Annotated in this window: 51 protein-coding genes, 3 tRNA genes and 1 pseudogene; 24 read left to right on the plus strand and 31 right to left on the minus strand. The window is 61.5% G+C overall.

Annotated features, from left to right (window positions below; translation table 11 throughout):
- Positions 1–68 precede the first annotated feature (68 nt).
- The 8 genes from ACODSJ_RS06540 (at position 69) to ACODSJ_RS06575 (ending at position 8,176) form a co-directional block, all read left to right on the plus strand.
- Positions 69–1,094, plus strand: a complete 1,026-nt coding sequence (locus tag ACODSJ_RS06540; RefSeq protein ID WP_489100937.1) for an ABC transporter ATP-binding protein — start codon at positions 69–71, stop codon at positions 1,092–1,094.
- A complete protein-coding gene (locus tag ACODSJ_RS06545) occupies positions 1,091–1,960 on the plus strand; it encodes an ABC transporter permease (RefSeq protein WP_489100938.1) in 870 nt (289 codons plus the stop codon). The genes ACODSJ_RS06540 and ACODSJ_RS06545 overlap by 4 nt, the downstream gene beginning before the upstream one ends.
- A 6-nt stretch (positions 1,961–1,966) precedes the next feature.
- Entirely contained in the window at positions 1,967–2,761 is a 795-nt protein-coding gene (locus ACODSJ_RS06550) for an ABC transporter permease (RefSeq protein WP_489100939.1), read from the plus strand.
- Between the two features lie 7 nt (positions 2,762–2,768).
- Positions 2,769–3,059, plus strand: a complete 291-nt coding sequence (locus ACODSJ_RS06555; RefSeq protein ID WP_489100940.1) for a (2Fe-2S)-binding protein — start codon at positions 2,769–2,771, stop codon at positions 3,057–3,059.
- A complete protein-coding gene (locus ACODSJ_RS06560) occupies positions 3,056–4,411 on the plus strand; it encodes an FAD/NAD(P)-dependent oxidoreductase (protein WP_489100941.1) in 1,356 nt (451 codons plus the stop codon). Before ACODSJ_RS06555 ends, ACODSJ_RS06560 begins: the two co-directional genes overlap by 4 nt.
- Positions 4,408–5,523 carry an NAD(P)/FAD-dependent oxidoreductase gene (locus ACODSJ_RS06565; protein ID WP_489100942.1) on the plus strand — a complete coding sequence of 372 codons (1,116 nt, stop codon included), beginning with the start codon at positions 4,408–4,410 and terminating at the stop codon, positions 5,521–5,523. Before ACODSJ_RS06560 ends, ACODSJ_RS06565 begins: the two co-directional genes overlap by 4 nt.
- Positions 5,524–5,541: 18 nt before the next feature.
- Positions 5,542–6,603, plus strand: a complete 1,062-nt coding sequence (locus ACODSJ_RS06570; RefSeq protein ID WP_489100943.1) for an ABC transporter substrate-binding protein — start codon at positions 5,542–5,544, stop codon at positions 6,601–6,603.
- A 235-nt stretch (positions 6,604–6,838) separates the two neighbouring features.
- Positions 6,839–8,176, plus strand: a complete 1,338-nt coding sequence (locus ACODSJ_RS06575) for a leucine-rich repeat-containing protein kinase family protein (protein ID WP_489100944.1) — start codon at positions 6,839–6,841, stop codon at positions 8,174–8,176.
- A gap of 108 nt (positions 8,177–8,284) precedes the next feature.
- On the opposite strand, the gene ACODSJ_RS06580 is transcribed toward ACODSJ_RS06575, so the two are convergent.
- Entirely contained in the window at positions 8,285–8,989 is a 705-nt protein-coding gene (locus ACODSJ_RS06580; RefSeq protein WP_489100945.1) for a YebC/PmpR family DNA-binding transcriptional regulator, read from the minus strand.
- Between the two features lie 217 nt (positions 8,990–9,206).
- On the opposite strand from ACODSJ_RS06580, the gene ACODSJ_RS06585 reads away from it, so the two are divergent.
- Positions 9,207–10,604, plus strand: a complete 1,398-nt coding sequence (locus tag ACODSJ_RS06585) for a type VI secretion system Vgr family protein (RefSeq protein ID WP_489100946.1) — start codon at positions 9,207–9,209, stop codon at positions 10,602–10,604.
- A gap of 182 nt (positions 10,605–10,786) precedes the next feature.
- The gene (locus ACODSJ_RS06590) at positions 10,787–11,335 is read left to right on the plus strand and encodes a cytochrome b (RefSeq protein WP_489100947.1); all 549 of its coding nucleotides are present in this window, start codon (positions 10,787–10,789) and stop codon (positions 11,333–11,335) included.
- Positions 11,336–11,337: 2 nt separating this feature from the next.
- On the opposite strand, the gene ACODSJ_RS06595 is transcribed toward ACODSJ_RS06590, so the two are convergent.
- Together ACODSJ_RS06595 and ACODSJ_RS06600 are read right to left on the minus strand one after the other, a co-directional pair.
- A complete protein-coding gene (locus tag ACODSJ_RS06595; protein WP_489100948.1) occupies positions 11,338–12,246 on the minus strand; it encodes a 1-aminocyclopropane-1-carboxylate deaminase/D-cysteine desulfhydrase in 909 nt (302 codons plus the stop codon).
- Positions 12,247–12,424: 178 nt separating this feature from the next.
- Positions 12,425–14,464 (minus strand): oxidoreductase, encoded by a 2,040-nt coding sequence (locus ACODSJ_RS06600; protein WP_489100949.1) that lies wholly within the window; start codon positions 14,462–14,464, stop codon positions 12,425–12,427.
- 287 nt (positions 14,465–14,751) lie between these two features.
- Between ACODSJ_RS06600 and ACODSJ_RS06605 the strand changes: the two genes are divergently transcribed.
- Together ACODSJ_RS06605 and ACODSJ_RS06610 are read left to right on the plus strand one after the other, a co-directional pair.
- Positions 14,752–15,882 (plus strand): carbon-nitrogen hydrolase family protein, encoded by a 1,131-nt coding sequence (locus tag ACODSJ_RS06605; RefSeq protein ID WP_489100950.1) that lies wholly within the window; start codon positions 14,752–14,754, stop codon positions 15,880–15,882.
- Positions 15,882–16,919, plus strand: a complete 1,038-nt coding sequence (locus tag ACODSJ_RS06610) for an AraC family transcriptional regulator (RefSeq protein ID WP_489100951.1) — start codon at positions 15,882–15,884, stop codon at positions 16,917–16,919. Before ACODSJ_RS06605 ends, ACODSJ_RS06610 begins: the two co-directional genes overlap by 1 nt.
- Positions 16,920–17,226: 307 nt before the next feature.
- Here ACODSJ_RS06610 and ACODSJ_RS06615 read toward each other — a convergent pair whose 3' ends face one another.
- From ACODSJ_RS06615 to ACODSJ_RS06660, 10 genes are all read right to left on the minus strand, one after another.
- Positions 17,227–18,090, minus strand: a complete 864-nt coding sequence (locus ACODSJ_RS06615; protein WP_489100952.1) for a DUF2242 domain-containing protein — start codon at positions 18,088–18,090, stop codon at positions 17,227–17,229.
- A 224-nt stretch (positions 18,091–18,314) separates the two neighbouring features.
- Complete coding sequence (locus ACODSJ_RS06620) at positions 18,315–20,186, minus strand: SurA N-terminal domain-containing protein (protein ID WP_489100953.1); 1,872 nt, start codon at positions 20,184–20,186, stop codon at positions 18,315–18,317.
- 224 nt (positions 20,187–20,410) lie between these two features.
- On the minus strand, positions 20,411–20,683 hold the full coding sequence (locus tag ACODSJ_RS06625; RefSeq protein ID WP_245142928.1) for an HU family DNA-binding protein: 273 nt from the start codon (positions 20,681–20,683) through the stop codon (positions 20,411–20,413).
- Between the two features lie 148 nt (positions 20,684–20,831).
- On the minus strand, positions 20,832–23,228 hold the full coding sequence (gene lon / locus ACODSJ_RS06630; protein ID WP_489100954.1) for an endopeptidase La: 2,397 nt from the start codon (positions 23,226–23,228) through the stop codon (positions 20,832–20,834).
- Between the two features lie 242 nt (positions 23,229–23,470).
- The gene (gene clpX / locus ACODSJ_RS06635; RefSeq protein WP_024778305.1) at positions 23,471–24,754 is read right to left on the minus strand and encodes an ATP-dependent Clp protease ATP-binding subunit ClpX; all 1,284 of its coding nucleotides are present in this window, start codon (positions 24,752–24,754) and stop codon (positions 23,471–23,473) included.
- A 107-nt stretch (positions 24,755–24,861) separates the two neighbouring features.
- Positions 24,862–25,503, minus strand: coding sequence for an ATP-dependent Clp endopeptidase proteolytic subunit ClpP (clpP, locus tag ACODSJ_RS06640; RefSeq protein ID WP_003183177.1), 642 nt, complete (start codon positions 25,501–25,503; stop codon positions 24,862–24,864).
- Between the two features lie 92 nt (positions 25,504–25,595).
- Positions 25,596–26,906 carry a trigger factor gene (tig, locus tag ACODSJ_RS06645; RefSeq protein WP_489100955.1) on the minus strand — a complete coding sequence of 437 codons (1,311 nt, stop codon included), beginning with the start codon at positions 26,904–26,906 and terminating at the stop codon, positions 25,596–25,598.
- A 400-nt stretch (positions 26,907–27,306) separates the two neighbouring features.
- Positions 27,307–27,391, minus strand: a tRNA-Leu gene (locus ACODSJ_RS06650).
- Positions 27,392–27,448: 57 nt separating this feature from the next.
- Positions 27,449–27,524: transfer RNA gene (locus tag ACODSJ_RS06655), tRNA-His, on the minus strand.
- Between the two features lie 41 nt (positions 27,525–27,565).
- Positions 27,566–27,642: transfer RNA gene (locus ACODSJ_RS06660), tRNA-Arg, on the minus strand.
- A gap of 281 nt (positions 27,643–27,923) precedes the next feature.
- Here ACODSJ_RS06660 and folD point away from each other — a divergent pair.
- Positions 27,924–28,778, plus strand: coding sequence for a bifunctional methylenetetrahydrofolate dehydrogenase/methenyltetrahydrofolate cyclohydrolase FolD (gene folD, locus ACODSJ_RS06665; protein ID WP_489100956.1), 855 nt, complete (start codon positions 27,924–27,926; stop codon positions 28,776–28,778).
- 268 nt (positions 28,779–29,046) lie between these two features.
- On the plus strand, positions 29,047–29,985 hold the full coding sequence (gene pbpG, locus ACODSJ_RS06670; protein ID WP_489100957.1) for a D-alanyl-D-alanine endopeptidase: 939 nt from the start codon (positions 29,047–29,049) through the stop codon (positions 29,983–29,985).
- Between the two features lie 41 nt (positions 29,986–30,026).
- On the opposite strand, the gene ACODSJ_RS06675 is transcribed toward pbpG, so the two are convergent.
- Both ACODSJ_RS06675 and ACODSJ_RS06680 read right to left on the minus strand, forming a co-directional pair.
- Positions 30,027–30,224, minus strand: a complete 198-nt coding sequence (locus ACODSJ_RS06675) for a DUF6021 family protein (protein ID WP_489100958.1) — start codon at positions 30,222–30,224, stop codon at positions 30,027–30,029.
- Between the two features lie 100 nt (positions 30,225–30,324).
- Positions 30,325–31,002, minus strand: a complete 678-nt coding sequence (locus ACODSJ_RS06680) for a peptidase C39 family protein (RefSeq protein WP_489100959.1) — start codon at positions 31,000–31,002, stop codon at positions 30,325–30,327.
- A 224-nt stretch (positions 31,003–31,226) separates the two neighbouring features.
- Here ACODSJ_RS06680 and ACODSJ_RS06685 point away from each other — a divergent pair, with 224 nt between their 5' ends.
- Positions 31,227–31,391, plus strand: coding sequence for a hypothetical protein (locus ACODSJ_RS06685; protein ID WP_489100960.1), 165 nt, complete (start codon positions 31,227–31,229; stop codon positions 31,389–31,391).
- A 64-nt stretch (positions 31,392–31,455) separates the two neighbouring features.
- Here the strand turns inward: ACODSJ_RS06685 and ACODSJ_RS06690 are convergent, their stop codons facing one another.
- Complete coding sequence (locus ACODSJ_RS06690) at positions 31,456–32,205, minus strand: TerC family protein (protein WP_489100961.1); 750 nt, start codon at positions 32,203–32,205, stop codon at positions 31,456–31,458.
- A gap of 145 nt (positions 32,206–32,350) precedes the next feature.
- On the opposite strand from ACODSJ_RS06690, the gene nhaR reads away from it, so the two are divergent.
- Positions 32,351–33,247: a transcriptional activator NhaR gene (gene nhaR, locus ACODSJ_RS06695; RefSeq protein ID WP_489100962.1), complete on the plus strand. Its 897-nt coding sequence runs from the start codon at positions 32,351–32,353 to the stop codon at positions 33,245–33,247.
- Here nhaR and ACODSJ_RS06700 read toward each other — a convergent pair.
- The gene (locus ACODSJ_RS06700) at positions 33,244–34,404 is read right to left on the minus strand and encodes an MFS transporter (RefSeq protein WP_489100963.1); all 1,161 of its coding nucleotides are present in this window, start codon (positions 34,402–34,404) and stop codon (positions 33,244–33,246) included. The two genes, nhaR and ACODSJ_RS06700, sit on opposite strands and share 4 nt — an antisense overlap.
- 117 nt (positions 34,405–34,521) lie before the next feature.
- On the opposite strand from ACODSJ_RS06700, the pseudogene ACODSJ_RS06705 reads away from it, so the two are divergent.
- Positions 34,522–34,716: pseudogene (locus ACODSJ_RS06705) on the plus strand (serine/threonine transporter SstT); the annotation flags it as partial.
- A gap of 147 nt (positions 34,717–34,863) precedes the next feature.
- On the opposite strand, the gene ACODSJ_RS06710 reads toward ACODSJ_RS06705, so the two are convergent.
- Positions 34,864–35,373, minus strand: coding sequence for a DUF1993 domain-containing protein (locus tag ACODSJ_RS06710; protein ID WP_489100964.1), 510 nt, complete (start codon positions 35,371–35,373; stop codon positions 34,864–34,866).
- 130 nt (positions 35,374–35,503) lie between these two features.
- On the opposite strand from ACODSJ_RS06710, the gene ACODSJ_RS06715 reads away from it, so the two are divergent.
- Positions 35,504–36,148 (plus strand): YceH family protein, encoded by a 645-nt coding sequence (locus tag ACODSJ_RS06715; protein ID WP_489100965.1) that lies wholly within the window; start codon positions 35,504–35,506, stop codon positions 36,146–36,148.
- Positions 36,149–36,155: 7 nt separating this feature from the next.
- Here the strand turns inward: ACODSJ_RS06715 and ACODSJ_RS06720 are convergent, their stop codons facing one another.
- Complete coding sequence (locus ACODSJ_RS06720) at positions 36,156–36,974, minus strand: shikimate 5-dehydrogenase (RefSeq protein ID WP_489100966.1); 819 nt, start codon at positions 36,972–36,974, stop codon at positions 36,156–36,158.
- Between the two features lie 259 nt (positions 36,975–37,233).
- Between ACODSJ_RS06720 and ACODSJ_RS06725 the strand changes: the two genes are divergently transcribed.
- Positions 37,234–37,584, plus strand: coding sequence for a hypothetical protein (locus ACODSJ_RS06725; protein WP_489100967.1), 351 nt, complete (start codon positions 37,234–37,236; stop codon positions 37,582–37,584).
- Between the two features lie 86 nt (positions 37,585–37,670).
- Here ACODSJ_RS06725 and ACODSJ_RS06730 read toward each other — a convergent pair whose 3' ends face one another.
- From ACODSJ_RS06730 to ACODSJ_RS06740, 3 genes are all read right to left on the minus strand, one after another.
- On the minus strand, positions 37,671–39,206 hold the full coding sequence (locus ACODSJ_RS06730) for a nucleobase:cation symporter-2 family protein (RefSeq protein ID WP_489100968.1): 1,536 nt from the start codon (positions 39,204–39,206) through the stop codon (positions 37,671–37,673).
- Positions 39,207–39,341: 135 nt separating this feature from the next.
- Positions 39,342–40,163, minus strand: coding sequence for an arylamine N-acetyltransferase family protein (locus ACODSJ_RS06735; RefSeq protein WP_489100969.1), 822 nt, complete (start codon positions 40,161–40,163; stop codon positions 39,342–39,344).
- Positions 40,164–40,416: 253 nt separating this feature from the next.
- Entirely contained in the window at positions 40,417–41,988 is a 1,572-nt protein-coding gene (locus tag ACODSJ_RS06740) for a sensor domain-containing diguanylate cyclase (protein ID WP_489100970.1), read from the minus strand.
- 270 nt (positions 41,989–42,258) lie between these two features.
- On the opposite strand from ACODSJ_RS06740, the gene ACODSJ_RS06745 reads away from it, so the two are divergent.
- Positions 42,259–42,747: a hypothetical protein gene (locus ACODSJ_RS06745; RefSeq protein ID WP_489100971.1), complete on the plus strand. Its 489-nt coding sequence runs from the start codon at positions 42,259–42,261 to the stop codon at positions 42,745–42,747.
- A gap of 310 nt (positions 42,748–43,057) precedes the next feature.
- On the opposite strand, the gene ACODSJ_RS06750 is transcribed toward ACODSJ_RS06745, so the two are convergent.
- Positions 43,058–44,107 carry an NAD(P)-dependent alcohol dehydrogenase gene (locus ACODSJ_RS06750; protein ID WP_489100972.1) on the minus strand — a complete coding sequence of 350 codons (1,050 nt, stop codon included), beginning with the start codon at positions 44,105–44,107 and terminating at the stop codon, positions 43,058–43,060.
- A gap of 183 nt (positions 44,108–44,290) precedes the next feature.
- Between ACODSJ_RS06750 and ACODSJ_RS06755 the strand changes: the two genes are divergently transcribed.
- Positions 44,291–45,199 (plus strand): AraC family transcriptional regulator, encoded by a 909-nt coding sequence (locus tag ACODSJ_RS06755; RefSeq protein ID WP_489100973.1) that lies wholly within the window; start codon positions 44,291–44,293, stop codon positions 45,197–45,199.
- Between the two features lie 245 nt (positions 45,200–45,444).
- Here ACODSJ_RS06755 and cuyB read toward each other — a convergent pair whose 3' ends face one another.
- The gene (cuyB, locus tag ACODSJ_RS06760) at positions 45,445–46,950 is read right to left on the minus strand and encodes a cysteate racemase (protein WP_489100974.1); all 1,506 of its coding nucleotides are present in this window, start codon (positions 46,948–46,950) and stop codon (positions 45,445–45,447) included.
- A gap of 10 nt (positions 46,951–46,960) precedes the next feature.
- A complete protein-coding gene (locus ACODSJ_RS06765; protein WP_489100975.1) occupies positions 46,961–48,256 on the minus strand; it encodes a dicarboxylate/amino acid:cation symporter in 1,296 nt (431 codons plus the stop codon).
- Positions 48,257–48,437: 181 nt separating this feature from the next.
- On the opposite strand from ACODSJ_RS06765, the gene ACODSJ_RS06770 reads away from it, so the two are divergent.
- Entirely contained in the window at positions 48,438–49,364 is a 927-nt protein-coding gene (locus ACODSJ_RS06770) for a LysR substrate-binding domain-containing protein (protein ID WP_489100976.1), read from the plus strand.
- Between the two features lie 77 nt (positions 49,365–49,441).
- Positions 49,442–50,800, plus strand: coding sequence for a chromate efflux transporter (gene chrA, locus ACODSJ_RS06775; protein ID WP_489100977.1), 1,359 nt, complete (start codon positions 49,442–49,444; stop codon positions 50,798–50,800).
- A 44-nt stretch (positions 50,801–50,844) separates the two neighbouring features.
- Here chrA and ACODSJ_RS06780 read toward each other — a convergent pair whose 3' ends face one another.
- The 5 genes from ACODSJ_RS06780 to ACODSJ_RS06800 form a co-directional block, all read right to left on the minus strand.
- Positions 50,845–51,696 carry a nickel/cobalt efflux protein RcnA gene (locus tag ACODSJ_RS06780; RefSeq protein ID WP_489100978.1) on the minus strand — a complete coding sequence of 284 codons (852 nt, stop codon included), beginning with the start codon at positions 51,694–51,696 and terminating at the stop codon, positions 50,845–50,847.
- Positions 51,697–51,717: 21 nt separating this feature from the next.
- Positions 51,718–52,011 carry a metal-sensing transcriptional repressor gene (locus ACODSJ_RS06785; protein ID WP_489101026.1) on the minus strand — a complete coding sequence of 98 codons (294 nt, stop codon included), beginning with the start codon at positions 52,009–52,011 and terminating at the stop codon, positions 51,718–51,720.
- A 258-nt stretch (positions 52,012–52,269) separates the two neighbouring features.
- Positions 52,270–53,061 carry an acetoacetate decarboxylase family protein gene (locus ACODSJ_RS06790; protein ID WP_489100979.1) on the minus strand — a complete coding sequence of 264 codons (792 nt, stop codon included), beginning with the start codon at positions 53,059–53,061 and terminating at the stop codon, positions 52,270–52,272.
- A 44-nt stretch (positions 53,062–53,105) separates the two neighbouring features.
- The gene (locus ACODSJ_RS06795) at positions 53,106–53,786 is read right to left on the minus strand and encodes a type 1 glutamine amidotransferase domain-containing protein (RefSeq protein WP_489100980.1); all 681 of its coding nucleotides are present in this window, start codon (positions 53,784–53,786) and stop codon (positions 53,106–53,108) included.
- Positions 53,787–53,822: 36 nt separating this feature from the next.
- Positions 53,823–54,269, minus strand: a complete 447-nt coding sequence (locus tag ACODSJ_RS06800; protein WP_489100981.1) for a cupin domain-containing protein — start codon at positions 54,267–54,269, stop codon at positions 53,823–53,825.
- Positions 54,270–54,463: 194 nt separating this feature from the next.
- Here ACODSJ_RS06800 and ACODSJ_RS06805 point away from each other — a divergent pair, with 194 nt between their 5' ends.
- A complete protein-coding gene (locus ACODSJ_RS06805) occupies positions 54,464–55,345 on the plus strand; it encodes an NAD(P)-binding domain-containing protein (protein WP_489100982.1) in 882 nt (293 codons plus the stop codon).
- Positions 55,346–55,435: 90 nt separating this feature from the next.
- Here ACODSJ_RS06805 and ACODSJ_RS06810 read toward each other — a convergent pair whose 3' ends face one another.
- Complete coding sequence (locus ACODSJ_RS06810; protein WP_489100983.1) at positions 55,436–56,416, minus strand: helix-turn-helix domain-containing protein; 981 nt, start codon at positions 56,414–56,416, stop codon at positions 55,436–55,438.
- Positions 56,417–56,446 lie beyond the last annotated feature (30 nt).

Genomic DNA, 56,446 nt, shown 5'->3' on the forward strand with positions numbered 1-56,446 from the left:
TTTCGTATCTGCCCATACAAAAAAGCGCGCTTGACGGCGACGCATAACAATCCAGGTGGAGCGCAGCGATGGCTTTTTTGCAACTTCAAGGACTGGGCAAACGCTACGGTGACATCGACGCCGTGGTCGCCACTGACCTCTCGGTGCAGAGGGGCGAATTTGTCTCGCTGCTGGGCCCCTCCGGCTGCGGCAAGACCACCACCCTGCAAATGATTGCCGGCTTCGTCGAAGTCAGCAGCGGACGCATCCTGCTGGACGGACGCGACATCACCCACGCCAAGCCCGCCAGCCGTGGCCTGGGGGTGGTGTTCCAGAGTTACGCACTGTTCCCCCACATGACCGTCAGGGACAACGTCGCCTTCGGCTTGCGCATGCGCAAGGTCGCCAGCGCCGAGCTTGCGCAACGGGTCGAGCGGGTGCTCAAACTGGTGCGCCTGGACCGCCACGCCGAGCGCTACCCACGGGAGCTTTCGGGCGGCCAGCGCCAACGCGTGGCCTTGGCCCGGGCACTGGTGATCGAGCCACCGGTGTTGTTGCTCGACGAACCGCTGTCCAACCTCGACGCCAACCTGCGCGAAGAAATGCAGTTCGAGATCCGCCGCATCCAGCGAGAAGTCGGCATCACCACGCTGATGGTCACCCACGACCAGTCCGAAGCGCTGTCCATCAGTGATCGGGTCGTGGTGATGCAGGCCGGGCGCATCACCCAGATCGACGCGCCCTACACGCTCTACGAGCACCCCCGCACCGAATTCATTTCCAGCTTCGTCGGCAAAGCCAACCTGCTGCCGGGCGAACGCGACAGCGCGGGCGTCGTTCAAGCCTGCCAACCCGGCAGCGGCGAGCTGACACTGAGCCTGCGCCCGGAAAAAATCGATCTGTGCCCGACAGGCGTCGGTCGACTGCAAGGCACCGTCGTCAGCCGCTTCTTCCTCGGCAGCCAATGGCTGTACGGCGTTACCACCCCGCTGGGCGAGCTCTGCGTGGTGCGCCGCAACGACGGTTGCGCGCCGCTGGTCGAAGGCACGGCGGTCGGCCTGGATTGGGACCCGGCGCTGCTGCGGGTGCTGAACAAGGACGAGGTGTCGGCATGAAGTTGATCGATGCCGCACGCCAGGGCCGGCAAGGCTACCTGATGTCCGCACCGGCACTGGCGTTGTACCTGGGCTTGCTGGTGATTCCCCTGGGCTTGACCCTGGTGCTGTCGCTCAATGTCTTCGACTACGGCTCGGGCATCAAGGGCGACGCCTACACCTTCGAGCACTACACCAGCCTGCTGGGGGATCCGTACTTCTACGAAATCTTTCTGCGCACTTTCTGGATCAGCGCCCTGACGACACTGTTGTGCGTGCTGATCGGCGTGCCCGAGGCCTACATCCTCAGCCGCATGGGCGCGCCATGGCGTTCGATCTTCCTGATCCTGATCCTCACGCCACTGCTGATTTCGGTGGTGGTGCGGGCCTTCGGCTGGAGCCTGCTGCTGGGGGCCGATGGCTTGGTCAACCAGACGCTGCAGGCCTTGGGCGGCGCGCCGATGAAGCTGCTCTATACCCCGTTCGCGGTGGTCATCGCCCTGGTCCATGTGATGCTGCCGTTCATGATCATCCCGGTGTGGACCTCGCTGCAGAAACTCGACCCGGCCGCCGAACAGGCCGCGCTGTCCCTGGGGGCAAGCCACTTCACGGTGATCCGCCAGGTGGTGCTGCCGCAGATCATGCCCGGCGTGCTGTCGGGCACCCTGATCGTGTTCGGCCTCGCCGCCAGCTCCTTCGCCATCCCCGGCCTGCTCGGCGGCCGTCGCCTGAAAATGGTCGCCACGCTGATCTATGACCAGTACCTGTCGGAACTGAATTGGCCCATGGGTGCGGCGATTGCCGTCGCGCTGTTGCTGCTCAACCTGCTGATCATGCTGTCGTGGAACCGGATGATCGAAGGCCGCTACAAGAAGTCATTGGGGTAATTCGTCATGTCCAGGAACGGTCCTTTCGCCCTGTTGTTTCATGCCCTGGTGGTGGCCTTCATGCTCGCACCGCTGGTGGTGGTCTGCCTGGTCGCCTTCACCCCGGAAAACACCTTGAGCCTGCCGACCAGCGCGTTTTCCCTGCGTTGGTTCCGAGCCGTGTTCGAACGTGCGGATTTCGTCGATGCGTTCTACAACAGCCTGTTGTTGGCGTTCTGCGCGGCGTCGCTGGCGACCTTGATCGCGGTGCCGGCGGCGCTGGCGATCACCCGGCTCGAATTCCCCGGTCGGGATTTCTTCAACGGCCTGTTCCTGTCGCCGATCATCATTCCGCACCTGGTGCTCGGCGTGGCCCTGCTGCGCTTGTTTGCGCTGATGGGTGTGAACGGCAGCTTCATCTGGCTGATCTTCGCCCACGTGCTGGTCATCACGCCCTATGTGTTGCGCCTGGTGCTGGCCTCGGCCATCGGCCTGGACCGCAGCGCCGAGCAGGCCGCGCAATCGCTCGGCGCCGGACGGTTCACGCTGTTTCGGCAAATCACCTTGCCAATGATCCTGCCGGGCGTGGCCGGCGGCTGGCTGCTGGCGTTCATCAACAGTTTCGATGAGGTCACGCTGTCGATTTTCGTCACCTCGCCGGCCACGCAAACCCTGCCCGTGCGCATGTACGTGTACGCCACCGAATCCATCGATCCGATGATGGCGGCGGTGTCGGCGCTGGTCATTGCACTGACGGCAATCACGATGATTCTGCTCGATCGGGTCTATGGCCTGGATCGGGTCCTGGTGGGTAAACAATGAGGGCGCCATGGCTCTGCTGAAACGACTGGCCGAAGGCGACCGCCCGGCCCTGGACTTCACCCTCGACGGCAAACCGGCCACGGGCCTGCTGGGTGACACGCTGCTGACGGCCGTGCTGACCTGCAGCGACCACCTGCGCGGCAGCGACTTCAGCGCCGAACCCCGGGCCGGCTTCTGCCTGATGGGCGCCTGCCAGGACTGCTGGGTCCGCCTGGGCGACGGCCGCCGCGTACGCGCCTGCTCGACCCTGCTCGAAGCCGGGCAACACATCAGCCGCGAACCGGGGCGACAGCTATGAAACCCATCGCTATCATCGGTGCCGGCCCGGCCGGTATCCGTGCCGCGCAGACATTGGTCGCCCACGGCCTGTACCCGATCCTGCTGGACGAGGCCGCACGCGGTGGCGGACAGATCTACCGCCGCCAACCGGTCAACTTCAAGCGCTCGCCGGCCACGCTGTATGGCTTCGAAGCGCACAAGGCCAACGCCCTCCACCAGACCCTCGACGGCTTGCGCGAACAGCTCGACTATCGTCCCGACACCCTGGTCTGGAACGCCGAGGCCGGTCTGCTGGATACCTTGCAGGACGGCCGCGTCGACCGTATCGAATACGCCAGCGTGATCGTCGCCACGGGGGCCACCGACCGGGTTCTGCCGGTGCCGGGCTGGACCATGCCGGGGGTGTACAGCCTGGGCGCGGCGCAGATTGCGCTGAAGTTCCAGGGCTGCGCCATCGGCGAACGGGTGGTGTTCGCCGGCAGCGGGCCATTGCTGTACCTGGTGGCCTACCAATACGCCAAGGCCGGCGCCAACGTGGTCGCGGTGCTCGACAGCTCGCCGTTGAGTGCCCAGGTCCGCGCCCTGCCCGCCCTGTTGGCGCAACCGGCGACCCTCGCCAAGGGCCTCTATTATCGCGCCTGGCTGACCTTCCATGGCATCGCCGTGCACCAAGGTGCACGACTGTCGAGTATCAGCGGGGAACGCCGGGTGCAGTCGCTGGCATGGCACGACGCGACAGGCGAGCACCGCCTCGATTGTGACGCCGTGGCCTTCGCCCATGGTTTGCGCAGCGAAACCCAACTGGCGGATCTGCTGGGCTGCGAATTCACCTGGAACCCGCTCAACCGCGCCTGGCTGCCACAACGCGATTGCGCCGGCCGCAGCAGTGTGCCCGGGGTCTACCTGGCTGGGGACGGCGCCGCGATCATGGGCGCCGATGCCGCCGAACTGGCCGGCGAACGGACAGCCCTGGCGCTGCTGGAAGACCTCGGTTACACGGCCGATCCACAACGCTGCGACCACCTGGAACAAGCGCTCGAACGCATCGGCCATTTTCGTCTCGGCCTGGAACGCGCTTTCGCTTTTCCCCAAGGGTGGGCGGCCGACGCCATGGACAGCCTGATGCTTTGTCGCTGCGAAGAAGTCAGCGTGGGCGACATCCGCCAGGTGGTGGGCGAAGGCCACTGGGAGATCAACCGGGTCAAGGCGCACTGCCGGGTAGGCATGGGGCGGTGCCAGGGACGCATGTGCGGGGCCGCCGCGGCGGAAATCATCGCCCACGCCAGCGGCCGTCCGCTATCCAGCATCGGCCGTTTGCGCGCCCAGGCACCGATCAAGCCCGTGCCCTTTGGCCTGGAGGTCGAGCCATGATCGAAGTGGATGTCCTGATCATCGGCGGCGGCATCGTCGGCGCCTCGGCCGCCCTGTTCCTGAGTAAGGCCGGACGACGGGTGGCGCTGTTGGAACGAGACTTCTGTGGCTCGCATTCCAGCGGCGTGAACTACGGCGGTGTGCGTCGCCAGGGACGACCGCTGTCCCAACTACCCCTGTCGCAACGGGCCCATGAAATCTGGAGCCAACTGCCCCAACTGATCGGCATCGACGGCGAATACCAGCGCAGCGGCCACCTGAAATTGGCCCGCAGCGTCGAAGACCTGCATGCACTGCACGATTACGCCGCCAGCAGCCAGGGCTTCGGCCTCGACTTGCAACTGCTGGATCAGGACGAGTTGCGCGCCCGCTTTCCCTGGGTCGGCGCCGTCGCGGTCGGGGCGTCCCTGTGCCCGGACGACGGCCACGCCAATCCGCGCCTGGTGTCGCCGGCCTTCGCCCAGGCGGCCCGTCGCCATGGCGCGCAGATCCACGAACAATGCGCCGTCAGTGGCGTTACCCACGACGGCCAGCGGTTTGCCGTGCGCACCGAAACGGGCCTGGACCTGCGCGCGCCCTGGCTGCTGAACTGCGCCGGCGCCTGGGCGAGCCGGTTTGCCGCGCAGTTTGGCGAAGCGGTGCCGATGCACGCCGGGCACCCGGCCATGCTGGTCACCGAGCCGCTGCCCTTGGTGATGAATGCCAGCACCGGCGTGGAAGGCGGCGGTATCTATGCGCGACAGGTCGCTCGCGGCAACTGCGTGCTGGGCGGCGGCCAGGGCTTCGCCCTCGATGATGCCCGCGCACGGCCCGGCCAGAACGCGGTCATCGAAATCCTGCGCCAGGCGGTCGAACTCTATCCGTTCCTTGAGGGCGCCCAGGCGATTCGCACCTGGAGCGGCACCGAAGGTTACCTGCCCGATCGCCAGCCCGTGATCGGCCACAGCAGCACCCAACCCGGCCTGTTGCATGCGTTCGGCTTTGCCGGCGCGGGCTTTCAGATCGGCCCTGCGGTGGGCCAGGCGCTCACCGAGATCATCTGCTGCGGCGCCTCGAAAACGCCGCTGGATGCGTTTTCCATCACCCGGTTTCACTCCATCTCCGTTGCTTGATAGAGGAAGGTCGTGCCAATGAATAACGTCAAACGCAGTGCACTGTTCGGTTTCTGCTCGTTGGGCTCCGCTTGCCTGGGCGCCCTGCTCCCGGTCACCCAGGCGTTGGCCGAGCCGACGCTCTACCTGGGCATGAACGGCGGCACCATGGAGCGGCTCTACGCCGACAAGGTCTTGCCGGCCTTCGAAAAAGCCAACAACGTCAAAGTGGTGATCGTGCCGGGCACCTCCGCCGACATCCTGGCCAAAGTCCAGGCCAGCAAGGACAACCCGCAAATGCACGTGATGTTCCTCGACGACGGCATCATGTACCGCGCTATCGCCATGGGCCTGTGCGACAAGCTCGAAGACAACCCGACCCTGGCGCAGATCCCCGCCAAAGGGCGAATCAAGGATGAAGCCGTGGCCGTCAGCCTCGGCGTCACCGGCCTGGCCTACAACACCCGGCTGTTCAAGGAAAAAGGCTGGAGCGCGCCGACCTCCTGGATGGACATGGCCGACCCGCGCTTCAAGGACAAACTGGTGTTCCAGTCGATGGCCTCGTCGACCTTCGGCCTGCACGGCTTCTTGATGTTCAACCGGATCCAGGGCGGCAGCGAAACCGACGTCGAGCCGGGTTTCAAGGCCTGGCCCAACACCGTCGGGCGCAATGTGCTGGAATACATCCCCAGCTCGGCGAAGATTTCCGAGATGCTGCAAACCGACGAAGCGGCGCTGTTCCCGCTGACACCGACCCAGGTGACCGCGCTGAAACTCAAGGGCATGCCCGTCGAATATGCGCAACCGAAGGAAGGCGCCGTGGTGCTCAACGTCGCCGAGTGCGCCATCGCCCACAACACCGAGCCGGCCCTGGCGCAGAAACTGGCCGCCTTCCTGCTGACGCCCCAAGCCCAGGCCATCGCCCTGGAAGAAGGCGACCAGATCCCGTCCAACCCCAACACCCCGACCACCGACAAGACCCGCGGCCAGGTTCAAGCCATGCAGCACTACCTGGACACCGCCATCGCCGTGGATTGGGACCAGGTCAACGAACAGCGCCCGGCCTGGAACGCGCGGTGGAACCGCAGCATCGAGCGCTAGCGATCGACTGTGGCGAGGGGAGCAACACTGTCATGGGAAAAACTGCTGTGGGAGCAAGGCTTGCCCGCGATGAAGACGGCGCGGTCTCTGAGAAAACGAGGCGCCTGCATCGCGGGCAAGCCTTGCTCCCACAGATAAATCACCTCGCCACAGGGTTTTGTGCAGGGCTGATTATTGGTTAACTGTCTGGCATCGAGCGACAGCCCCCCTCCCTTGATCAACAGCGACCGCCGCCATGCACACCCTCGCCCAACTACGCGCCGGCCAGCTCTCAGGCATTACCCGACTGGACCTGGCCTGCGGCCTGACGCAGTTTCCGCGGGAAATCTTCGACCTGGCCGATTCCCTCGAAATCCTCAACCTCAGCGGCAACCAACTGGATGCACTGCCCGACGACCTGCATCGGCTGACTCGCCTGCGGGTGCTGTTCTGTTCGGACAACTGCTTCACCGAGCTGCCCGAATGCCTGGGCCACTGTGCCGCCCTGACCATGATCGGCTTCAAGGCCAATCGTATCGAACGAGTCACGGCGGCCGCGCTGCCGCCGCTGTTGCGCTGGCTGATCCTCACGGACAACCGCATCCGCCAGTTGCCGGACGAACTCGGCCAACGCCCGCATCTGCAAAAACTGATGCTCGCCGGCAACCGTTTGCAGCAATTGCCCACCAGCCTGCGCCAATGCCATCGCCTGGAACTGCTGCGCATCGCCGCCAATCAACTGGTTGAACTGCCGCAATGGCTACTGGAGTTGCCCAGCCTCAGTTGGCTGGCCTACGCCGGCAATCCGCTGGAAGCCCAGGCTGAAGCGGCGGCCTTGAGCACCACAACGCCCATCGACTGGTCCCGACTGAGCCTGCGACACACGTTGGGCGAAGGCGCCTCCGGGGTGATTCACCAGGCATCATGGCAACCACCAGGCGAGGAACCGCGAGAGGTCGCGGTAAAGATGTACAAGGGCCAGATGACCAGCGACGGCTCGCCATTGCATGAGATGCACGCGTGCATCACCGCCGGTCGACATCCGAACCTGATCGAGGTGTTGGGCCAAGTCAGCGGCCATCCTGAAGAACAGACCGGGCTGGTGATGGCACTGATCGAGCCGAGCTACCGCAACCTGGCCGGGTTGCCGAGCCTGGCTACATGCAGCCGTGACGTGTATGCCGATGAGCTGCACCTGAGTTTCCCGGTGGCGATGGGCATTGCCCGCGGCATCGCTTCGGTGGCCGCGCACCTGCATCGCCAGGGCATCACCCACGGCGACCTGTACGGGCACAACATTCTGTGCAATGACCGAGGCGATTGCCTGCTGGGGGATTTTGGCGCGGCCTCGTTCCATGCCACCACGGACACCGTGCAAACCCGTGCGCTGCAACGCATCGAGGTGCGTGCGTTCGGGATTCTGCTGGGGGAATTGCTGGCGCGGATCGAGCCGGGAACCGAGGCCATCGATCTTCAACCGCTCAAAGACCTGCAGGCACGCTGCTGTCAACCGCAGGTGCTGGCACGGCCGGGGTTCGAGGAGATTGAAGCCTTGCTGGGCCGATTCGAAGCCATGGGCCAACCAGCGCCGTGAGCTGATCTGTGGGAGCAAGGCTTGCCCGCGATGCTGGCCCTCATTCTCTCAGAGACTGCGTCATCTTCATCGCGGGCAAGCCTTGCTCCCACAGTTGCTAGGCTTTGTTTAACCGGCCAAGCCGACAAACATGTCCTGCACGTCATCGTGGTTGTCGAGGCCTTCGAGGAACGCTTCGACTTCAGCCATCTGCTCGTCGGTCAGACCGCTGACCGGGTTTTTCGGCTGATAGCCCAATTTGGCCGCCACCACGGTGAAACCCTGCTCCGGCAAGGCCTTCTGCACCGCATCCAGGTCAGCCGGATCGGTCAGGAACAACGTCGCGCCCTCTTCACCCGGCTCGAAATCCTGGGCGCCGGCCTCGATGGCGGCCAGTTCCGGATCGGCGTCCGGAGTGTCTGGAGTGGCCTCGATCATGCCGACGTGGTTGAAGTCCCACGCCACCGAACCCGAAGCACCCAGTTGGCCCTTGCGGAAGGCGACGCGGATTTCCGCCACGGTACGGTTGATGTTGTCGGTCACGCACTCGACGATCAGCGGCACCTGGTGCGGTGCGAACCCTTCGTAAGTCACGCGATGGTATTGCACGGTTTCGCCGAGCTGGCCGGAACCCTTCTTGATCGCGCGCTCCAGGGTCTCGCGTGGCATCGAAGCCTTCTTCGCCTGCTCGACCACCAGTCGCAAGTGGGCGTTGGTGGCGACATCGGCGCCGTTACGCGCGGCAATGGTGATTTCCTTCACCAGTTTGCCAAAGATCTTGCCCTTGGCGTTGGCAGCCGCTTCTTTGTGTTTAACCTTCCACTGTGCGCCCATTACTCACTCTCTTGTCTGACGCGCCGAGACATCTGCCGGCCGGCGCTGTGGCGCAAGTTTATACGGCCTAAACCGCCTGATCGACCAAAAATTTTCGCTGGTGGATCGACATTTTCCCGGCATGTTGTAGGCGGTTTCTGAAACAACCACTCACCTGCACCGTTCCACCCCAGGGTTTCGTACCCTCGTCACCTCCCTCCTCCCAGTGAACGCCGCGATGCACAACGACACGGAAAGTCCCTTCAGCCTGACACTCACGCAAAGCGACTTGCGGTTGCAAGTACTGCGCTTCAACGGTCAGGAAGCCCTCAACCAGCCCTACCGCTTCGACCTCGAACTGATCAGCCTGGGGCCACCGATCAGTGCCGATGCGCTGTTGGGACAACCGGCGTTCCTGCGCCTGAACGGCGAATCGGGCGTTCACGGCATGCTGCAGAGCGTCAGCCTGAGCGCCGACGCCTCATTGCGCATCGGCTATCACCTGACACTCGTCCCCTACCTCCAGCGGCTGGACCAGGGGCCGCAGCGACGGGTCTTCCATCGGCTCAGCGTCGTGCAACTGTTGCAACGCCTGCTGGAGGAGCATGCGCTGCCCCCGGACAGCTACCGCTTCGAACTGCCCCATGGGCATTACCCCTACCGGCCATTCTGCATCCAGTACGAGGAAAGCGACCTGGTCCTGCTGCAGAGGTTGTGCGAAGAGGAAGGCATCCATTACCACTTCGAACACACCCCTCAGGGGCACATCCTGGTGTTTGCCGAAGACCCGAAGAGTTTTGCGGCGCACCCGGTCGAGTTGCCCCTGCGTCGGGGCAACGAACGGCAACCGGCGCTCCAGCGGTTGTACCAGCATCATCACTCGATGCTCCCTGGCCTGCCCGCCGGGTTCAAGGACCGGGCGAGCGAGCGATCCGACGACACGGCGGCGAACCAGGTATTTGCCGAGGCCGCCCACGAGATGATCCGGGCCGATCCGGCCCAGGCCTACCGCTCCCAGGCCAGTCGGCGAAACCTGGAACGGTTGCGCTGCCAGCAGCGGCGGATCCACGGCCACAGCAACCAACCGGCGCTGCATGGCGGCCAGATCGTGCAGATCTGCGACCACCCGCTGGCGGTCTTCAACGACCAATGGCTGATCACCGACGTCCAGCATCAGGGACGGCAGTTTTCAATCCTCGAACCGAACCCGCCGGCCACGCCGCCGTCCACGGACTACCGCAACCGGTTCACCGCCATTGCCTGGTCGACGGTGTTCAGGCCGGCCCTCAAGCACCCCAAGCCGTGTATTCCCGGCTATCACCTCGCCCATGTACTCGGCCCCGCCGGGCAACCGGCCAGGCTCGACGAGCAAGGGCGGGTCACGGTCAGCCTCTGGACACCCGGGCAGGAAGGCCTGGCGCTCCCCGTGTCGCAACAGCGACTGGGCGCGCTCCCACGCCTGATGGCCGGCAGTGAAGTGCGGGTAAGCTTTCTCGACGGCGACCCCGACCGACCGGTTTTGTGTTCGCAACCTTCGGATATAGGCATGGAAAGCGTCGCCGCCCCACCCCCGCGCAGTCACGATACCGGGCTGCTGTTCGACTGGCTGCTGAACCCTCCGGATGCGACATCCTGAGCCAACACCTTGAGCCAACACCCGGCCCGCCAACAGGCTGCGTAACCTGCTTTTGAACGACAGCAGCATGAAATCCTGCGGCAAAACCTGATCTGCCTCATGCAAACACGTCGAAACGGGCATACAGTAGACGCAACGCTGCTCAAGACGGCGCTCTACCCTGATTGTTGGAGATACCCGTAATGCCCTGGAAGAATTCAGAAAGCCGCTACAGTACCGTCACGGTTACCCTGCATTGGCTGATGCTGGTTTTGCTCGCTGTGGTTTATGCCTGCATCGAGTTCCGCGGAATATTCCCCAAGGGCAGCGGCGGCCGGACCCTCATCAAGGAAGCGCACTTCATGCTGGGCCTGACAGTGTTCGTGCTGGTCTGGCTGCGCCTGTTCGCGCGCAGCGTGGGCAAGGCCCCGGCGATCTTCCCGGCATCGCCGGCGTGGCAGACATTCGTGGCGCACCTGATGCACTGGGCGCTGTACCTCTTCATGATCGCAATGCCGCTGCTCGGCTGGCTGATCACCAGTGCCGAAGGGCACCAGGTGATGTTCTACGGCTTCGACCTGCCGCTGCTGATCGACCAGGACAAGGCATTTGCCAAACAGCTCGAAGGCTGGCATGTACTGGGCGGCACCATCGGCTACTGGTTGATTGGCCTGCATGCCCTGGCCGGCCTCTACCACCACTACGTCGTGCGCGATAACACGCTGTTGCGCATGATGCCCAAGCGCGGCTGAGACTATTCAAACCCCCGGCGGCCCTGCAAACCGCCGGTGTGGACGAAGATCAAGCGGGTGCCCGCGGCAAACTGTCCGGCTTCGACCCGCGCCTTCAACAGCAGCAACGCCTTGCCGGTGTACAGCGGCTCCAGCTCGATTTCACCCGTGCCCTGGATGAACGCCGTGAGATCCGCATCGACCCGAGCGAAACCACCCCGGCTGCCGTCGAGCAGCGCGTAGCACGGATTCGCAAGCCCCGCCGCCGCCACGATGCCTTCAACCTGCTGCGCCACGCCGTGATCCGCAGGCACGGCCAGGACGCCGTAGACCGGATGCGCTCCCGCTTCGGCCAGCACCAGGCCAGCCAACGAGGTGCCGGTGCCGCAGGCCAGCCACCAGCCGTGGTAATCGCGCCAACCCAGTGTCGCCAATTGTTCCCGGGCACGCGTCACCCACACCTTGCAACCTTCTGCGCCAGGCAATCCTGAGCCGCCCTCAGGCACCGGATACAAATGCGGATAACGGGCGCGCCAGTCGTCCCAGAACCCAGGTGCGTGCCGCTCGCGGTAGCCGCCGTAGCCCAGCCAGTGCAGCGCCATGCCGAAAGCCTTCAGGTCGAGCACCGTGGGCGTTTCCACAGGATGGCCGCGCAGCAACCCGACCGTTGGAAAGCCAAAGCGCTTGCCCGCCGCCGCCAGCGCGTGCAGATGGTTGGAATAGGCGCCGCCCAGGCTCATGACGCCCTCGGCCCCGGCCTCGTGGGCAGCACGCAGGTGGTGGAGCAGCTTGAACCATTTGTTACCGCTGATCAGCGGATCGATCCGGTCCAGGCGCAATACCGCCAGCTCGACGCCAGCATGGGCGAGCCAATCCAGCCGAAGCGGTTCAAGGAGCGGTTGGGGTTGCCAGTCGAGGGCACGAGACAGCATGGCGGCAGGCCGGATGGAAAGAGGCCGGCATCTTAACAGCTGGTCGCGGACTCCCCGACATCGAAAAAATGTGGGAGCGAGCTTGCTCGCGAAAAGGGAAGCACATCCAGCATCTTGGCCACCTGACCCACCGCTTTCGCGAGCAAGCCCGCTCCCACAGGGGATGCGGGCGTGTGCCTTACAGTTGCGCCGCCAATCGCGAGCCCTGGTCGATCGCCCGCTTGGCGTCCAGCTCGGCCGCCACATCGGCACCGCCAATGAGGTGGACACGCTGCCCCGCCGCTTCCAGGTCTTGCTGCAACTCGCGCAACGGGTCCTGGCCGGCACAGATCACGATGTTGTCCACGGCCAAGACTTGCGGCTCGCCCGTTTCACCGATGCGAATGTGCAGTCCTTCGTCGTCGATCTTCAGGTACTCAACACTGTTGAGCATCTGCACCTGCTTGTTCTTCAGGCCCGTGCGATGGATCCAGCCGGTGGTCTTGCCCAGGCCATCGCCGACCTTGGAGGTCTTGCGCTGCAACAGGAACACCTGGCGCGCCGGCGCATGGGGCTCGGGCTTGACGCCAGCCACGCCGCCGCGGGCCTGGAGCCGGGTGTCGATCCCCCACTCCTTCCAGAAGGCTTCACGGTCCTGGCTGGTGGCGACACCCTGATGAACCAGGAACTCCGACACGTCGAATCCGATGCCGCCTGCGCCAATCACCGCGACGCTGTGGCCCACCGGCTTGCGCCCCAGGATCACGTCCAGGTAGCTCAGGACCTTGGGGTGCTCCACCCCGGGAATCGCCGGCACCCGAGGCACGATGCCGGTGGCGAGGATGATCTCGTCGTAACCACCCGCCACCAACCGGGCGGCATTCACCCGGGTGTCGAGGCAGAGTTCGACGTGGGTGGTCTGCACTTTGCGCTTGAAGTAACGCAGGGTCTCGTAGAACTCCTCTTTGCCCGGCACGCGCTTGGCGACGTTGAACTGGCCACCGATTTCGCTGGCTGAATCGAACAACGTAACCTGATGGCCACGCTCGGCCGCGACGGTGGCGGCGGCCAATCCGGCGGGGCCGGCACCGACCACGGCGATTTTCTTCACCTGGGTCACCGGCAAATAGTTGAGTTCGGTTTCATGGCACGCCCGTGGGTTCACCAGGCAACTGGTGAGCTTGCCGGCAAAGGTGTGATCCAGACACGCCTGGTTGCAGCCGATGCAGGTATTGATTTCATCGCCACGCCCGGCGGCAGCCTTGTTGACGAACTCAGGGTCCGCCAGGAACGGCCGCGCCATGGAGACCATGTCGGCGTCGCCTTCGGCCAGGATCTGCTCAGCCACCTCCGGGGTATTGATACGGTTGGTGGTGATCAAGGGGATCGTCACCGAACCGCGCAGCTTGGCCGTGACCTTGCTGAACGCCGCGCGCGGGACCTTGGTGGCGATGGTGGGAATCCGTGCTTCGTGCCACCCGATACCGGTGTTGATGATCGTCGCCCCGGCTTGCTCGATGGCCTTGGCCAACTGGACGATTTCGTCCCAGGCACTGCCCCCCTCCACCAGGTCGAGCATCGACAGGCGAAAAATCACGATGAAATTCGGACCTACCGCCTCGCGCACCCGGCGCACGATTTCCACCGGCAGGCGCATGCGGTTTTCATAGCTGCCGCCCCAACGATCGGTGCGATGGTTGGTGTGGGCTGCCAGGAACTGGTTAATGAAATAACCTTCCGAACCCATGATCTCGACGCCGTCGTATTCGGCCTGCTGGGCCAGGAGCGAGCAGCTGACAAAATCGCTGATCTGCTTCTCGATGCCCGCCTCGTCCAGCTCCTTGGGCTTGAACGGGTTGATCGGTGCCTGGATAGCGCTCGGCGCTACCTGCTTGGGGCTGTAGGCATAGCGCCCGGCGTGGAGGATCTGCATGCAGATCTTGCCACCGGCCTCATGCACGGCCCGGGTGACGACCTGGTGCTTGAGCGCCTCTTCCTGCGTGGTCAGCTTGGCCGCGCCGGAATAAACCCCGCCCTCGTCGTTCGGGGCGATCCCGCCAGTGACCATCAGCCCTACGCCACCCCGCGCCCTTTCAGCGAAATACGCGGCCATGCGTTCAAAACCGCCGGGCTTCTCTTCAAGACCGGTGTGCATGGAGCCCATCAGAGTGCGGTTGCGCAACGTGGTAAACCCCAAGTCCAGCGGGGCAAGCAGGTGCGGGTAATGAGAGGCGGTCATTGGCAACTCCACAAACGGGCGATCACGGAAAGTACGGAAGCTCTGCGGCCTCCCTTTGTCATGTCCAACAGACTAAGAGGCAAAACCGGCACGCTCAATGACCGAAACTGACAAGTTGATGATCCAAATGCGCAGCACATCAATGTACGTAGAGCCGGGCGCCATCGGTGATCAGTCAGGAGAAATGAGGGCATGCCCTTTCGCCAATCCCTTGTTTTACCGTACCCTGCCCCGTAGCCCTAGCTGAAAAATCACGAACCTGCACCCGGCGGCTGACTGTTTCCCCCATGCGCAAATTTCTGTACCTGCTGTTTTCATTGGCCATCATCGCCGCCCTGGTCACCTATGCAGTGTGGACGGCGGATCGGCCGGCGGGTCATTACCTGTCAGACCTTCGCATCAACCTGGCGGTGGACCAAGGCATACCGGCCGACCGGGGCAACCTGCTGGGTATCCAGCCCGAACTGTTTCCCACCGACTACCAGACCCCTGCGCGCCTGCATCGCAAGCTGGCCGCCTACCTGCAGACCGCTCGCGACCAGGGTTTGCTCAACGACAGGACGGTCGTGGTGTTGCCCGAGCACATCGGCACCTGGTTGATGGTCAGTGGCGAAAAAGACGAGTTGTATCAAGCCACAACGCTGAAAGAAGCGATGAACTGGCTCGCCGTCAGCAACCCCCTGGCGTTTCTCAGGGCGTTGCTCAGCGCCCAAGGCGATAGCCGCTTGAATGAGGCCTACCTGCGCATGAAAGCCGAGGCCATGGCCCAGGATTACCAAGCGCTGTTCGGCGGGCTCGCCAAGGAGTTCAGCGTGACCCTGGTGGCCGGCTCCATCGTGCTGCCGGAACCGAGCGTCAGTAGAGGCGAACTGAAGATCGGCAGCGGCGCGCTGTACAACAGCAGCGTGGTGTTCGACCGCGATGGTCAGCCGATCGGCCAGCCCCAGCGCCAGCAACACACGGTGTTCGAGCAACGCGACGTGCACGGCGGCGCCCCCACGCAGACCCTGGCCGTCCTCGACACCCCCGCGGGTCGCCTGGGCGTACTGATCGGGAGCGACAGTTGGTACCCCATTCACTACCGCGTGCTCGACGAACAGGGTGCGCAACTGATCGCCGTGCCGGCCTTTGTCATGGGTCGGGACGCTTGGGAAAAGCCCTGGAGGGGCTACAAGGGGTTGTCCACGCCCGGCGAAGTGAGCCTCAAGCCCGGTGAAGTGAGTGAAGGCCAAGCCTGGCACCGCCTGACGCTGACCGGCCAGTTACCGATCAGTCAGGCCAGGGGCGGCGTCAGTGTGTTTTTGCGTGGCCAATTCTGGGATAACGGCAGCGCCGGCCAGAGCTTCATCAGCCACGACGGCGAGCACTTCCCCGACGGCGAAGCCCGTGGCGCCCGCCTGCTGAACCTGTGGTTGTGATGAAACCGCAGCCGATGCGCCTGGGAGATCTGTCAGTAGGCTTCGTCCACAGCCTCGCCGATGCAGTGGCCAGCCACGGGCAGGATCCCCAACCCTTGCTTGAACAATACGGTTTGGATGCCGCACGCCTCGGCGAGCCCGGGGCCCGGCTATCGATCCCGCGCTACATGCGCCTGGGCCACGCCGCCATCCAACAGACCCAGGATCCGGCGCTGGGCCTGCGCATGGGCCAGCTCAGTCGCTTGAGCCAGGCCGGGTTGGCGGGCGTTACCGCCGCCCAAGCGCCGACTGTTCGCGAAGCCGCCCGCTGCCTGATCCGCTTCGAGCCGCTGTACGGCGCCAACTATCGCGGCCAGTCGAGTCTCCACGAGGACGCCCGAGGCGCCTGGCTGAGGTTCTATTCCATCAGCCCGTACAACGCCTATAACCGCTTTGTCGTGGATTCAATCATCGCCGGCTGGCTTACCCAGCTCTCAAGCCTCTGCGGCGTCACGCTGCGTGCCGAACGCATAGACATCGAATTCGAAGAACCGCCGTACCGGGAAGCCTACCGCCTGCTCGGCGACGGGCCGATCCAGTTTGGCGCCGAACAGAACCAACTGCGCCTGGGCCTGGACAGCCTCGCCCTGCGCAACGTGCAGCACTGCCCCAGCACCTGGCGGTACCTGTTGCAGCTGTGTGAACGGGAACTGGAGCAACTGACCCGCACCCGCAGCCTGCGTGAACGTATCACCCGACTGCTGGGTCCTTTGCTCAACGGCGGCCGGGAACCCGACCTGAAAGAAGTGGCAGCGCGCCTGAACATGCCAACGTGGACCTTGCGCCGCAAGCTGGCCGATGAGGGCACGCAATTTCGCGCAATCCTCAACGACACCCGTCGCGACCTGGCCATGACCTACATTCGCGATACCGAGTTGGCATTCGGCGAAATCGCCTACCTGCTGGGGTTCGCCTCTGCCGAGGCATTCCAACGTGCCTTCAAGCGCTGGAACGACCAAACGCCGGGGGAGTTTCGCCGCAGTCATAGAGGCATCTGAACTTCAAGCATTCGCTGGCCGCTTGGCGCGCGCGTCGCGGTCCTCAGCCCTACAGCTCCGTCGCATCTTCGGCAGGCTCGAGTGGGTCCAGCTCGTAGGCCTGATATTCCAGCAGCTCTTCCTGATATTCATCCATTTCGTTTCCTTCCCTTCTCATTGAAACCAATGCCTGATGGCGCTGGTATCAGCATAAAGCTGCTTTGTGAATAAAACATGAAGCAAAAGCTTCATGAATCAAACGTAGCACAGCCCTTGGGAATTAACGCACACAGATGTAGCAAGGCGTTACAGCCGTTGCCGCACGGCCTCAGGAGGCAGGCAGCGGCTGGATCGGCTCGGTCGGTGCCGGCAAGTCACTGGGCGGCGGTGGCGTGATGATCTCGGTCGCCGCTGGTGTGTAAGGCTCAGGCTCGCTGGGCGCGATGGGTGCTGGCTCGACCGGTGGCGCGACGGGCTCGGAAGCGGCAGGAGCCGTCTCCACCGGCGTCGGCACCGCGTGCTGGACCGGCACGACAGGCACAGGTACCGCCATGGCGGCAGGAGCCGCCGCAGGCACCGGCATCAAGGCCGCCGGTTCAGCCTTGGTTTCCGGGACACCCAGCTCGGCTTTCGGTTTCTCCGCATCACCCGTGGCCTTCTTCGCATCCGAAGGGAGGAACAGCTCGACCAGGGCAAAGAAACGCTCATAGAACTTGGTGGCCGACACGGTTTCACTGGCGACCTTGACCATCGAATCGTCGGACGAGCCGATTGGCATCGACACGGACCCCAATACCCCGACACCCAGGCTGGCGGAATTATTGATCTTCTTCAGGGCATACCGGTCCTGCAGGGCATTGGCGAACATGGTCGCACGATGCCCCGGGCCTCCGTCTTCGGCGCACACCAGGTTGAAGCTGATCTCCATGTGCGTATCGCCGGCCTGCTGGAAGCTCTTGTGGCCGCTGACCAACTTCGGATCGCTGCTGGTGATGATGTAGCCCTGACTGAGCAACGCCCGGCGCCCGGCTTCGCAAGTCGCCACGTCGGTCGTTGGATAAGTGCGGGAGAAGGTACCGGAATCATCGAAGCTTTCATGCTCGTAGATGGCGGCTTTCTTCGACGAGCAACCGGCTGCGGCGGCCAGCATCAGTGCCAGCCCGACGGTTTGCATGTGAAATGATCTGAACATTGAACATCCTGAGGAAAACGGTCCGAGGCGTATTGTGCAACAGAACAGCGCCCGACAGTTTGGGTAATCGTGCCTGGAAAGAGTGACCAGTCTACTGGTGGTTGCCCACGGGAAAAAGGTGCCAAGGCAATGGATCGACGAACATCCTGCCAGCGGCAAAAAGCCGACACAAAAAAAGACCCCGGCTTTCGGCCGGGGTCTCTTGCTGGCAAATCATCAAGGCATCAGAAACGCTTGATGTCCGCCTGGCTCTCCAATTGCTTGCGATAAGCCGCGAAGTCCTGTTGGCCGACGCGAGACGCCAGGTACCGGCGATACTCGGCCTTCTCCTGATCGGTCGGTGCCGCCGCCTCGTTCACGCCGTTCAGGCGCACGATCACCAGGCTACCGTCAGGCAACGTCACGCTGCTGAAGGTCGGCTTGCCCTTCGCTTCGGGCTTGGGCATGCGGAACAACGCCTGCAATACCGCCGGCTCGATGCCTTCCTGGCCGCGGGTGGCCGCTGCGGTCGTTTTCCAGCCTTGACCGTCGACCGGTTTGTCCAGCGCAACCTTGCCGTCGCGTAGTTGAGTGATCAACTCTTCAGCGCGGGACTTGGCCGCCGCACTGGCATGTTCCTTGGCCAATTGAGCACGGATCGGACCTGCCACGCTTTCCAGTGGCAGTTGCTCAGGCTTGCGGTGCTCCTTGGCACGCAGGACCACGACCGTTTCCGGGTCCAGCTCGATGGCGGTGCTGTTGGCACCTTCATCCAGCACTTCCTGGCTGAACGCCGCAGTGACCACGGCACGGTTGGCCGCAATGCCATCGCCGCCTTCACGCCCGAACGGCGCCGACGTGTGCACGGTCAGCTTCAAGTCCTGGGCCGGTTGGGCCAGGTCAGATGCTTCGAACGAGGCATCTTCCAGTTGCTTGGTCGCCTCCACGAAGCGCTGCTCCACTTGCTGGGTTTTCAGCTCGCGGGTCAGCTTGTCCTTGAGGCTGGCAAATGTCGGCACTTCAGGCGCCTCGACGCCCAGCAGCTTGATCAAGTGCAAACCGAAGTCGGTACGTACCGGGGCCGAGACCTGGTCCTTGTTCAGCGCATACAAGGCCTTCTCGAACTCAGGGTCATAGACGCCAGGGCCGGCATAACCGAGATCGCCGCCGCTGTTCGCCGAACCCGGATCCTGGGAAAACTCCTTCGCCAGGGCTTCAAAGGACTCGCCCTTGGCCAGGCGCGCCTGGATCTGCGCGATCTTCTCCTTGGCTTGGGCTTCGGTGACCTTGTCGTTCACTTCGATCAGGATGTGCGCAGCGCGACGCTGCTCGGACAAGTTGGCGATTTCTTTCTGGTAGGCCGCCTGCAGGTCTTCGTCCTTGACGCCGACCTGGTCGAAGAAAGCGGCTTTCTTCAGCTCAAGGTAATCGATGACCACCTGGTCAGGGGTCATGAACTCCTTGGCATGCTTGTCGTAGTACGCCTTGACCTCATCGTCGGTCAGCTTCACGCCGGACGGATCGGCCTTGATATTCAAGGTGGCGAAATCACGGGTCTGTTTCTCCAGGCGAGCAAACGCCAGCACCTGGGCATCGGTGACGAAACCGCTGCCAGCCAACCCGGCGCGCAGCTGGCCAATCAACATTTCCTGGGCCAGCATCTGGCGGAACTGCATACGGCTGTAACCCAGCTGGCGGATCACCTGATCGAAGCGCTCAGGGCTGAATTTGCCCTCGACCTGGAATTCAGGCGTCTGCAGGATGACTTGATCCAGCGCGGCTTCAGAGAAGGCGAACTTCGCATCGTGCGCGCCTTGCAGCAGCAGCTTGCGATCGATCAGGCCCTTGAGCGCCGAGTCACGCAGCATCTTTTCGTCCAGCAGGGAGGCGTCGAAGTCCTTGCCCAGCTGTTGCATGAGCTGACGGCGTTGCATGTCGACCGCCTGGCTCAGCTCGTTCTGGCTGATGTTTTCGCCGTTGACCTTGGCCGCTTCGTTGCTGTTGGTGGTGGCTTTAAAAATCGCATCGAAACCGGTCAACGCCATCAACGCGACGATGACCCCGATGATGGTCTTGGCAATCCAGCCTTGTGAATTGTCCCTGATATTCTGCAGCATGCGTCCCCCAGAAACGGTTGAACTTCAAAATTTAGGCAACCGTGGAGCGTGGGTAGAATCCGAATAGAAGAAAGGCGCATCCGAGGATGCGCCTTCTCGTAACTGGCGAAGCAGACCGAGCTCGAACCCCCGAGCCCTGGCACGACAGGTCGGTTGCAACCGACCGTGTTACCGCTCCGCTGCCAAGCCAGGCATGACCCGACCCGGATAAACTCAGTGAAGCCTTAGTTAACGGCTTCTTTCAGCGCTTTACCAGCTTTGAAGCCTGGCTTCTTGGCCGCAGGAATTTGCAGCGTTTTGCCGGTCTGTGGGTTGCGACCGGTACGCGCTGGGCGATCGGTCACGGAGAAGGTACCGAAACCTACCAGAACAACGGAGTCGCCAGCCTTGAGAGCGCCAGTGACGGATTCGATTACAGCGTCCAGCGCGCGGCCAGCAGCAGCTTTCGGGATATCAGCGGATGCAGCGATAGCATCAATCAGTTCCGACTTGTTCACTCTAAGTCCCCTTATATCTATTTGAGATGATTCTAAGTTTTTTTGGTGAAAGCAAAAACGAGTGCTGAATGGCCTACAGACACATAAGAGCCGCTTTATAACAAGGGCTCTAAAAAACTGTCAAGGAAGCCCCCCAGGCAAATACGTATTAATGCGTACTAATTCTTTCCTTAGAGTCAGACTCTCGCTTTTCGTCCTTCGCGACAATCTCCGGAGCCACATCCGGCAAGGGCTCCGGCGCGTATTGCAGCGCAATTTGCAGGACCTCGTCAATCCATTTAACAGGTTTGATCTGAAGATCCTGCTTGATGTTGTCAGGAATTTCCTTCAGGTCGCGGACATTCTCTTCGGGAATGATCACGACCTTGATCCCGCCACGGTGAGCCGCCAGGAGTTTTTCCTTCAAGCCACCGATAGCCAATACCTGACCACGCAGCGTGATTTCGCCGGTCATGGCGACATCGGCGCGCACCGGGATACCCGTCAACGCAGAAACCAGCGCCGTGCACATGCCCACCCCGGCACTAGGACCGTCCTTGGGCGTCGCCCCCTCAGGCATGTGGATGTGGGTGTCGCGCTTCTCGTGGAAATCCGCGGGAATGCCCAGGCTGCGGGCGCGACTGCGCACCACCGTCTGCGCTGCAGTGATCGACTCGACCATCACGTCACCAAGGGAACCGGTCTTGATCAGTTGCCCTTTGCCCGGCACCACGGCGGCCTCGATAGTCAGCAATTCACCACCGACCTGGGTCCACGCCAAGCCAGTCACCTGGCCGATTTGATCCTGTTGCTCGGCAAGGCCGTAGCGGAACTTGCGCACACCCAGGAAGTGCTCCAGCAGGTCAGGCGTGACCTTGACCGCAAAGCGTTTCTCCAGCGCGTGCTCCTTGACCGCCTTGCGGCAGACCTTGGCGATCTGCCGCTCCAGGCCGCGCACACCCGCCTCACGGGTGTAGTAGCGAATGATGTCGCGAATCGCCTCTTCGCCGAACTCCAGCTCGCCTTTTTTCAGGCCATTGGCCTGGATCTGCTTGGGCGAGAGGTACTTGACGGCAATGTTGATCTTCTCGTCCTCGGTATAACCCGGCAGACGAATCACCTCCATCCGGTCCAGCAACGCTGGTGGGATATTCATGGAGTTGGAGGTGCAGAGGAACATCACATCCGACAGGTCGTAGTCGACTTCCAGATAGTGATCGTTGAAATTGTGGTTCTGCTCCGGATCGAGCACTTCGAGCAATGCAGAGGCTGGATCGCCACGCATGTCGCTGCCCATCTTGTCGATTTCATCCAAAAGGAACAGCGGGTTGCGCACACCCACCTTTGTCATCTTTTGAATCAATCTTCCTGGCATCGAACCGATGTAAGTACGGCGATGACCCCGGATTTCCGCTTCGTCACGCACCCCACCGAGGGCCATGCGTACGAATTTGCGGTTGGTGGCGTGGGCAATCGACTCCGCAAGGGAGGTTTTACCCACCCCGGGAGGACCGACCAGGCACAAGACCGGGCCACGAATTTTCTTCACGCGCTTTTGCACGGCGAGGTATTCGAGGATGCGCTCCTTGACCTCTTCCAGACCGTAGTGGTCGGCGTCGAGGATGTCCTCGGCACGCGCCAGGTCCAGACGAACCTTGCTCTGGGCCTTCCACGGCACCTGGACCAGCCAGTCGATGTAGGAACGCACCACAGTGGCTTCGGCGGACATCGGTGACATCTGCTTGAGCTTGTTCAGCTCAGCCAGGGCCTTGGCCAATGCATCCTTGGGCAGCCCTGCTGCATCGATGCGCTTCTTGAGCTCTTCGATCTCGTTGTGACCTTCGTCACCGTCGCCCAGCTCCTTCTGAATGGCCTTCATCTGCTCATTCAGATAGTACTCGCGCTGGCTGCGCTCCATTTGCTTCTTGACGCGACCACGAATGCGCTTCTCGACCTGCAGCAGATCGATCTCGCCATCGAGCAATGCCAACACGTGCTCGACACGAGCCGACAGGTCGATGATCTCGAGGATCTCCTGCTTCTGTTCGATCTTGAGGGCCATATGGGCCGCCATCGTGTCCACCAGCCGGCCCGGCTCGTCGATGCTGTTAAGCGACGACAGGACCTCGGCGGGGACCTTCTTGCCCAGTTGCACGTATTGCTCGAACTGAGAAAGCAGGCTGCGGACAAACACCTCAGACTCACGTTCAGGGGCGTCGACTTCTTCGATCAGCGACACCTCGGCCCGGCAATGGCCGTCCACTTCGCTGAAACGCTCGACCGTACCGCGCTGCTCGCCTTCCACCAGCACCTTGACGGTGCCATCAGGCAGCTTGAGCAGTTGCAAGACCGTTGCAATCGTCCCCACGCGATACAGCGCATCTTCACCAGGATCGTCGTCAGCAGGGTTTCTCTGAGCCAGCAGGAGAATTTGCTTGTCGCCCGTCATCGCTGCCTCAAGGGCTTCGATGGACTTCTCGCGCCCCACGAACAGCGGGATAACCATGTGCGGATACACCACGACATCACGCAATGGCAGGAGAGGCAATTCGATGGTTGTCTTCATGATTTCGCCTCTACGGCGGCCCTATGGCCGGAAACAGATGGAAGTAAGCTTGAAACCAAGATGGGGGCAGCGCTGAAAAAAAACAAGCGCAAAGGCAAATGCCAGACGGTTAAAAGAAATAATTGACTGGTTGGGGAGGCTGCTACGCAGCCCAGCGGGGCGGTGCGACGTTTCGCTAAATCCCTCGCCACATAAAAGCAAAGGGGCCCGAAGGCCCCTCCTTTGTTCCGACAACGGGACGCTTAAGCGTCCGGTGCGGCCTTGGCAGCCGGCTCACTGTTTTCGTAGATATACAGTGGCTTGGACTTGCCTTCTATGACGCTTTCGTCGATCACAACCTTACTCACCTCGGACTGCGAGGGGATTTCATACATTGTGTCGAGCAATACGCCTTCGAGAATCGAGCGCAATCCACGGGCACCGGTCTTACGCTCCAGGGCACGTTTGGCGACCGATTTCAGCGCGTCAGACCGGAACTCCAGGTCTACGCCTTCCATCTCGAACAGCTTGGCATACTGCTTGGTCAGCGCATTCTTCGGCTCGGTCAGGATTTGCATCAACGCTGCTTCATCCAACTCGTCCAGCGTCGCCAGGACCGGCAGACGGCCCACGAATTCCGGGATCAGACCGAACTTGACCAAATCGTCAGGTTCGACTTCACGCAGGGATTCACCGACCTTCTTGCCCTCTTCCTTGCTGCGCACTTCGGCATTGAAACCGATGCCACCACGGGTGGAACGGTTCTGGATCACCTTCTCCAGGCCGGAGAATGCGCCGCCGCAGATGAACAGGATGTTGCGGGTATCGACTTGCAGGAATTCCTGCTGCGGATGCTTGCGACCACCCTGGGGCGGAACGGAAGCGACCGTGCCTTCGATCAACTTGAGCAAGGCCTGCTGCACGCCCTCACCGGAAACATCCCGGGTGATGGACGGGTTGTCGGACTTGCGGGAAATCTTGTCGATTTCGTCGATGTAGACAATGCCCATCTGGGCTTTTTCCACATCGTAGTCGCACTTCTGCAACAACTTCTGAATGATGTTCTCGACGTCTTCACCTACGTAGCCAGCCTCGGTGAGGGTGGTTGCGTCGGCGATGGTGAACGGAACGTTCAGCAAGCGGGCCAGGGTTTCGGCAAGCAGGGTCTTACCCGAGCCTGTCGGGCCGATCAGCAGGATGTTGCTCTTGCCGAGTTCGACCTCGTCATTCTTCTTGTCACGTTGGTTCAGGCGCTTGTAGTGGTTGTACACCGCTACCGCCAAAACCTTTTTCGCGCGTTCCTGACCAATCACATACTGATCAAGGATGCCGCTGATTTCTTTAGGCGAAGGCAATTTATGCGCGCTGCTTTCGGCCTGGGCTTCCTGCACCTCCTCGCGGATGATGTCATTGCACAGGTCGACGCACTCGTCGCAAATGAAGACCGAGGGGCCGGCAATCAATTTGCGTACTTCATGCTGGCTTTTGCCACAGAAGGAGCAATAAAGCAGTTTGCCGTTGTCCTCGCCGTTGCGGGTGTCAGTCATTCGATCGATCCAAATCCGATAGGCTTGCAACACAAGATGAAGGCAATTGCGGGCTTTTTCAAGCCCGCAGGCGGCCGGTCATCCCAACCACCTGCATTTTGAGCGGCTTAGGCAGGCATTTGACGCTTGTTGATCACGGAGTCGATCAGGCCGTATTCGGCCGCACGCTCAGCGCTCATGAAGTTGTCACGCTCGGTATCACGCTCGATGGTCTCCAGGCTTTGGCCGGTGTGATGGGCCAGCAGGGAGTTCAGGCGCGAACGGATATGGAGGATTTCCTTGGCATGGATGTCGATGTCCGACGCCTGACCCTGGAAACCACCCAATGGCTGGTGGATCATCATGCGTGAGTTAGGCAGGCAGTGACGCTTGCCCGCTGCGCCACCGGCGAGCAGGAAAGCACCCATGCTGCAGGCCTGGCCGATGCAGATGGTGGAAACGTCCGGCTTGATGAATTGCATGGTGTCGTAGATCGACATGCCTGCAGTCACCGAACCGCCGGGGGAGTTGATGTAAAGATGGATATCCTTGTCCGGGTTTTCCGCTTCAAGGAACAGCAGTTGCGCCGCAACCAGGTTGGCCATGTAGTCTTCAACGGGGCCGATCAGGAAAATGACGCGTTCCTTGAGCAGGCGCGAGTAGATGTCATAGGCGCGCTCGCCACGAGCGGACTGCTCGATAACCATCGGGACCAGGCCGCCTGCGGCCTGGATGTCAGAGCTCTGCTGATAAAAAGAATTGCGGGACATGTCTCGCAGTCACTCCCAAATAGTTATGTCTTGAATACGCATAAGCCAGCACGAAGGCTGGCTTATGGTGTGTATTTCTTACCGCGGAACGATCAATCGGCTTGTGGAGCTTCCACCGGCTTGACCGCTTCTTCGTAAGAGACCGCTTTATCGGTCACGCTAGCTTTCTGCAGAACAGTATCCACAACTTGTTCTTCCAGCACAACCGAACGGACTTCGTTCAGTTGCTGGTCGTTCTTGTAGTACCAGGACACGACCTGCTCAGGCTCTTGGTAAGCCGAGGCCATTTCCTGGATCAGCTCGCGAACACGGGCTTCGTCAGGCTTGAGCTCGAACTGCTTGACCACTTCGGCAACGATCAGGCCCAGCACGACGCGGCGCTTGGCTTGCTCTTCGAACAGTTCGGCCGGCAGTTGGTCTGGCTTGATGTTGCCGCCGAACTGCTGGACAGCCTGCACGCGCAGACGATTGACTTCGTTGTCCAGCAACGCTTTAGGCACTTCGATCGGGTTGGCGGCCAGCAGACCGTCCATGACCTGGTTCTTGACCTTGGACTTGATGGCCTGGCGCAGTTCACGCTCCATGTTCTTGCGAACTTCGGTGCGGAAACCTTCCAGACCGGTTTCCTTGATGCCGAACTGGGCAAAGAACTCTTCGTTCAGCTCAGGCAGTGTCGGCGCGGAAACACTGTTGACAGTCACGGTGAACTCGGCGGCTTTGCCAGCCAGGTCCAGGTTCTGGTAATCCTCAGGGAAGGTCACGTTCAGAACGCGCTCTTCACCAGCCTTGGCGCCAACCAGGCCGTCTTCGAAGCCAGGAATCATGCGACCGGAACCCAGCACCAGCTGGGTAGCCTTGGCGGAACCGCCAGCGAACACTTCACCGTCAACCTTGCCAACGAAGTCGATGTTCAGTTGATCTTCGTTCTGGGCAGCGCGATCGGCCACTTCGAAACGGGTGTTCTGCTTGCGCAGGATGTCCAGCATCTTGTCCAGATCGGCATCGGACACATCAGCGCTCAGGCGCTCGACGGCGATCGACTCGAAACCGGCTACAGTGAACTCTGGGAACACTTCGAACGTAGCGACGTATTCCAGGTCCTTGCCTTTTTCCAGCACTTTAGGCTCGACGGACGGTGCGCCGGCCGGGTTCAGCTTCTGCTCGACGACCGCTTCGTAGAACGAAGACTGGATCACGTCGCCCACAGCTTCCTGACGCGCATCAGCTTCGTAACGCTGACGGATCACGCTCATTGGCACTTTGCCTGGGCGGAAGCCTGGGATCTTGGCCTTTTGGGCAGTCTGCTGCAGACGCTTGTTGACCTGAGTCTCGATGCGCTCAGCCGGCACGGTGATGCTCATGCGGCGCTCAAGAGCAGAAGTATTTTCAACAGAAACTTGCATGGATATTCCTCGTTGCACAGACGTTGGCCGGGCGTTCCCGCCCCCAGAATCAAGGGCATGCATTCTAGTAGGTCAAACCCAAGAAGTCACCCTACTGAAACAGGCAGGAAACCGGCACCGAATTTAGGAGCACAGGCAAACCGCCACGCCTCCCCCGGATTGCAAATACAGGTCGTTCCGACCAGATGCCTGCCACAACGCTTCTATATATAGAAGCACTGTACCCGCACACCTGACCGCCGCCCCCACAAGGAGACCGACGGGGCCTGCCGCGCATCATCACGTAACACAATCGTGACAACCCACCGCCAGCGCCAGACACAAAAACCACCAAAAACAAAAACGGCGCAGCCCTTTTCAGGTACTGCGCCGTTTTCTGCTATCTACATAGCGACTTGTTTGGTGCGGACGGAGAGACTCGAACTCTCACACCTTGCGGCGCTGGAACCTAAATCCAGTGTGTCTACCAATTCCACCACATCCGCGTATCAAGCTTTTAAAGCAAAGGCGCCAGACTGTTAGATCTGGCGCCTTCTAGAATATGGGGTGGACGATGGGGATCGAACCCACGACAACGGGAGTCACAATCCCGTGCTCTACCAACTGAGCTACGCCCACCATATTGCCTTGTTGCGTTACTTGTGCCAAAGCTGCCTAATTGGCGCACCCGGCAGGACTCGAACCTGCGACCATCCGCTTAGAAGGCGGATGCTCTATCCAGCTGAGCTACGGGCGCCTTTTTAATCTGTATTCTTGGACGAGTACAAACTAAGTGCTTTCAGTTTTGCCGAGTTGAAACAACCAACTCCGCTCCACCTTCTTAACCAGTGCTAGGCTGTGCCCGACAAGTGCGACGAATGTTATAGACGACCCGATAGGTCGTCAACTCTTTTTTGAAAAAAATTCATTTAATTAAAGGGCTTAGGGGAATTTGCAGACCAAGCGCCTTTGCCCTCGCGGCTTTGCGTGCGAGAATGCGCTCTCTTTATTTCCCCTCTCGATGGTTAACCACGCGCAATGACTGCACAACTTATCGACGGCAAATCGATCGCCGCCAGCCTGCGCCAGCAGATCGCCCAACGAGTCGCCGAGCGTCGCCAGCAAGGCCTGCGCACGCCCGGCCTTGCGGTGATCCTGGTCGGCAGCGATCCTGCCTCTCAGGTTTATGTCTCGCACAAGCGTAAAGACTGTGAAGAGGTCGGCTTCCTTTCCCAGGCCTACGACCTGCCTTCCGAAACCACCCAACAAGCGTTGGCCGATCTGATCGATCGCCTGAACGACGACCCGAACATCGACGGCGTTCTGCTGCAACTGCCTCTGCCCGGACACCTTGACGCCTCCAAACTGCTCGAGCGCATTCGCCCGGACAAGGACGTCGACGGTTTCCATCCTTATAACGTCGGCCGCCTGGCCCAGCGCATCCCGCTGCTGCGCCCTTGCACCCCCAAAGGCATCATGACCTTGCTGGAAAGCACGGGCGTGGACCTGTACGGCCTGGATGCCGTGGTCGTGGGCGCGTCCAATATCGTCGGGCGACCGATGGCCATGGAACTGCTGCTCGCCGGCTGCACCGTCACCGTGACCCACCGCTTCACCAAGGACCTGGCCGGCCATGTCGGCCGTGCCGACCTGGTTGTGGTTGCCGCTGGCAAGCCGGGGTTGGTCAAGGGCGAGTGGATCAAGGAAGGCGCCATTGTCATCGACGTGGGCATCAACCGCCAGGAAGACGGCAAGCTGGTCGGCGACGTGGTCTACGAGACCGCCCTGCCCCGCGCCGGCTGGATCACTCCGGTACCTGGCGGCGTAGGTCCGATGACCCGCGCCTGCCTGCTGGAAAACACGTTGTATGCGGCAGAGACGCTGCATAGCTGATACGCACCAGCAAGCCCCTGTGGGAGCGAGCGTGCTCGCGATAACGGTGGACCGGCCAGCCTTCAGGCTGACTGCCCTATGGTTATCGCGAGCACGTTCGCTCCCACAGTTGTTTTTATCGCCAGATCACGCCTTCATTAAATTTTATTCATTCGCCAGCCCAGGCGGCACGGGCATATGGCGCAGTCCTCGCCCATACTCATAAAATGCGACGCTTTTTCCAAAGCCGCTGCTGAAAAGCTCCTTCAACTCCATCGAGTCTACTCGCGTGAAAATCCGTCTTTCGCTCCTCAGCCTGCTCTTTGCTTTCACAGGCCCTCTACTCACGCAAAACGTCGATGCGCAGGAGACCATCGCTGCTCCCCGCGACACATCCAAACTGCAGGTCGCCTCGGGCAGCGCGATACTGCTGGATTTGCAGACCGACAAGGTCGTTTATTCGAGCAACCCGGACGTGGTGGTGCCCATTGCTTCGGTGACCAAGTTGATGACCGGTCTGATCGTGCTCGATGCCAAGCAGAACCTGGACGAATACATTTCCATCACCATTGCCAACACCCCTGAAATGAAGGGCGTGTTTTCCCGGGTCAAGCTCAACAGCGAACTGTCGCGCCGCGACGTGTTGCTGATCGCCCTCATGTCGTCGGAAAACCGCGCCGCCGCCAGCCTCGCCCATCACTATCCGGGCGGGTACGCCGCATTCATCGCCGCCATGAACGCCAAGGCGAAGGCCCTGGGCATGACCAGCACCCATTATGTCGAGCCTACCGGACTGTCCATTCACAACGTGTCCACTGCCCGCGACCTGACCAAGCTGCTGATTGCCGCGCGCAAGTACCCGCTGCTGAGCGAGCTGAGCACCACCAAGGAAAAGACCGTTACCTTCCGCAAGCCGGTCTATAGCCTGGGCTTTCGCAACACCGATCACCTGATCCACAAGGCCAACTGGGACATTCAGTTGACCAAGACGGGCTTCACCAATGAGGCCGGCCACTGCCTGGTGCTGGTGACGAAAATGAGTAATCGGCCGATGGCATTGGTGATTCTCGATGCCTTTGGCAAGTACACCCATTTCGCTGATGCCAGCCGGATACGCAGTTGGGTGGAAACGGGCAAGAGCGCCGATGTGCCGTCGGTGGCCTTGCAATACAAGGCGGCGAAGAATCTCAAGAGTCGCCAGAGTGGCGTGACGGAAGCGTCCAAATAAACCACAAAGAAAAGCCCCGACTCGTCGGGGCTTTTCTTTGCTCAAGGCTTCAGATCACCCAATGGATCATGAGTCCTGGGCGCCTGGCGCTCCTTCTCCCCGTCCAAGGGCGCCTTGGCCGGCCCTGCCGGGTCGACTTGCGGATCGTCGAGGTCCGGCGAATCCGGATCGAAACCCAGGCCCTCGCCGGATGAATGCTCGGAAGAATGCGGCCCCGTAGGTGTTTTCGACTGCGCCATACCTGCCTCCTCGAATCATGGCCCGGATATTCCGGGCCTTGAGCGTGAGAGCTTCAGGCCGACAAGGTCGTGCCCGGCAAGTGACGAACGGGACAATGGATCAATGCGCGGCGTCCAAGGCCTGTCTGGCGCGCGCCGCCGCTTGCTCCTGCCCGGCCCCGGCCAATTCCTGCGCAGCCTTGAGCCAACGCTCTGGTTCGACGTTGGCCGGAAGCTGCGTGGGTTTCTGGAGCAACACCGCCCAGCCACCCAAGCTTTGGAAGTCCGATTCGAAAGCACTGAAGCTCCTCGACTCCCGAAGATTGTTACCTGCCCGCAGCAAGACCGTCTGTTTCTGGCGGTTATAGCCGACGAGGACGCCATAGTGTATCTCGGGCCAGAACGGCGAGCCCTCGGCGTAGCGCACCAGGACGGGATAACCGGCTGCGACCTGCTCCAACAGCATAGGTAACCTGGCACGCAGGGGGTACACCACCAATCCATACTCACGCGCCAGGGTTGGGATGCTCCACTGCAAATCGCCTTCACCACCCGGCAGGCGCAAGGGTTTTTCCAGCAGCCCCGGCGTGATCACGGTGCCTTGATACGTCAGCAAGGCCGCCAGGGACTGCGGGGCGCCCTGGTACATTTCGCCTCGATAGAACGGCACGCTGTTGAGTTCTACCCGTTCAGGCAGGCGTTGGATCTGCGGCGATACGTTGCCTGCGCAACCCGCCAGGGCCGCAATACAGGCTGTCGCCAGCATAAGGGATCGAAAAGAGGAAATGACCGGCAACATGTGGACTCTCTTACAGGCACCTGGCGTCCAGGCCAGGCTTGGGCCTTAGATCATAAGACGCACACCGCCTCGGGTATAGCCTTAAACAGCAGATGGACAGCTCCGATAGAACGAACCCTTCTGCCCTTGACCAGGGGCAATCGATTGCCTGCAACACTTGGCCGGCTAGACTGTCCCTTATACAGAGTGTGCATGGCCCTGAATCCGGGCAGAAGGAGGCACAGATGAGCCCGACAACGACAATTCTGATGCTGATATTCGGCTGGCTGAGCGTGGCGGCCGCCATGCTTTGGGGGGTGCTGCGCATTTCCCGCCGCCATCACCACACACCCGCACAGCCGTCGGAAAATACCGCAAAACCAGCCCGGCACCACGTTGCCGCGCACTGAACATTTCTTCCCATGAAAAAAGCCGTCCGGACAGGCTCCGAACGGCTTTTTTACGGCTATCAGATCAGGCGTTGTTCGCCACCGCCTTCTGCCGGGCCCGGCGGGCCATCATGTTCAGCACCTCGATAGCGGCCGAGAACGCCATGGCGGCATAGACATAGCCTTTAGGCACATGGGCGCCGAAACCTTCGGCGATCAGCGTCATGCCGATCATGATCAAGAAGCCCAAAGCCAGCATGACCACCGTCGGGTTGTCGTTGATGAACTTGGCCAACGGCTCGGCGGCCAGCAACATCACCAATACCGAGACCACCACCGCGACGATCATGATCGGCAGGTGTTCCGTCATGCCCACGGCCGTGATGATGCTGTCGATGGAGAACACCAGGTCCAGCATCAGGATCTGCCCGATAGCGGCAGCAAAACCAAGGGTCACGCCAGACGAGGCCGATTTCGGGTCATCCGGGGAAGGATCCATGCTGTGGTGAATCTCGGTGGTGGCTTTCCAGAGCAGGAACAGACCGCCGGCAATCAGGATCATGTCTTTCCAGGAGAACGCCTGGCCCAGTATTTCGATGACCGGCTCAGTCAACTGCACAATGAAGGCAATGGTGCTCAACAAGCCCAGGCGCAGGATCAACGCCATGCCAATACCGATCCGCCGTGCCTTGGCGCGATGCTGTGCGGGCAGCTTGTTGGTCAGGATCGAAATGAAGATCAGGTTATCGATACCCAGCACGATTTCCATGACGACCAGGGTCGCCAAGGCGATCCACGCGGTGGGGCTGGCGGCGAGTTGTAGAAGATAATCCATGGGTCAGTCCTGACTCGATACGCGGTTAGAGGGCTTAGGGCAGGTTCGGTGCCCGCCTGGCAACGCATTCTAGAGACGCGTACACTTCAGAAAAATTCGTATTTTCAGCGCCTATACTTCGATTTTTACGAAGTTGTGTGAACCCATGCTCAATTACCGACAACTGCATTACTTCTGGGTCGTAGCAAAAACCGGCAGCATCGTGCGGGCCTGCGAGCAGCTGAACCTCACTCCTCAGACCATCAGCGGGCAGATTTCGCTGTTCGAACAGACCTATCACATCAAGTTGTTTCGCCGGGTCGGACGGCAACTGGAATTGACCGAAGCCGGTCGCCAGACCTTGCCCTATGCCGAACACATGTTCCAGCTGGGCGGCGAGCTGGAGCTGATGCTGCGGGCCCAGCCCAATGAGCAGCAAACCCTGTTTCGGGTCGGGGTGGCGGACGTCGTGCCCAAATCCATCGTTTATCGCCTGCTGGCACCGACCATGGAGTTGAACGAGCCGCTGCGCATCACCTGTCGCGAGGACAAACTCGAACGGCTGCTGGCGGACCTGGCGATCCAGCGTCTGGACCTGGTGATCTCCGACAGCCCGATGCCAAGCCATCTGGACATCAAAGGCTACAGCCAGAAATTGGGGGAATGCGGGATCAGCTTCTTCGCCACCGCCGCGCTCGCCGAACGCTACGGGCCGGACTTCCCCCATGGGCTGCAGGATGCCCCGCTGCTGATTCCCGGCCCGGAAACCGTGGTGCGCAACCGCTTGCAACGCTGGTTTGCCGAGCAACAGATCCAGCCGCGCATCGTTGGCGAATTCGATGACAGCGCGTTGATGCAGGCCTTCGGCCAATCCGGCAGCGGGATTTTCATCGGCCCGAGCGTGATTGCCGAAGAAATCGAGCGCCAGTACGGCGTACAACTCATCGGCCAGACCGACGCGGTGAGCGAATCCTTCTACGCCATTTCCGTGGAACGCAAGGTCAGCCACCCGGGCATCGTCGCGATTGCCGAAGGCGCGCGCCGCCAGCTGTTCAACGATTAGCCGTCGGCACAGGCGACACGCGGGTTGATGGTCATCAGCCACAACGCCAGCAGGATCGACACCACGATGAGGCCGGCGGCGGCGAAACCGACGCTGCCCAGCCCCAGGGTATCGATGACCCGCCCGCCGATCATTGCCCCCAGGCCGATGCCCAGGTTGCCGCCGGCGATGTTCAGCGAGGCGGCAAAGGCCGGCGCGTGTGGGGCGGCCTTCATCAGGCGCACATGGCTGACCAGGAACAGGGCTGCCTGGGTCACTCCCCAGACGCCCATCGCCAGCGCCAGGCCGAGGGTCGAGTGGATGTTCGGCACCAACGCCACCATGCCACCGATCATGAACAGGCAGAACACCATCGACGCGATCAGCGGATGCCGGTCCACCGCCCGGCCACCCAAGGAGTTGCCAAGCAACCCTACGGCGCCAAAGCCCATCAGGCACCAACCTACGAGGGTGCCGTCGAACCCGGCCAGGCGCTCGAGGATATCCGCCAGGTAGGTGTAGGCCGTGAACATGCCGCTGAACACCAGGATCGACAGCAGCACATGCCCTTGCATCAAGGGGCTGCGCAGGATCTTCAATTGCGAGCGCAGGCTGACCTGCTGCTGGTGCAGCTGGGTCTTCGGCAGATAGATGAACAGCAACAACGCCTTGGCGAAAGCGATGACCGCCAGAACCGCAAACGCGCTGCGCCAGCCAAACGCATCGCTGATCAGCGTGCCCACGGGAATGCCGAACACCGTCGCACAGACGATGCCGAAACCGATTCGGGCGATGGCCCGCCCAGCGTGTTGCGGCCCAACGATGTCCACCGCCGTTTCGCTGGCCAGCGCCCAGAACACCGGCAGGCCCAAGGCCGGGATCAGCCGGGCAATGCCCATGACCCAGATGTTCGGGGCGAATGTCGCCAGCAGGTTGGCCAGGCCGAACATCACCAGCACGCTGATAAACAACTTGCGGCGTTCGACGCGCGCGAACCAGGCGGTCAGGAACGGCCCGAACGCTGCCACGGTAAACGCGAACAACGTCACCAGCAGTCCGGCCTGGGGAATGCTGACGTGCAGGTCGCGGGCAATGGCGGGCAGCAGCCCGACGATGACGAATTCCGTGGTCAGCACGGTAAAGCCGGCGGCCGACAACAGGAAAATGGGTAACAGCATGCAGAACTCCGGCAAAACGACGACACCAGCGTCAGCCCAAGGGCTCGCCGGCGAAAATAGAAAGGTGATGACGACAAAGCCTAACAGAATGCGCCGACCAGACAAACGCGCTTGAGTTCGCTGTTGCTGATTCCCCTGGCGTGCAGCCTGTTCGGCATTCCCAGCAAGATCGCCATGCAGGTGGTGGCGATCGGGTTCATCATCGGGGTCCTGCAAGACTCGGCGGAGACAGCGTTGAACTCGTCGACCGATGTGCTGTTCACTGCGGCGGCTTGCCTGGGTGAGGAAGAGAAGCTGGCGCGTACGGCATAACCGATCTGGGCAACCTGACTTATGCAGTGACGGATCTTGCGCTTTCGCGAAGTAGGCGCCTCGGTACATCGCCGCTGCACAGACATCACAGCCACAAAAAAGCCCGGGAACGGCCCAAACCGTCCCGGGCTTTTTTGTGGCGGCGAGTTAGAACGCGCCCATGTAGTCGCGCTTGCCCACTTCCACGCCGTTGTGGCGCAGCAATGCGTAGGCAGTGGTGATGTGGAAGAAGAACTGCGGCAGGCCGTAGGTCAGCAGGTAGTTCTGGCCAGTGAAGCGTTTTTCCTTCGGCGTGCCCGGACGGGTAACGATCTCGATGCCTTCCTTGCCGTCGATCTGTGCCGCAGCGATGCCATCGATAAAGGCCAGTACCTTGGCGATCAAGGCTTGCAGCTCGGCGAAGGTGGTCTCGCTGTCGTCGTATTTCGGTACTTCGATCTCAGCCAGACGCGCAGACACGCCCTTGGCGAAGTCCACGGCGATCTGCACCTGGCGCACCAACGGGAACATGTCCGGGTACAGGCGGGCTTGCAGGAAAGCGTTCGGGTCGATGTTTTTCGCGGTGGCGTGGGCTTCGGCCTTGTTCAGCACATCGCTCAAGGCGTTGAGCATCTGCTTGAAAACCGGGACGGAGGCGGCGTACAGGGAAATAGTCATGGCGATCTCATGCAGTTGGCAGGAAAGAATGAATCAAACGGAAGCGATTATAGCCACGGCTCGTTGCACGACTTGTCTTTTATTGCGCAAGGATTAGGCTAGGCGGCTTCCACAGCATAGGGAACGCGCGATGAGCATCGACGAACAAAGCCAGGCTGAAGAACCCCGGCTCAGCAGTACAGAAATCCGCATCCTCGGCGCGCTGGTCGAAAAACAGGCCACCAACCCTGAAACCTATCCGCTGACCCTCAACGCCCTGGTATTGGCTTGCAACCAGAAAACCAGCCGCGAACCAGTGATGAACCTCAACCCGGGCCAAGTCGGGCAGAGCCTGCGAGCACTGGAAGGCCAAGGGTTTACCCGCTTGGTGATGGGCAGTCGTGCCGACCGCTGGGAACACCGGCTCGACAAGGCCCTGGAGCTGGTGCCGGCCCAGGTGGTCCTGATGGGGCTGCTGTTCTTGCGCGGCCCGCAAACCATCAACGAACTGCTCACCCGCAGCGGCCGGATGCACGACTTCGAAGACACCGAGCAAGTGCTGCATCAGCTGGAGCGCCTGATCGCCCGCGGCCTGGCATTGCTGGTGCCGCGCCAGGCCGGCCAGCGCGAGGACCGCTATGTGCACGCCATGGGTGACCCGGCGGACATCGAAGCGATTCTCGCCGCCCGCCAGCACCCTGTAGAGCGCAGCACCGGCGGTGTTTCGCTGGAGCGCATCGAAGAGCTCGAAGCGCGGATCGCCGCCCTGGAAGAGCGGCTGGACCGGCTGGAGTAACCGCCGTTCAGGAGCGGGCGAAGGCCACGGCTTTTTCGAACTGTTCCTGGCTGGGTCGTACGCCAGTGTAGAGCACGAACTGCTCCAAGGCCTGGATCGCAATGACTTCCAGGCCAGTGATGACCCGTTTACCTTCGGCCTGGGCGCGCACGATCAATGGCGTTTGCGACGGCACCGCCACGACATCGAACACGATCTCGGCCGCTGCAATGGCGGCGGGCTCGAACGCCAACTGATCGGCTTCCGGGCCGCCGCTCATGCCGATCGGCGTGACGTTGATCAACATCTGCGGCCGAAGACCAGCCAATTCAGCCTGCCAGGCGTAGCCCAGGGACTCGGCCAGGGCGCGCCCGGTGGCTTCGTTGCGCGCCACGATCACACCGTTCGGATACCCGCCGTCGCGCAAGGCGCTGGCCACCGCCTTGGCCATGCCGCCGCTGCCGCGCAGCGCAAACGTGGCGTCCTTGGGCACCGCATGGGTGTGCAGCAACTGGGCGATGGCGATGTAGTCGGTATTGTAGGCTTTCAGGTGGCCCTGGGTGTTGACGATGGTGTTGATGGATTGGATCGCTGCGGCGGAAGGGTCCAGTTCGTCCACCAGGGCAATGCAGGCCTCCTTGAACGGCATCGACACGCCGCAGCCACGGATGCCCAAGGCCCGGATGCCACCCACGGCACCGGGCAGGTCCTGGCTGCTGAAAGCCTTGTAGTAGAAATTCAGCCCCAGTTGCTCATACAGGTAGTTATGAAAGCGCAGGCCGAAGTTCCCCGGGCGCCCCGACAGCGACATGCACAGCTGGGTGTCTTTGTTGGGATTGATCTGCATGCGGATCTCCTTGCGTTGACTTTCGGACAGACGGAATCACCGCCCCGTCCGCTTCAATTCGATGACGAGCCCAAGCCAGGCGCGGCCTCCAGCCAGGCGACCAGGGGCGACGCGGTAACGAAAGCGGTACAGACCTTACACAATATTTACCCAACGGCGCGGTAAATTCTGGAAAAATCGTTGTCAGAGCAAGTACCCCCGCGACCCTCAACGGGTCTGTCGCAGACCACAGCCGCCGGGGCCGAAACGAGGAACAGCCATGAATCGTAAACTTCCCATCATTGCCCTGCTCATGGGGGCACTCGCGGTCACCGGCCAGGCATCCGCCCACGGTCGTGGTGGTTGGGAGGGGCCCGCCGTATTTGGTGCCATTGTCGGTTCAGCCATCGTCGGCTCGGCCCTCATCAACCGTGATCGGCCGGTGTACGTGGAGCAACCGGTCTATGTCCAGCCGCAGCCGGTCTATGTGCAGCAACCGCCTCCGGTCTACTACCAGCCGCAGCCGGTGTATGTAGAACAACCGATCTACTATCGCCCGGCCCCGGTGTATTACGGGCCACCACGGGGCTACTACTATGGTCCGCCCCGGGGTCATTACGGTCGCTGGTAATCCAGTCGCCGAGAATACAAAAAATGCCTGTGATCAGTGATCACAGGCATTTTTTATTTGCCGCGGTTTGATGGATGAGCGGGCGCTCAGACGTGCTCACTGCTCTTGAGTCGAACCGGCCCATGTTCGGTCGGGGCATGTTCGGTCGGGGCATGGGAGGGCTCGGCGATCACGGGCACCTCATTGCCATCGCAGTCGTGCAGTTTGCCCTCACTGAAGTAGTCCCCTTCGCGCAGCGCCGCCAGATCCTGGTAGCGCAGCACCCGCTCGGTGCCGGCGGCGAAGACGGACTGCTGGTCGGAGTTGCCTCGGGTGAAGTGGTTGAAGGTCAGGTTCAGCACGATGGCCATGATGGCCGAGGAACTGATGCCCGAATGGAAAATGGTCGCGAACCAGCTTGGGAAGTGATCGTAGAAGTTCGGCGCGGCAATGGGGATCATGCCGAAGCCAATGGAGGTGGCCACGATGATCAGGTTGACGTTGTTGCGGTAATCGACCTTCGACAGCGTACGGATGCCGCTGGCGGCCACGGTACCGAACAACACGATACCGGCGCCGCCCAGGACGGAAGCCGGCACGGCGGCGATCACGCGGCCCATGAACGGCAACAGGCCGAGCACCACCAGGAACACCCCACCGGTGGCCACCACGAAACGGCTCTTGATCCCGGTCACGGCCACCAGCCCGACGTTCTGGGCGAAGGCACTCTGGGTGAAGGAACCGAAGATCGGCGCAATCATGCTCGACAGCATGTCAGCCCGCAGGCCATTGCCCAGGCGCCGGGAGTCGACCTTGGTGTCGATGATCTCGCCCACCGCCAGGATATCGGCCGACGTTTCCACCAGCGTCACCATGATCACGATGCACATGGACAGGATCGCGGCAATATGGAAGGCCGGCATGCCGAAGTGAAACGGCGTCGGGAAACCGAACATCGGGCCCTGGCTGACACCTGAAAAATCCGCCATGCCGAGGAACACGGCAATGACCGTCCCGACGACCATGGCCAGCAGGATCGATAACCGGGAAATACTCGCGTTGCCCAGCTTGCTCAGCAGCAACACCAGCACCAGGGTCACGGCGGCCAGGCCAATGTTCGCCATGCTGCCGAAATCGCTGGCGTGGCTGTTACCGCCCATCGCCCAGCGTGCAGCCACGGGCATGAGCGTCAGGCCGATGGTGGTGATCACGATGCCCGTGACCAGTGGTGGGAAGAACCGGGTGATGCGCGAGAAGACCGGGGTGATCAGTAAGCCGATCAGGGAGGCGGCGATCACCGCGCCCAGGATGGCTTGCATGCCGCCCTCCCCATCCGTGCCGACGATCGCCACCATGGTCGCGACGCCGGAAAACGAAACGCCCTGGACCAGCGGCAACTGACAGCCAAAGAACGGCAGGCCGAGGGTCTGCAACAGTGTCGCCAGCCCGCCTGCAAACAATGACGCCGCGATCAACAGGCCGATGTCCGCCGGTGCCAGCCCGGCCGCCTGGCCGATGATCAACGGCACCGCGACAATGCCGCCATACATGGTCAACACATGTTGCAGGCCGTAAGCCATATTCGCGCCGACGCCAAGGTTTTCGTCCTCGGGCCGTGGGAGTGAAACATGGGGCGTTTTCATGGTTCGGGGTTTCCCTGGTTTTTGTTATGCGCACACTGTATTCAAAACTCGGAACAAATGTCCATAGAGTTGTATACAACTTGTTGCGCACCCCGTCAGAAAACCCTAGCCGACTCCCGCCCTCGCCAACCCTCCTTAGTCCAATACCCCCTGCACAGCTGGGCGCAAGAGTTCCCGCGGCGGAACACGCAGGCCGAACTCCTGCTCCAGCAAGTCGATCAGTTGATCGGCGTCGGTGAGGGTCCGTCGCTCACTCTCTTCGCCGATCCGGTGTACGGCGTAGCTGTTGCCGTTGAGCGTCTTGCGCAGCTTGTCGCCCGTGCGGGCCACCATCAGCCGGCCCATGAACGGCGACTCCGGGTGGTTGCTGACGTACCAGTTGCCGAGGGTGTAGTCGATGTCTTCCTGGCGTTGCAGGTCGAACAGGTACATCGGCCGCCACTCGCCGGCGACGTTGGCGCGCAGCATGTAGCCGTCCGCCTGGGCCTCGATCCGGTACGGTTCGTGGGGGGTGAATTGGGCATCGCGGCTGTCCAGCAGCAACGGTGCGGTGGGCACCATGCCACCGAAGCCGACGTCAGTGATGTAGCGCACGCCATCGAACGTCACCAAACTCAGACGGTGAGTACGGGCGGCCCAGGTGCCCTCAGGCGCATTCATCACCACCCGGCCAGTGATGCCCCGCGCCTCGAAGCCCAGCTCCTGGAGCAAGGCCAAAAACAACTGGTTGAGCTCATAGCAATAACCGCCGCGCCCCTGTTCGAAGACTTTGCGCTCGACCGACGCCAGGTCGATGGGCACCGGTTGGCGCAGCAGCGTGGAGAGGGTCTCGAACGGAAACTCAGCCGTATGGCGCCGTTGAAGCTGTTGCAGGGTGTCGAGGGTCGGTGCGGGCTTGTGGTCGAAACCCAAGCGCTGTAGATAGCGCTTCGAATCGCTCAGTTGAAACGTGTCCATGGGGTGTCCTTTCCGGTCCGGTGCAGCGCCGCTGGAGACGCGCGCTGCGTTCGGGCTGGTATAAGGCATTTCCCCGCACCAGACAATAATGGCCCGGGACTGCCAATGGCCGAGCTTCTCACGCCCCCGCCGTTCAACGCCGCTTTTCCACGGCCACGATCTCCTGGCCATCGAGCGTGTAGCGGGGCTGCAAATGCAGGATGAACTGACTGAGCAATGGACCGTCGCCCCTCGTCAATGATTCCAACCGATCTCAACGATCCGAACGTTGCAGCGCATCCAGTTCGTCTTGCAGCGACAAGACCGCCACGCGGTTGCGACCCTCGTGCTTGGCTTGGTACAGGGCGGCGTCGGCCCGCTGGATGAACACTTCGATGCTGTCCAGGCTGCTGGGCACGAAGGCATAGCAACCCAGGCTTACCGTCAGGTAACCGGTGGGCGAGCCGGAGTGAACGATGTGCCTGTCGATGACCCGGTGGCGAATTTGCTCGGCCAGCGCCATCGCCCCGCTCAGGTTGGTATCGGGCAGCAGCACCGCGAATTCCTCGCCACCATAACGCACCGCCAGGTCAGCCTTGCGGTGACAACAATCTTTCAATACCTGCGCCACTTGCGCCAGGCAATGATCCCCGGCCACGTGCCCATAGGTGTCGTTGTAGCGCTTGAAGAAATCGATATCGACCATGATCAGGCTCAGCGGGCTGTGCTGGCGAGCACCTCGGCCGAACTCGATGTCCAACGCCCGTTCGAACAGCCTCCGGTTCGCCAGCCCGGTCAGGCTGTCATGGGTGGCGATCAGTTCCAACGCCTCCTGGGCCTTGCGCAGGTCGGCCTCGATCCGCTCGCTGTTGCGCACCTGGCGGGCGAATACCCACCCGAACAGGCAAATGCCCAGGACCACCAAGGCCACGATCAGGCTGGACTGGAACGCCCTGCCGGACCAGCCCGCCAGGATCGCCTCCTCGGACATCGCCGCGGTGACCACCAGTGGGTAGGCCTGCAAATGCCGGTGGCCGTATAACCGGACCACACCATCGACTGCGGAGCGGATCACGGTTTCGCCGCCCAGACCGACGACCGTGTCATGCTTGAAAATAGGCTCCTCGGCCAACGGCCAGCCGATTCGCGCCTCATCGTAAGGCCGGCGGGCCAGCAACGTCCCATCGGACAAGGCCAGGGTCATCTCGCTTTTTTCGTCGAGGCTGAAGCTCCTGAAGAACTTGTCGAAGTAGCCCATCTTGATCCCGGCCATCAACACGCCCTGGAAGTTGCCGTCCTTGTCGTTCACGCGCCGTGAAACCGGAATGATCCACTGGCCATCCTGCCGACTGCGAATCGCCGGCCCGATGTGGGCGATCAACGAAGCATTCTGCTGGTGGAAAAGAAAGTACTCCCGATCCGCGACCCCGGCGCCCTTGACCAGTTTGTCGAACGAGGTCACGACCCAATGACCTTGCTTGTCGAACAGGAACAAACCTTGCAGTTGTTCGAGGGACTGCACCCGCCGGACAAAGGTGTTATGCATGCGCGGTCGCATGTCCGGACCGAAACCGTCTGATTGGATCCAATCTGCCAGGCTGGCCAGCACCAGATCCGCCTGAAGGAAGGTGTCCTGGGCCTGTTGGGCCATGGCTTGGGTAAGGTTGACCGAGGCGACGCGGGCCGATGTCAGATCCTGGTGGCGGGACTGTTCAAGTTGCAGATAGAGCAAACCACACAGGCACAGGCAGACCGCCGCGATAAACATCACCGCTGCCTTGAGCAGGGGGAGACGTTTCAAGGCACCGCCGGGAGGATGGAGCGGATCGATGATGGGGATAGGCAAGCGAAATCCTGAGGGGGGGCAAAAGCATGAGCAATTCGCTCAAACCCCCCAATATTCGAGAGCTTAGCCTACCGTTTGTGGGGCGGCAATTTGCGCGTGTCGCCGAGTCGATGGATGGCCCGACTGGATCCAAAAACGCCGCGGTGGCGAGCAGGTCGTCATGACCCACGCCAGGTCCGTCACATGATCCAGCGCAAATGAATCTGCCCCCCCTTCGGCTAAGCTCAACCTCATTGAGCCAATCCAATCATCACGACAGGGAAAATCGACATGAGCAAGGCAGACCAACTGGCGGCCAAACTGAGGCAAGCCCAACGGACCCCGGCCGATACCGATCATTGCGCCGACCTGGCCATCGAACACTGGCCCGCCCAGGTCTACGAACTGTACCGGCAGATCGAGACCTGGCTGGCACCGGTCTGCGAGGCCGGCCTGGACATCCGGCACAATCCCACCCACGTGTTTGAACGCCACGGCAGCGGCTCGTCCTACCACTACGCCATCGATCAACTGGTGATCGAGGGCAATCACCGGCGTATCGAACTCGACCCGATCGCCCGCTTTTCTTCCGAAGGCGAAGGCTGCATCGAAGTCCACCTGAAAGGACAACTGCGCCGCCTTGTGCGCACGGTCGGCGAGCACGGTGACTCGCTGTGGCATATCCAGGCGCCAAGCTCGACCGGGCAACCGCGCCCCAACGCCCTCGCCCTGGACGAAGACGCCCTGCTTGCATTGGTGGAAGAAGGCCTGGGGCTTTGACGCTTGCTTGATGGACCTGTGAGCGAGCTCGCGATGACGCCAGCCCAAACACCACCAACCCCATGGCGAGGGAGCTTGCTCCCGCTCGGCCGGTCCGACGCCTCGGGCGCAGCAGTCGTAAACCGGGCAACTCGGTGCAACTGAAACCGTGCAGGGGCCTGCTTCACGCAGGCCAGCGGGAGCAAGCTCCCTCGCCACAGGGGATTTGTTTAAGACTCGGGGGGTGGGGTGGCGGCTCATTGATCGCGGGCGTCCGCAGATTGCGCGCCCACATCGCCCCTTTCCTGTGAGCGAGCCTGCTCGCGATGGCTTAGCTGGCCAAGGTCGCGTTATCGATCACGAAGCGATACTTGACGTCACCCTTGAGCATGCGCTCGTAGGCCTCGTTGATCTGGTCGGCGCGCACCAGCTCAATGTCGGAAACGATGCCGTGCTGCGCGCAGAAATCCAGCATCTCCTGGGTTTCGGCAATGCCGCCGATCATCGACCCGGCGACGGTGCGCCGCTTCATGATCAGGTTGAAGACATTGGGCGATGGATGCGGGGTCGCCGGGGCGCCCACCAGCGTCATCGTGCCGTCGCGCTTGAGCAGCACCAGCAAGGCGTCGAGATCGTGGGGCGCGGCCACGGTGTTGAGGATCAGGTCGAAACTCTGGGTGTGGGTCGCCATTTCCTCGGCATTGCGCGACACCACGACCTCATCGGCCCCCAGTTGCCGAGCCGCTTCGCGCTTGGATTCGGAGGTGGTGAACGCCACGACGTGAGCGCCCATCGCATGGGCGAGCTTGATGCCCATGTGGCCCAGGCCTCCGATGCCGACCACGCCGATCTTCTTGCCCGGCCCGGCATTCCAGTGCCGCAGAGGCGAATAAGTGGTGATGCCCGCGCACAACAGTGGCGCGACGGCGGCCAGTTGCGCTTGCGGGTGACGGATGCGCAACACATAGCGCTCATGCACCACGATGTTTTGCGAATAGCCGCCCAGGGTCCAGCCTGGCTCGTCCGGGGTCGGAAAGTTATAGGTGCCGATCATGCCGTCACAGTAGTTCTCCAGACCGCTGTCGCAGTCGTCGCAGTGTTTGCAGCTATCGACGATGCAACCGACGCCGACCAGGTCGCCAGTCTTGAAACCCGACACGTGGGCGCCGACTGCCGAAACCCGGCCGACGATTTCATGGCCCGGCACGCAGGGGAACTGCGTGCCCGCCCATTCGGCACGCACCTGGTGCAGGTCCGAGTGACAGATGCCACAGAAGGCGATGTCGATCTGGACATCATGGGCGCCGGGGGCTCGACGGGTGATTTGCAGGGGCTCAAGGGGCTTGTCGCCCGCGTGGGCGCCGTAGGCTTGGACACGCATGAGAAGACTCCTCGCTGGGTGGGAATGCCTTCATTTTCCGGCAGCCGCGTGGATGGCCGATAGCACATTCCCGTGCAATTCTTGCCTGATCCTATGGCTTATCAGCCGACCTATAGGCAGCGCTTCGCCTGGCAGGCTAATGTTCTGCCCATAGCTATCAACCTCAAACACACCGGACCCCAGATGGCCAGCCAACACCGCTCCTTGCAACAGACCCTCGCCGCCGTCATCGGCGCCCGGACCGCGCGTTCGGGCGACTTCGAAACATCGATCAGCGGCCTGGGCCTCTTTCGTCGCGAAGCCCCGGCGGCCCCCGTCATCTGCATGGTCGAACCGAGCATCGTGCTCGTGGCCCAAGGCGTGAAGCAGCTCTGGATCGGGGGCCAGGCGTATGGCTACGACACCCACCGATACCTCATGACGTCGCTGGACATCCCCGCCAATTCCGAGGTGCTGGTGGCAAGCCAGAAACAGCCCTGCCTGGGCCTGGTCCTGCGGCTCGATTTGCGCCTGGTGGCTGACCTCATCGCCCAGGGCGGCCTTGCACCGAACCGGGACAAGCCGGTGGGTGTCGGCGTGGGCATCGGCGCGGCGACACCGGATCTGCTGGAACCTTTCGTACGCCTGCTGGGGTTGCTGGACGAACCCGAAGCGATCCCGGTGCTGGCGCCCTTGATTCAGCGCGAACTGCATTACCGCCTCTTGATGAGCGAGCAGGGCACGCGGCTGCAACAGATCGCCTGCATCGGCAGCCAGGGCTACCGGATCGCCAAGGCCATCGACTGGCTGAAATTGAACTACACCGCGCCCATACGCGTGGACGATCTGGCAGCACAGGTGCAGATGAGCCCCCCCACCTTCCACCACCACTTCCGCCAGCTCACCGCGATGAGCCCGCTGCAATACCAGAAGTGGCTGCGCCTGAACGAAGCCAAGCGCCTGATGCTCAACGAGCACATGGACGTGGCGAGCGCGGCCTACAAGGTGGGCTACGAAAGCCCTTCACAGTTCAGCCGCGAATACGGCCGCCTGTTTGGCGCACCGCCCAAGCGGGATATTGCCGCCTTGCGGGAGCCGGCCAAGGCGGTTTGATTCACCATTGGGCCTGGACCAACGGTGGGAGCAAAGCTTGCTCGCGATGACGCCAGACCAAACACCACCAATCCCGTGGCTAGGGAGCTTGCTCCCGCTCGGACGGTCCGACGCATCGGGCGTAGCATTCGTAAACCGGACGACACGGTTTGTCTGAAACGACGTCGGGGCCTGCTTCGCAGGCCAGCGGGAGCAAGCTCCCTCGCCACAGGTGTTAACTATGTCCCCAGTCCGAACAGGTTATTTCAAGTCCTTACAGCCTTGGCAGCGGCCACCGATGCCTCGGCTTTCTCGGCCAACGCAACGCACTTCATTGCAAGGATCCTCGTCGGGTCGACCAGCGCCACGCGGCGCCCGTTGATCTCGAACGCCGCGCAATGCTCCAGCACCAGGGGCAACTCCGTGCAGCCGAGGATCAGCACTTTCGCGCCCAGCTCGCACAAATGCTCGGCCGCCAGCAGCAGTTGCTCCTTGCACAGCCCGTCGGTGAAACCGGCCTTGATCCCTCGCGGCCCGTAGATGGCGTCCATGACCAGCGCCTGGTAATCCACGCCCGGCGTCAGGATCTGCAACCCGGCGTGCCGGGCCGCCTGGTGATAGACCTGGCTCTGCACCGTGCCGGACGTCGCCAGCAGGCCGATTGCCTGGCCCGGGCCATAGGCGTTCAGGATCCACTCCACGGTTTCGCCCAACATGTTGACGATGGGCACCCGCAAGTGCGCCTGAATGCGCTCGACGAAAGCATGGGCGGTGTTGCAAGGGATCGCGATGGCGTGGGCTCCCGCGCTTTCAAGGCGCTTGCAGGTGGCGTACATCGCCATCGTCGGATCGGTTTCATCGCGTAACAGGCTGGCGGTGCGGTCCGGTATCTGCGGGTTCTGTTCGACCACCATCTTGATGTGTTCCTGGTCCTTGCCCGCTGGCGTGTTGGCCACCACCTTGGCCATGAAGTCCACCGTCGCCGCCGGGCCGACACCGCCGACGATGCCCAGTTTGAACGGCAGCGGTCGCGGTTGCGCCTGATCCAGCGTGGCGAAATCGGCGTAGATCTCGTTGATGTCCAGCACCGCGACGCCACGGCGCTGCAAGTCCGCACACACCAGGGACAACTCGGTCATGCCGGGCAAGATCACCGTCGCGCCCTGGGCTTGCAGCGAGAGGCAGGCCTGGTAGACCGCCTCCAGTGGCACGCCTTGCAAATGACCGTCCTTGATGCCGTTGACGCCGTACATGGCCTCCATCAACCCCGCCTGGGCTGGCGCGTCGGGGTAGACCAGCTTGAAGTCCTGGCCCAAGTGCCGCTCGAACAACCCGCAATGGCGCACGAAGTCGGAGGCGATCACCCCCAGCGTCGCCCCCGGCGGGACGCTGAGGCCGACATGCCGGGTCAGCGCCGCCATCATGTCCAGCACCACGATGCCCAGTTCCTGCTCGATCTCCGCCCGGAAGGTATGGCTGGCGAAGCACGGCAGCATCACCGCGTCAAAACCACTGTCCTCGAAGGACTTGCACACCTGGAACACATAGAACTTGCGCGACGTCATGCTCGCGCCCTGGTCCAGGGGCAGCAGCACGTCCTTGAACGGGTGCTGCTCGAACAGGAAATGGTAGCGGCCCTGATCTTCGAGCACCGCCCGGGATTTGATCAACTTGTAGAACAGATCGCCCCCGGCCAGCGACCCCAGCCCACCGACAATACCCAGCTTGCGGACCGCGGTGGCCTTGTCGCCCGGCTTCGCCTTCATCTTCATGACCGACTCCTCACACTGCCGCAACCGCTTCGGTTCGGCACCGAGCGGGCGTCGGCACATCAACGTCCTCGACGGGCTCCTCGTGCGGTTCGGCTCGGGCGACCACGGCCGTCGCGATGCTGTTACCCACCACGTTGGTGGCGGTGCGCGCCATGTCCAGGAACTGGTCGATGCCGATGATTAACAGCAGCCCCGCCTCGGGCAGATTGAACATGGGCAAGGTCGCCGCGACCACGACCACCGAGGCTCGCGCGACACCGGCCATGCCTTTGCTGGTGATCATCAGCGTCAGGAGAATCAGCATCTGTTGAGTGAAACTCAGGTCAATGTTGTAGGCCTGGGCGATGAACAGGATGGCGAACGCCTGGTACATCATCGAGCCGTCCAGGTTGAAGGAATACCCCAGGGGCAACACGAAGCTGGACACGCGTTTGGGTGCACCGAACTTCTCCAGCGCTTCGATGGTTTTCGGGTAGGCCGACTCGCTGCTGGCCGTGGAAAACGCAAGGAGGATCGGTTCGCGAATAAGCTTGCCCAGGTGCAGGACCGAGCGGCCAAGAAACAGGTAGCCCGCCCCGAACAACAACGCCCAGAGAATCAGGATTCCCAGGTAGAACTCGGCGATCAGCTTGCCGTAATCCACCAGCAAGCCGAGCCCCTGAGTGGTGATGGCCGAGGCGATGGCGGCAAACACACCCATCGGCGCGAAGGCCATCACGTAGTCGGTGATCTTGAACATCACCTTGGCCAACTCGTCGATGCTGTCCGTTATCCGGGTGTAGCCGGCGCGCTTGACGCCGGCCAGCGCAAAGCCGAAGAACAGCGAGAACACCACGATCTGCAGGATCTCGTTATTGGCCATCGCCTCGGCAATGCTGCGCGGGAACACGTGGCCGATAAACGCCTTGAGGCTAAAATCACCGGTATTGACCGGCACCGCTGCCGTCGCGTGTTGGGCCACGTCCAGGTTCAACCCGGCACCAGGCTGGAACAGATTGACCAACCCCATGCCGATCAGCAGCGAAACCACAGAAGCCGTCACGAACCAGGCCATCGCCCGGGCGCCGATCCGGCCCACGGAGCGGGAATTGCCCATGCTGGCAATCCCTCCCACCAGCGTCGCGAACACCAGCGGCGCGATGATCATCTTGATCATGCGCAGGAAAATGTCGGTGACCATTGAGAAGTATGCCGCGACCTCCTTGGCACTTTGTTCGCTCCCTGCAAAATGGTGACACGCCCAACCCACCAGCACGCCCAGGGCAATGCCCAAGGCAATTCGACGCGGGAGCTTATTCTTTTTCACGATGCGATCCTCAAGTAGTTCTTGGAATTTTTTACTTGGCAGGATCGATTCTAAGGAGCGCATCGGCAGGGATGATGAGTAATCCGGCTAGCCCCATGCGCTTTTGGAATAGTTACGCAAAAGCCCTGCTGGGCCGGGAGATTGCGCAGTAAGATGGCGCTCTCATCGCTGGAGAATCGAGATGCAACTCAAATGGCTGGACGACCTCCTGGCGATCGCCGAGTGCAAGAATTTTTCCCGCGCCGCCGAAGTGCGCTGCGTGACGCAATCGGCCCTGTCACGGCGCATCCGCTCCCTGGAAGAATGGGTGGGGGTCAAGTTGGTCGACCGCGGCACTTACCCCGTCCAACTCACGCCCGCCGGCGTGACCTTCTGCGATGAAAGCCGGGAGACCCTCGCCGGCCTGTTGAGATTGCGCTCGACCTTGCGCGACGTGGAGCGGATGCCCGGACGGTCCATCCAGATCACCGCCGGCCACAGCCTCTCGATGACCTTCCTGCCGAAATGGCTCAGCCAGTTCCAGCAACACAACGAACAGTTCAATGCCCGGGTGGTGGCGGCCAACATTCACGACGCGGTCATCGCCCTCGAAGAAGGCAGTTGCGACTTGATGATGGTCTACCACCACCCGCTCGCCCCGATCCTGCTGGACGCCGAACGTTTTGGCAGCCTGGTCCTCGGCCACGACACGTTCGTTCCCCTGTGCGCGCCCAACCCCAAGGGCGAGCCGCTGTTCCGCCTGCCGGGACGCTCCGGCAAGCCGGTGCCCTACCTCGCCTACACCGCCACCACGTTCCTGGGCCGCGTCGCCGACATCGTCATCAAGAACGGCCCCGCCCCGACGGCGTTGCAACGCTGCTATGAGGCCGACATGGCCATGCTGTTGATGCGCATGGCCATCGAAGGTTATGGCGTGGCCTGGTTGCCGCAAAGCGCGGTGGCGGACGAGTTGGAGCGCGGGTTGTTGGTCAGGGCCGGCGATGAGCAATGGAGCACGCGGCTGGAAATACGTTCGTACTGTGCGATTGCCAACCGTAACCCGACGATGCGTAAACTCTGGAAAACCCTGGAAGGGGCTTCGTTGCGTTTACCTGCCGCAGCTGTTTAGCTTCACCGAACAATCTATTGGGTCGCGAGTCGACATCGACAGCCCCGCTCATCGCTTTCATGAAAAGAGGAATACCCATGAGTTTGGCTTGCGAGTCATCGGCAGGACCGGATCAGTCGCGGCCAACGCCCATCAGCTTGCGCGAAGCCTTCTGGTTCTGGCTGAAACTGGGCTTCATCAGCTTCGGCGGGCCGGCGGGACAGATTTCGATCATGCACCAGGAACTGGTGGAGCGCCGCCGCTGGATCTCCGAACGACGCTTCCTGCACGCCCTCAACTACTGCATGTTACTGCCAGGGCCGGAAGCCCAGCAGTTGGCGACCTACATTGGCTGGCTGATGCATCGCACCTGGGGCGGCGTGATCGCCGGGGGGCTGTTCGTGTTGCCGTCGTTGTTCATCCTGATCGCCTTGTCCTGGATGTACATCGCCTTCGGTGAAGTCCCGGTGGTGGCCGGTCTCTTCTATGGCATCAAGCCGGCCGTGACGGCGATTGTCGTGCAGGCCGCGCACCGGATCGGCTCGCGGGCCCTGAAGAACAACTGGTTATGGGCCATCGCGGCGGCGTCGTTTGCCGCGATCTTCGCCTTCAACGTGCCGTTCCCACTGATCGTCCTGAGTGCCGCGCTGATCGGTTATGTGGGCGGGCGGCTGGCGCCGGAAAAATTCCAGGTCGGCGGGCACAGCGCCGCCGGCAAATCCTTCGGCCAGGCCTTGATCGACGACGACACGCCCTCTCCCGCCCACGCCCGCTTCCATTGGCTGAAACTCGCGCTGCTGGTGGTGATCGGCGTGCTGCTGTGGGCCTTGCCGATGGGCGTGCTCACCGCCCTGTTTGGCTGGCAAGGCACCTTGACCCAGATGGGCTGGTTCTTCACCAAGGCCGCCCTGCTGACCTTCGGCGGCGCCTATGCGGTGCTGCCATATGTGTACCAGGGCGCGGTCGGCCACTACAGCTGGCTGACCCCGACACAGATGATCGACGGTCTGGCGTTGGGGGAAACCACCCCCGGGCCGTTGATCATGGTGGTGGCGTTCGTCGGCTTCGTCGGGGCCTATGTCTCGCAGGTATTCGGTGCCGACCAGGTATTTCTGGCCGGCGCCGTCGCGGCGACCCTGGTGACCTGGTTCACCTTCCTGCCTTCGTTCCTGTTCATCCTGGCCGGTGGCCCGCTGGTGGAATCGACCCACAACGAACTCAAATTCACCGCCCCGCTGACGGCGATTACCGCCGCAGTGGTCGGGGTGATCCTCAACCTGGCGTTTTTCTTCGGCTACCACGTGCTGTGGCCCAAAGGCTTCAGCGGCGCGCTCGACTGGCCTTCGGCGCTGATCGCCCTGGCCGCCGCGATTGCATTGCTGCGCTACAAGCGCGGGGTCATCCAGGTGCTGGCGGGGTGTGCGCTCGTGGGGTTGGTGGTGCACTTGTTGCGATAGGAAGCTTCACGGGCAGGCACAGCGTCTGCGCCTGCCCGCTCGCTTCATGAGTTCAAACCGATCCAGCCATGCACGCCCACATACACACCGACGGCGATGATCAACACGCTGGACAGGTAAGGCGCACGCCGGGCAACAGCACCCAGCCACGGCCAACGGTTGGAAGCCTGCCTGGCACCGATGGCCGCCGCCGCGCCCACACTCACCAGGGTGATCGCCAAGCCAATGCTGAAACACAGCACGAGCATGCCGCCCAGGGCGACTTCCTTGACTTGCAGGCACAGCAGCAGGACGGTGATGGCCGCCGGGCAAGGAATCAACCCACCCGTCAGGCCAAACATGACGATCTGGCCGGTGGTGACCTGGCGGTTGTGGAAGCGTTTGCGAATATCGTCCGCGTGGGCGCGCTCATGGGCATCCTGGTAACCCTCCGGCGCCAGTTGCAGGCCCCCGTGGGTTGGGTGTGCATGTGCATGATCGTGGTGGTGGTCATGTCCATGGTGATGGTCGTGATCGTGATCGTGATGATCGTGTTCGAGCCTGAACATCCGTTCGCCACGCCAGGTACGCCAGAGCATCCACAGGGCAATCACGATGATCAGCAGCGCAGACGCCAGTTGGAAGTAAGGCTCACTGGTCCGCGCATCCATCCCTTGACCAAGGTACATGCCCCCGATAGCGACCAGCCACACCACGGCGGTGTGGGAAAGCGTGGCGGCAAGCCCCAGCAACACAGCCTGTTTGACCGAGCCACGAATGGCCACGATAAACGCTGCCATCATGGTTTTTGAATGGCCGGGCTCCAGGCCATGCAAGGCCCCCAGCAGGATCGCACTGGGAAAATACAGCCAGGCGTGAGCGCCCCCTTGTTGCAGCAGTTCAGCGAAATTGGGCATGTCGGGCCTAGAGTTATTTACCTAGAGGTACTTGGTGATTTGTTTGAAAGCTTCCAACGGCGCGCGCTCGCCCTTGTCCAGTGCCGAAACGGTGTCTTCCAGGCAATGATCGATGTGATCCTGGATCAACGTCCGCTTGGCCTGGCACACGGCTTTTTCCACGGCGTGCAATTGCTGGGCGATGTCCACGCAATCCCGGCCCTCTTCGATCATCGCGATGATGCTGCGCAAATGACCGTCCGCCCGCTTGAGGCGCTTGATGATTGCCGGATGGGTTTGGTGGGGATGGGTGTGGTCGTGGGTGTGGTCGCTCATGAGGTGAGCCTCGGTGGATGTGGTCGACATCCTATCCCCCCCAGGGGGATACAAGCAACTTCATCGAAGCCCGCTCTCACAGTGAATCGACGTGGAAGACGTTGGAGGGCGTTTCGTTGCGCGCCTGCAACGGTCAGTGCTGATGAAAAAAGGCGCCTTTGAGATGGATGTCAGTCAGCCAAGGGCGCTGGCCGACATCAACCTCTCAGGCGCCAAAAATGTCCTTCAGACCTCATGACTGATGGACAGAGCGTACCCTTACTGACCGTTCTGGAAGCGTGCCGGCTTACGGAACAGGCGGAAGTCGTCGAATTTCTGGCCGTAGACGAAAGGCAAGTACGCATCCCGATCAGGCAGGACGTCCAGGCGCGGGACTGTCCAGGTCGACTCGCCCTCGGTGTACCAGGCTGTACCGACCGAGACGATTGGAATAGTGTCCAGCGGGTCCCAAGCCGTGCCGTTGAGCTTGAGCGTGCCCTTGCCTTCTCGCTTCACCCGGAGATTTTCCTGGTTCTTCATGCAGTTCAAGATCGGGTCGTGCTGCAACCCATAGCCCGAGGAATGCGGCACGGCCTTGATTTCGAAGTCATAGCTTTCGCTGCTCGAAGGACCCAGGTCGTCCCCGAATTCGGCCGCGATCTCGATCAGGCGCGTACCGTTACGCTCGCAGAAACCATACCCTTGATGGCCATCCCGATAGACTTGGGCAATTCCGGTCTTCTTGGCCTCACCCCACATTTCACGCCCGATCGTCACGGGCATGTCGCCGCTGACAACCAATACCAGCATGGTGGTGCCTTCGAGTTCCTTATAGCGGCAGTTGAGCGCGATGATGCCGCAGTCGAACTCACCGCACAGTTCACTCTGCCAACGAGAGACACTGGCGATGGCGGTGGGTGTTGCCGGCAGGTCAAAACATGGCGGCAACACGGAGCGCAGAAACTCGAAGGTGGTTTCAAATTCAATCGAAACCCCTTCAATCGTGCAGCGACCCTGCGCGAGAATCCTCTGGATTTCCTGAAGCTCTTCTTTCGTTTTCACAAAGCTCATGGCAGTCGTTCCAATCATTGTTTTTGGTTGAAGACCTTGGCAAATCAGCGCTTCAGAAGCTTCATCACCGCATCGGCAACACCTAGCGAAGAGGCCGGGTTCTGACCGGTCACCAATGAACCGGACACCACCACATGGCTCTCCCAATCACCGGCCTTCGAATACACGGCACCCAGCGCCTTCATATCGGTTTCAACCAGGTAGGGAACAGCCTTGTCCAAACCGACAGCGGCTTCTTCGCTGTCACTGAATGCCGTGACCTGGACACCTTCGATCAAGGGACGACCGCCGCCTTTACGTGCATCCAGCAGCGCGCAGCCGGCATGGCAGATGGTCGCGACAGGCTTGCCCGAGGCGCTGAACGACTCGATCAACGCAACCGAAACAGGGTTGTCACGCAGGTCCCATAACGGGCCGTGCCCCCCGGGATAAACCAGTGCACTGACCTCTGCCGCGGTGACGAGCGACAGTTTGATGGTGCAATTCATACGCTCTGCCAGGACAGCATCCGAGGCGTAGCGCTGATAAAGCGCACTGTCCTTCAATGCTTCTACCGAACCCGGGTCCACCGGGACGCGGCCGCCTTGGGGGGAAGATAAGCGCACCGCCAGGCCGGCATCGATAAAGCGGTAGTAAGGCGTTAGAAACTCTTCGAGCCATAGGCCGGTTTTGCGCCCGGTATCACCGAATGCGTCGTGGGAAGTCAGTACAAATAGAACATTCATCAGGGGGACTCCAGATGCCAACAGCACGTTGAGAAATCAGGCAGCGGTTTGCTGTTCCCATAACGCCTGGGCGGTGGACCAGGTTTGGTTGATTTCTTGTCCGTCCGGGGTCTGCCAGGTGATAGGGCCGACCATTTGGAGAATGAACGTGGTGTCGGCGAGCATTTTGGTTTCCTCATGCTCGGCGCCGGTCGCTTCGTAGAGAAAGCCATCCTGGATGCACAAAGCCCCCCCCTGCTCCGGGCCGCCACGCAACTCCAGAATGCCTTCGAACACATAACCTTCGGCTGGGCCATGATGAATATGCGGCATCAGGATCGAACCTTCGGGGCAGTAGAACATCACGGTCCAGATACCGAACTCCGGCGAAACATGCAGTAACTTCCACTTCACCCCGCCGGTGTGGAATTGCGCAGGAAAGTCCTGCCACTGAACGTGGTCAACCTGCACGTAAGCGTCTTGTGGTTTCTGGATCTGGTTCATTTCAGGCCTCACGGGTTGCGGTTTTCGATGGCCTCAAACTACCCCCGCGATCGGCCGCCCCCTATCCAGAATCGGCAATCGGGTTCACCGTCGCTCCGTTGCCGAAAATGGCTATTGAGCCAGAAGCCCGGGGCTTAGCTTTCACTCGTAGACCACCCGACGAGTGCGTCTCGTCATCTATGAGGAATATTGAAATGGCTAAAACAATAACGGTAATCGGCACCGGCATGATGGGGTCGGGCCTTGCCAGCACGTTGCTTGCAGCAGGTCGTAAAGTCACGGTGTGGGACGGTCGTCCTGAAGCGACCACGCCCCTGGTCGCAAAGGGGGCGACACTGGCGCCCTCGTTCGTAGACGCGGTGCATGCCAGCGAACTGACCATCATGATAATCAGCAGCGCCTCTGGCGGGGCCTCACTGATTGAGAGCAACATAGCGTCCCTCGACCTGAGTGGCCGCTTCATCGCCAACCTAAGCACCGCGATGCCCGAGGATGGCGAGCGCTACCGCGCCATCGTAGAAGGCCACGGCGGCACGTTCATCAATGCCGCCATTTCTTCCTACCCGGATCTGATCGGAGGCCCTTACACCGCGATCCAATACGCGTGCGCGCCGGCAGTGTGGGAAGAAATCGCTGAAACTGTAAAACCCATGGCGCCTCAGGGGACGATCTACACCGGGGACAACCTGACCGTTCCGCCCATTGTCGATGCCGCGATGACCGGCAGCTTTTATGCAGTCGGCCTGGCCGGTTTCCTCGAAGCGGCGGCCTACGCCAAGACGCAAGGTGTGAGTGCCGGGCAGTTGTCTGAGTTTGCCGACAAGATGCTGGATCTGCTGCGCTACAAAGTGCAGAAAAGTATCAAGGAAATTGAAGCGAGTGAGTTCGGCACCATCCAGGCGACGGTCAATGTGTATCTGGATGCCGTCATCCAGTGGCGGGACGCGCTGAAAGCGAGTGGACTGCGAGCCAGCCATATTTCGGCATTGGCGGATGATCTGACGGTTGCCCAAGACGCCGGTCATGGTGAACTGGGTTTCAACGCCCAGTATCTGGTTGCCCGCGTAAAGAAATAGTCGCTCAGAGAATCTGACTGATCCGTGGCGAGGGAGCTTGCTCCCGCTGGGCTGCTCAGCAGCCCTCTTCACCGCACCGCACTGCTCCGCTCAGTGCGAGTGCCGGTGCGCGCCCAGGCGCACCACTGTCTGGGAGGGCAACTCCCCGAAGAACTCCTGGTAATACTTCGAAAATCTCCCAAGATGACTGAAGCCCGCATCGAGCGCCGCGCCCTGAATGGTATCCCGGGGCGACTGCACCAGCAGCTTGCGAGCTGTATTCAATCGCACTGACCTGATGTAGTTCAGAGGTGTCATGCCCAGGACATCTTCAAAGCTGTACTGAAGAGTCCTACGACTGACGCGCAGGTGATTGCACAGGTCCAGCACACCAATATTTTCATCCGTCAAATGCCGGGCAAAGAACTCGCAACTCTTCTCAACGATATAGGTACGCGTGGACGGCGGAACCACGAGACGGGAAGAACCGGTGTCGAAATCCAGGATCTCCTGAACACAGGCGAACACGTTGGCCAGACTCGATCGATCGGCTGCGTTCGCGCAGCCTGATTGCACGTGACTCAGATGCAATTTCAGGTTCATTTCGAAATCGATCTGTGTTTCGCAGGACGGCTGGATGAAACGCTCGAAGGGTTTTGTGTCGATGTTCAGGTGACCATCGGTCCTGAACTGTTCCAGGAAGTCCGATTTCTTCACTGTCAGCATCAGGGCCTCGATGGGCGCCTTCGATACGGAGTGAAACGACCGGCCGGAAGAAATATGGAAGGTATTGGCGTTCACGTATCGGCCATTGAGCAATACGTCCTCGCTGGACCGCACGTTCACGATGACGATTGAATCGAGTGGCACGTGGCAGATCTGCTCAATGTAGGGACTTTCCATCGTCTCGCGGGTGACTTGCACTTTTCCGGCAATGGAATGGCTGGCGATCGCCCCGTGAAAACGGGCTCTTTTTTCAAGCTGGTGATAGCGATTGTCATCCCACTCTTCCAGGCCACCGGCATGTTCGAACGCGTCATGGGATTCCAGGAAACGGAACTGAGTGTCGGGTTGACGGGTTGGCATGGGCATGACGCACGACTCGCAGATGGGGGGACGACA

It is taken from the genome of Pseudomonas sp. FG6, from assembly GCF_057809015.1.

Coding starts and splice junctions, on each gene's coding strand:
- ACODSJ_RS06540 (WP_489100937.1), top strand. CDS start 69: ATGGCTTTTTTGCAACTTCAAGGACTGGGCAAACGCTACGGTGACATC.
- ACODSJ_RS06545 (WP_489100938.1), top strand. CDS start 1,091: ATGAAGTTGATCGATGCCGCACGCCAGGGCCGGCAAGGCTACCTGATG.
- ACODSJ_RS06550 (WP_489100939.1), top strand. CDS start 1,967: ATGTCCAGGAACGGTCCTTTCGCCCTGTTGTTTCATGCCCTGGTGGTG.
- ACODSJ_RS06555 (WP_489100940.1), top strand. CDS start 2,769: ATGGCTCTGCTGAAACGACTGGCCGAAGGCGACCGCCCGGCCCTGGAC.
- ACODSJ_RS06560 (WP_489100941.1), top strand. CDS start 3,056: ATGAAACCCATCGCTATCATCGGTGCCGGCCCGGCCGGTATCCGTGCC.
- ACODSJ_RS06565 (WP_489100942.1), top strand. CDS start 4,408: ATGATCGAAGTGGATGTCCTGATCATCGGCGGCGGCATCGTCGGCGCC.
- ACODSJ_RS06570 (WP_489100943.1), top strand. CDS start 5,542: ATGAATAACGTCAAACGCAGTGCACTGTTCGGTTTCTGCTCGTTGGGC.
- ACODSJ_RS06575 (WP_489100944.1), top strand. CDS start 6,839: ATGCACACCCTCGCCCAACTACGCGCCGGCCAGCTCTCAGGCATTACC.
- ACODSJ_RS06580 (WP_489100945.1), bottom strand. CDS start 8,989: ATGGGCGCACAGTGGAAGGTTAAACACAAAGAAGCGGCTGCCAACGCC.
- ACODSJ_RS06585 (WP_489100946.1), top strand. CDS start 9,207: ATGCACAACGACACGGAAAGTCCCTTCAGCCTGACACTCACGCAAAGC.
- ACODSJ_RS06590 (WP_489100947.1), top strand. CDS start 10,787: ATGCCCTGGAAGAATTCAGAAAGCCGCTACAGTACCGTCACGGTTACC.
- ACODSJ_RS06595 (WP_489100948.1), bottom strand. CDS start 12,246: ATGCTGTCTCGTGCCCTCGACTGGCAACCCCAACCGCTCCTTGAACCG.
- ACODSJ_RS06600 (WP_489100949.1), bottom strand. CDS start 14,464: ATGACCGCCTCTCATTACCCGCACCTGCTTGCCCCGCTGGACTTGGGG.
- ACODSJ_RS06605 (WP_489100950.1), top strand. CDS start 14,752: ATGCGCAAATTTCTGTACCTGCTGTTTTCATTGGCCATCATCGCCGCC.
- ACODSJ_RS06610 (WP_489100951.1), top strand. CDS start 15,882: ATGAAACCGCAGCCGATGCGCCTGGGAGATCTGTCAGTAGGCTTCGTC.
- ACODSJ_RS06615 (WP_489100952.1), bottom strand. CDS start 18,090: ATGTTCAGATCATTTCACATGCAAACCGTCGGGCTGGCACTGATGCTG.
- ACODSJ_RS06620 (WP_489100953.1), bottom strand. CDS start 20,186: ATGCTGCAGAATATCAGGGACAATTCACAAGGCTGGATTGCCAAGACC.
- lon (WP_489100954.1), bottom strand. CDS start 23,228: ATGAAGACAACCATCGAATTGCCTCTCCTGCCATTGCGTGATGTCGTG.
- clpX (WP_024778305.1), bottom strand. CDS start 24,754: ATGACTGACACCCGCAACGGCGAGGACAACGGCAAACTGCTTTATTGC.
- clpP (WP_003183177.1), bottom strand. CDS start 25,503: ATGTCCCGCAATTCTTTTTATCAGCAGAGCTCTGACATCCAGGCCGCA.
- tig (WP_489100955.1), bottom strand. CDS start 26,906: ATGCAAGTTTCTGTTGAAAATACTTCTGCTCTTGAGCGCCGCATGAGC.
- folD (WP_489100956.1), top strand. CDS start 27,924: ATGACTGCACAACTTATCGACGGCAAATCGATCGCCGCCAGCCTGCGC.
- ACODSJ_RS06675 (WP_489100958.1), bottom strand. CDS start 30,224: ATGGCGCAGTCGAAAACACCTACGGGGCCGCATTCTTCCGAGCATTCA.
- ACODSJ_RS06680 (WP_489100959.1), bottom strand. CDS start 31,002: ATGTTGCCGGTCATTTCCTCTTTTCGATCCCTTATGCTGGCGACAGCC.
- ACODSJ_RS06685 (WP_489100960.1), top strand. CDS start 31,227: ATGAGCCCGACAACGACAATTCTGATGCTGATATTCGGCTGGCTGAGC.
- ACODSJ_RS06690 (WP_489100961.1), bottom strand. CDS start 32,205: ATGGATTATCTTCTACAACTCGCCGCCAGCCCCACCGCGTGGATCGCC.
- nhaR (WP_489100962.1), top strand. CDS start 32,351: ATGCTCAATTACCGACAACTGCATTACTTCTGGGTCGTAGCAAAAACC.
- ACODSJ_RS06700 (WP_489100963.1), bottom strand. CDS start 34,404: ATGCTGTTACCCATTTTCCTGTTGTCGGCCGCCGGCTTTACCGTGCTG.
- ACODSJ_RS06710 (WP_489100964.1), bottom strand. CDS start 35,373: ATGACTATTTCCCTGTACGCCGCCTCCGTCCCGGTTTTCAAGCAGATG.
- ACODSJ_RS06715 (WP_489100965.1), top strand. CDS start 35,504: ATGAGCATCGACGAACAAAGCCAGGCTGAAGAACCCCGGCTCAGCAGT.
- ACODSJ_RS06720 (WP_489100966.1), bottom strand. CDS start 36,974: ATGCAGATCAATCCCAACAAAGACACCCAGCTGTGCATGTCGCTGTCG.
- ACODSJ_RS06725 (WP_489100967.1), top strand. CDS start 37,234: ATGAATCGTAAACTTCCCATCATTGCCCTGCTCATGGGGGCACTCGCG.
- ACODSJ_RS06730 (WP_489100968.1), bottom strand. CDS start 39,206: ATGAAAACGCCCCATGTTTCACTCCCACGGCCCGAGGACGAAAACCTT.
- ACODSJ_RS06735 (WP_489100969.1), bottom strand. CDS start 40,163: ATGGACACGTTTCAACTGAGCGATTCGAAGCGCTATCTACAGCGCTTG.
- ACODSJ_RS06745 (WP_489100971.1), top strand. CDS start 42,259: ATGAGCAAGGCAGACCAACTGGCGGCCAAACTGAGGCAAGCCCAACGG.
- ACODSJ_RS06750 (WP_489100972.1), bottom strand. CDS start 44,107: ATGCGTGTCCAAGCCTACGGCGCCCACGCGGGCGACAAGCCCCTTGAG.
- ACODSJ_RS06755 (WP_489100973.1), top strand. CDS start 44,291: ATGGCCAGCCAACACCGCTCCTTGCAACAGACCCTCGCCGCCGTCATC.
- cuyB (WP_489100974.1), bottom strand. CDS start 46,950: ATGAAGATGAAGGCGAAGCCGGGCGACAAGGCCACCGCGGTCCGCAAG.
- ACODSJ_RS06770 (WP_489100976.1), top strand. CDS start 48,438: ATGCAACTCAAATGGCTGGACGACCTCCTGGCGATCGCCGAGTGCAAG.
- chrA (WP_489100977.1), top strand. CDS start 49,442: ATGAGTTTGGCTTGCGAGTCATCGGCAGGACCGGATCAGTCGCGGCCA.
- ACODSJ_RS06780 (WP_489100978.1), bottom strand. CDS start 51,696: ATGCCCAATTTCGCTGAACTGCTGCAACAAGGGGGCGCTCACGCCTGG.
- ACODSJ_RS06785 (WP_489101026.1), bottom strand. CDS start 52,011: ATGAGCGACCACACCCACGACCACACCCATCCCCACCAAACCCATCCG.
- ACODSJ_RS06790 (WP_489100979.1), bottom strand. CDS start 53,061: ATGAGCTTTGTGAAAACGAAAGAAGAGCTTCAGGAAATCCAGAGGATT.
- ACODSJ_RS06795 (WP_489100980.1), bottom strand. CDS start 53,786: ATGAATGTTCTATTTGTACTGACTTCCCACGACGCATTCGGTGATACC.
- ACODSJ_RS06800 (WP_489100981.1), bottom strand. CDS start 54,269: ATGAACCAGATCCAGAAACCACAAGACGCTTACGTGCAGGTTGACCAC.
- ACODSJ_RS06805 (WP_489100982.1), top strand. CDS start 54,464: ATGGCTAAAACAATAACGGTAATCGGCACCGGCATGATGGGGTCGGGC.
- ACODSJ_RS06810 (WP_489100983.1), bottom strand. CDS start 56,416: ATGCCCATGCCAACCCGTCAACCCGACACTCAGTTCCGTTTCCTGGAA.